Origin of the sequence: Bacillus sp. FJAT-25509 (assembly GCF_001420605.1) — a bacterium.
In the GTDB taxonomy this organism is placed as follows: Bacteria; Bacillota; Bacilli; order Bacillales; family Bacillaceae_G; genus Gottfriedia.
Window position 1 is genome coordinate 1 of the sequence record NZ_LJIZ01000021.1, and the last position, 57,671, is coordinate 57,671.

At 32.8% G+C, this 57,671-nt stretch carries 56 protein-coding genes (1 of these 56 running past the window's edge); 42 read left to right on the top strand and 14 right to left on the bottom strand.

The window, feature by feature from the left end:
• Positions 1–551 precede the first annotated feature (551 nt).
• The 4 genes from AN960_RS24505 to msrC form a co-directional block, all read right to left on the bottom strand.
• Positions 552–725: a hypothetical protein gene (locus AN960_RS24505; protein WP_156339686.1), complete on the bottom strand. Its 174-nt coding sequence runs from the start codon at positions 723–725 to the stop codon at positions 552–554.
• Entirely contained in the window at positions 707–943 is a 237-nt protein-coding gene (locus AN960_RS13120; RefSeq protein WP_056472144.1) for a hypothetical protein, read from the bottom strand. Before AN960_RS13120 ends, AN960_RS24505 begins: the two co-directional genes overlap by 19 nt.
• Positions 944–1,173: 230 nt before the next feature.
• Positions 1,174–1,776, bottom strand: a complete 603-nt coding sequence (rpsD, locus tag AN960_RS13125; RefSeq protein ID WP_056472146.1) for a 30S ribosomal protein S4 — start codon at positions 1,774–1,776, stop codon at positions 1,174–1,176.
• Positions 1,777–2,073: 297 nt separating this feature from the next.
• Positions 2,074–2,562, bottom strand: coding sequence for a free L-methionine (R)-S-oxide reductase MsrC (gene msrC / locus AN960_RS13130; RefSeq protein ID WP_056472149.1), 489 nt, complete (start codon positions 2,560–2,562; stop codon positions 2,074–2,076).
• Between the two features lie 146 nt (positions 2,563–2,708).
• Between msrC and refZ the strand changes: the two genes are divergently transcribed.
• The 11 genes from refZ (at position 2,709) to tpx (ending at position 14,613) form a co-directional block, all read left to right on the top strand.
• Positions 2,709–3,356: a forespore capture DNA-binding protein RefZ gene (gene refZ / locus AN960_RS13135; RefSeq protein WP_056472152.1), complete on the top strand. Its 648-nt coding sequence runs from the start codon at positions 2,709–2,711 to the stop codon at positions 3,354–3,356.
• Between the two features lie 266 nt (positions 3,357–3,622).
• A complete protein-coding gene (ezrA, locus tag AN960_RS13140) occupies positions 3,623–5,341 on the top strand; it encodes a septation ring formation regulator EzrA (protein ID WP_056472153.1) in 1,719 nt (572 codons plus the stop codon).
• Between the two features lie 78 nt (positions 5,342–5,419).
• Positions 5,420–6,559 (top strand): cysteine desulfurase family protein, encoded by a 1,140-nt coding sequence (locus AN960_RS13145; protein ID WP_056472154.1) that lies wholly within the window; start codon positions 5,420–5,422, stop codon positions 6,557–6,559.
• Between the two features lie 4 nt (positions 6,560–6,563).
• Positions 6,564–7,793 carry a tRNA uracil 4-sulfurtransferase ThiI gene (gene thiI, locus AN960_RS13150; RefSeq protein WP_056472158.1) on the top strand — a complete coding sequence of 410 codons (1,230 nt, stop codon included), beginning with the start codon at positions 6,564–6,566 and terminating at the stop codon, positions 7,791–7,793.
• A gap of 81 nt (positions 7,794–7,874) precedes the next feature.
• Positions 7,875–8,084, top strand: a complete 210-nt coding sequence (locus tag AN960_RS13155; RefSeq protein ID WP_056472162.1) for an alpha/beta-type small acid-soluble spore protein — start codon at positions 7,875–7,877, stop codon at positions 8,082–8,084.
• A gap of 321 nt (positions 8,085–8,405) precedes the next feature.
• Positions 8,406–9,278, top strand: a complete 873-nt coding sequence (locus tag AN960_RS13160; RefSeq protein WP_056472167.1) for an aldose 1-epimerase family protein — start codon at positions 8,406–8,408, stop codon at positions 9,276–9,278.
• A gap of 274 nt (positions 9,279–9,552) precedes the next feature.
• A complete protein-coding gene (mbcS, locus tag AN960_RS13165; RefSeq protein WP_056472168.1) occupies positions 9,553–11,127 on the top strand; it encodes an acyl-CoA synthetase MbcS in 1,575 nt (524 codons plus the stop codon).
• A 92-nt stretch (positions 11,128–11,219) separates the two neighbouring features.
• A complete protein-coding gene (locus AN960_RS13170) occupies positions 11,220–12,794 on the top strand; it encodes an amidohydrolase (RefSeq protein WP_056472171.1) in 1,575 nt (524 codons plus the stop codon).
• Positions 12,795–12,935: 141 nt separating this feature from the next.
• Positions 12,936–13,565 (top strand): DUF2953 domain-containing protein, encoded by a 630-nt coding sequence (locus tag AN960_RS13175; protein WP_056472174.1) that lies wholly within the window; start codon positions 12,936–12,938, stop codon positions 13,563–13,565.
• Positions 13,566–13,577: 12 nt separating this feature from the next.
• Complete coding sequence (gene ytfJ / locus AN960_RS13180) at positions 13,578–14,021, top strand: GerW family sporulation protein (protein ID WP_056472177.1); 444 nt, start codon at positions 13,578–13,580, stop codon at positions 14,019–14,021.
• A 91-nt stretch (positions 14,022–14,112) separates the two neighbouring features.
• The gene (gene tpx / locus AN960_RS13185) at positions 14,113–14,613 is read left to right on the top strand and encodes a thiol peroxidase (protein ID WP_056472180.1); all 501 of its coding nucleotides are present in this window, start codon (positions 14,113–14,115) and stop codon (positions 14,611–14,613) included.
• 138 nt (positions 14,614–14,751) lie between these two features.
• Here tpx and proC read toward each other — a convergent pair whose 3' ends face one another.
• The gene (gene proC, locus AN960_RS13190) at positions 14,752–15,558 is read right to left on the bottom strand and encodes a pyrroline-5-carboxylate reductase (protein ID WP_056472182.1); all 807 of its coding nucleotides are present in this window, start codon (positions 15,556–15,558) and stop codon (positions 14,752–14,754) included.
• 165 nt (positions 15,559–15,723) lie between these two features.
• On the opposite strand from proC, the gene AN960_RS13195 reads away from it, so the two are divergent.
• The 5 genes from AN960_RS13195 (at position 15,724) to AN960_RS13215 (ending at position 20,667) form a co-directional block, all read left to right on the top strand.
• Positions 15,724–16,764, top strand: coding sequence for a phosphatidylglycerol lysyltransferase domain-containing protein (locus AN960_RS13195; protein ID WP_056472185.1), 1,041 nt, complete (start codon positions 15,724–15,726; stop codon positions 16,762–16,764).
• 309 nt (positions 16,765–17,073) lie between these two features.
• A complete protein-coding gene (locus AN960_RS13200) occupies positions 17,074–18,066 on the top strand; it encodes a class I SAM-dependent methyltransferase (RefSeq protein WP_056472188.1) in 993 nt (330 codons plus the stop codon).
• Between the two features lie 90 nt (positions 18,067–18,156).
• Positions 18,157–19,347, top strand: coding sequence for an acetate kinase (locus AN960_RS13205; protein ID WP_056472190.1), 1,191 nt, complete (start codon positions 18,157–18,159; stop codon positions 19,345–19,347).
• 105 nt (positions 19,348–19,452) lie between these two features.
• Positions 19,453–20,304 carry an EcsC family protein gene (locus AN960_RS13210; protein ID WP_056472192.1) on the top strand — a complete coding sequence of 284 codons (852 nt, stop codon included), beginning with the start codon at positions 19,453–19,455 and terminating at the stop codon, positions 20,302–20,304.
• Positions 20,305–20,478: 174 nt separating this feature from the next.
• On the top strand, positions 20,479–20,667 hold the full coding sequence (locus AN960_RS13215) for a hypothetical protein (RefSeq protein ID WP_056472195.1): 189 nt from the start codon (positions 20,479–20,481) through the stop codon (positions 20,665–20,667).
• A 51-nt stretch (positions 20,668–20,718) separates the two neighbouring features.
• Here AN960_RS13215 and AN960_RS13220 read toward each other — a convergent pair whose 3' ends face one another.
• The gene (locus AN960_RS13220) at positions 20,719–21,042 is read right to left on the bottom strand and encodes a hypothetical protein (protein WP_056472197.1); all 324 of its coding nucleotides are present in this window, start codon (positions 21,040–21,042) and stop codon (positions 20,719–20,721) included.
• Positions 21,043–21,414: 372 nt separating this feature from the next.
• Here AN960_RS13220 and AN960_RS13225 point away from each other — a divergent pair, with 372 nt between their 5' ends.
• The 3 genes from AN960_RS13225 to AN960_RS13235 all read left to right on the top strand — a co-directional run bounded on the left by AN960_RS13225 (position 21,415) and on the right by AN960_RS13235 (position 23,932).
• Positions 21,415–22,188, top strand: coding sequence for an SDR family oxidoreductase (locus AN960_RS13225; RefSeq protein ID WP_056472200.1), 774 nt, complete (start codon positions 21,415–21,417; stop codon positions 22,186–22,188).
• A gap of 194 nt (positions 22,189–22,382) precedes the next feature.
• Positions 22,383–23,516 carry an alanine dehydrogenase gene (gene ald / locus AN960_RS13230; protein ID WP_056472203.1) on the top strand — a complete coding sequence of 378 codons (1,134 nt, stop codon included), beginning with the start codon at positions 22,383–22,385 and terminating at the stop codon, positions 23,514–23,516.
• Positions 23,517–23,647: 131 nt separating this feature from the next.
• The gene (locus tag AN960_RS13235) at positions 23,648–23,932 is read left to right on the top strand and encodes a hypothetical protein (RefSeq protein WP_172795416.1); all 285 of its coding nucleotides are present in this window, start codon (positions 23,648–23,650) and stop codon (positions 23,930–23,932) included.
• Between the two features lie 51 nt (positions 23,933–23,983).
• Here AN960_RS13235 and AN960_RS13240 read toward each other — a convergent pair whose 3' ends face one another.
• A complete protein-coding gene (locus AN960_RS13240) occupies positions 23,984–24,517 on the bottom strand; it encodes a GNAT family N-acetyltransferase (RefSeq protein WP_056472205.1) in 534 nt (177 codons plus the stop codon).
• 1 nt (position 24,518) lies between these two features.
• Positions 24,519–25,613 (bottom strand): M24 family metallopeptidase, encoded by a 1,095-nt coding sequence (locus tag AN960_RS13245; protein WP_056472208.1) that lies wholly within the window; start codon positions 25,611–25,613, stop codon positions 24,519–24,521.
• Positions 25,614–25,803: 190 nt separating this feature from the next.
• On the opposite strand from AN960_RS13245, the gene AN960_RS13250 reads away from it, so the two are divergent.
• Together AN960_RS13250 and AN960_RS13255 are read left to right on the top strand one after the other, a co-directional pair.
• Complete coding sequence (locus tag AN960_RS13250) at positions 25,804–26,490, top strand: metal-dependent hydrolase (protein WP_056472210.1); 687 nt, start codon at positions 25,804–25,806, stop codon at positions 26,488–26,490.
• Between the two features lie 130 nt (positions 26,491–26,620).
• Complete coding sequence (locus AN960_RS13255; RefSeq protein WP_056472212.1) at positions 26,621–27,937, top strand: DRTGG domain-containing protein; 1,317 nt, start codon at positions 26,621–26,623, stop codon at positions 27,935–27,937.
• Between the two features lie 104 nt (positions 27,938–28,041).
• Here the strand turns inward: AN960_RS13255 and AN960_RS13260 are convergent, their stop codons facing one another.
• Both AN960_RS13260 and AN960_RS13265 read right to left on the bottom strand, forming a co-directional pair.
• Positions 28,042–29,055: a hypothetical protein gene (locus tag AN960_RS13260; RefSeq protein ID WP_056472215.1), complete on the bottom strand. Its 1,014-nt coding sequence runs from the start codon at positions 29,053–29,055 to the stop codon at positions 28,042–28,044.
• A 33-nt stretch (positions 29,056–29,088) separates the two neighbouring features.
• Entirely contained in the window at positions 29,089–29,379 is a 291-nt protein-coding gene (locus AN960_RS13265) for a YtpI family protein (RefSeq protein ID WP_056472217.1), read from the bottom strand.
• A gap of 93 nt (positions 29,380–29,472) precedes the next feature.
• Between AN960_RS13265 and AN960_RS13270 the strand changes: the two genes are divergently transcribed.
• Positions 29,473–30,411, top strand: a complete 939-nt coding sequence (locus AN960_RS13270; RefSeq protein WP_056473085.1) for a DHH family phosphoesterase — start codon at positions 29,473–29,475, stop codon at positions 30,409–30,411.
• A 49-nt stretch (positions 30,412–30,460) separates the two neighbouring features.
• Here AN960_RS13270 and ytrI read toward each other — a convergent pair whose 3' ends face one another.
• Positions 30,461–30,964 carry a sporulation membrane protein YtrI gene (gene ytrI, locus AN960_RS13275; RefSeq protein ID WP_056472220.1) on the bottom strand — a complete coding sequence of 168 codons (504 nt, stop codon included), beginning with the start codon at positions 30,962–30,964 and terminating at the stop codon, positions 30,461–30,463.
• Positions 30,964–31,299 carry a sporulation membrane protein YtrH gene (ytrH, locus tag AN960_RS13280; RefSeq protein WP_056472224.1) on the bottom strand — a complete coding sequence of 112 codons (336 nt, stop codon included), beginning with the start codon at positions 31,297–31,299 and terminating at the stop codon, positions 30,964–30,966. Before ytrH ends, ytrI begins: the two co-directional genes overlap by 1 nt.
• A gap of 174 nt (positions 31,300–31,473) precedes the next feature.
• On the opposite strand from ytrH, the gene dnaE reads away from it, so the two are divergent.
• From dnaE to AN960_RS13315, 7 genes are all read left to right on the top strand, one after another.
• A complete protein-coding gene (gene dnaE / locus AN960_RS13285; RefSeq protein WP_056472227.1) occupies positions 31,474–34,815 on the top strand; it encodes a DNA polymerase III subunit alpha in 3,342 nt (1,113 codons plus the stop codon).
• A gap of 167 nt (positions 34,816–34,982) precedes the next feature.
• Positions 34,983–36,185, top strand: coding sequence for an NADP-dependent malic enzyme (gene ystJ, locus AN960_RS13290; protein ID WP_156339694.1), 1,203 nt, complete (start codon positions 34,983–34,985; stop codon positions 36,183–36,185).
• Positions 36,186–36,554: 369 nt separating this feature from the next.
• Positions 36,555–37,355 carry an acetyl-CoA carboxylase, carboxyltransferase subunit beta gene (accD, locus tag AN960_RS13295; RefSeq protein ID WP_056473088.1) on the top strand — a complete coding sequence of 267 codons (801 nt, stop codon included), beginning with the start codon at positions 36,555–36,557 and terminating at the stop codon, positions 37,353–37,355.
• Positions 37,355–38,311 carry an acetyl-CoA carboxylase carboxyl transferase subunit alpha gene (accA, locus tag AN960_RS13300; protein WP_390309773.1) on the top strand — a complete coding sequence of 319 codons (957 nt, stop codon included), beginning with the start codon at positions 37,355–37,357 and terminating at the stop codon, positions 38,309–38,311. The genes accD and accA overlap by 1 nt, the downstream gene beginning before the upstream one ends.
• Positions 38,312–38,556: 245 nt before the next feature.
• Positions 38,557–39,516, top strand: coding sequence for a 6-phosphofructokinase (gene pfkA, locus AN960_RS13305; RefSeq protein ID WP_056472229.1), 960 nt, complete (start codon positions 38,557–38,559; stop codon positions 39,514–39,516).
• 78 nt (positions 39,517–39,594) lie between these two features.
• Positions 39,595–41,349 carry a pyruvate kinase gene (gene pyk, locus AN960_RS13310; RefSeq protein WP_056472230.1) on the top strand — a complete coding sequence of 585 codons (1,755 nt, stop codon included), beginning with the start codon at positions 39,595–39,597 and terminating at the stop codon, positions 41,347–41,349.
• A 101-nt stretch (positions 41,350–41,450) separates the two neighbouring features.
• Positions 41,451–41,846: an FxsA family protein gene (locus AN960_RS13315; RefSeq protein WP_056472234.1), complete on the top strand. Its 396-nt coding sequence runs from the start codon at positions 41,451–41,453 to the stop codon at positions 41,844–41,846.
• A gap of 103 nt (positions 41,847–41,949) precedes the next feature.
• Here AN960_RS13315 and ytvI read toward each other — a convergent pair whose 3' ends face one another.
• The gene (gene ytvI, locus AN960_RS13320) at positions 41,950–43,062 is read right to left on the bottom strand and encodes a sporulation integral membrane protein YtvI (protein ID WP_056472237.1); all 1,113 of its coding nucleotides are present in this window, start codon (positions 43,060–43,062) and stop codon (positions 41,950–41,952) included.
• A 123-nt stretch (positions 43,063–43,185) separates the two neighbouring features.
• Between ytvI and AN960_RS13325 the strand changes: the two genes are divergently transcribed.
• From AN960_RS13325 to mdh, 4 genes are all read left to right on the top strand, one after another.
• Positions 43,186–43,644 (top strand): DUF441 domain-containing protein, encoded by a 459-nt coding sequence (locus AN960_RS13325; protein WP_056472239.1) that lies wholly within the window; start codon positions 43,186–43,188, stop codon positions 43,642–43,644.
• 175 nt (positions 43,645–43,819) lie between these two features.
• The gene (citZ, locus tag AN960_RS13330; RefSeq protein ID WP_056472241.1) at positions 43,820–44,938 is read left to right on the top strand and encodes a citrate synthase; all 1,119 of its coding nucleotides are present in this window, start codon (positions 43,820–43,822) and stop codon (positions 44,936–44,938) included.
• Positions 44,939–45,067: 129 nt separating this feature from the next.
• Positions 45,068–46,348 carry an NADP-dependent isocitrate dehydrogenase gene (gene icd / locus AN960_RS13335; RefSeq protein ID WP_056472244.1) on the top strand — a complete coding sequence of 427 codons (1,281 nt, stop codon included), beginning with the start codon at positions 45,068–45,070 and terminating at the stop codon, positions 46,346–46,348.
• A 36-nt stretch (positions 46,349–46,384) separates the two neighbouring features.
• On the top strand, positions 46,385–47,323 hold the full coding sequence (gene mdh, locus AN960_RS13340; protein ID WP_056472247.1) for a malate dehydrogenase: 939 nt from the start codon (positions 46,385–46,387) through the stop codon (positions 47,321–47,323).
• Between the two features lie 50 nt (positions 47,324–47,373).
• Here the strand turns inward: mdh and AN960_RS13345 are convergent, their stop codons facing one another.
• Positions 47,374–47,838: a DUF8821 family protein gene (locus AN960_RS13345; protein WP_056472250.1), complete on the bottom strand. Its 465-nt coding sequence runs from the start codon at positions 47,836–47,838 to the stop codon at positions 47,374–47,376.
• Positions 47,839–48,198: 360 nt separating this feature from the next.
• Here AN960_RS13345 and AN960_RS13350 point away from each other — a divergent pair, with 360 nt between their 5' ends.
• From AN960_RS13350 to AN960_RS13385, 9 genes are all read left to right on the top strand, one after another.
• Positions 48,199–48,669, top strand: a complete 471-nt coding sequence (locus AN960_RS13350; protein WP_056472252.1) for a MaoC/PaaZ C-terminal domain-containing protein — start codon at positions 48,199–48,201, stop codon at positions 48,667–48,669.
• Between the two features lie 178 nt (positions 48,670–48,847).
• Positions 48,848–49,564: a response regulator transcription factor gene (locus AN960_RS13355; protein WP_056472254.1), complete on the top strand. Its 717-nt coding sequence runs from the start codon at positions 48,848–48,850 to the stop codon at positions 49,562–49,564.
• Positions 49,557–51,323, top strand: a complete 1,767-nt coding sequence (gene pnpS, locus AN960_RS13360; RefSeq protein ID WP_056472256.1) for a two-component system histidine kinase PnpS — start codon at positions 49,557–49,559, stop codon at positions 51,321–51,323. The genes AN960_RS13355 and pnpS overlap by 8 nt, the downstream gene beginning before the upstream one ends.
• 382 nt (positions 51,324–51,705) lie before the next feature.
• On the top strand, positions 51,706–51,882 hold the full coding sequence (locus tag AN960_RS24050; RefSeq protein ID WP_172795419.1) for a DUF4177 domain-containing protein: 177 nt from the start codon (positions 51,706–51,708) through the stop codon (positions 51,880–51,882).
• A gap of 239 nt (positions 51,883–52,121) precedes the next feature.
• Entirely contained in the window at positions 52,122–54,749 is a 2,628-nt protein-coding gene (gene polA / locus AN960_RS13365) for a DNA polymerase I (protein WP_082459522.1), read from the top strand.
• A 19-nt stretch (positions 54,750–54,768) separates the two neighbouring features.
• Positions 54,769–55,602, top strand: coding sequence for a DNA-formamidopyrimidine glycosylase (gene mutM / locus AN960_RS13370; RefSeq protein ID WP_056472261.1), 834 nt, complete (start codon positions 54,769–54,771; stop codon positions 55,600–55,602).
• Between the two features lie 58 nt (positions 55,603–55,660).
• A complete protein-coding gene (ytaF, locus tag AN960_RS13375; protein WP_056472262.1) occupies positions 55,661–56,305 on the top strand; it encodes a sporulation membrane protein YtaF in 645 nt (214 codons plus the stop codon).
• A gap of 76 nt (positions 56,306–56,381) precedes the next feature.
• On the top strand, positions 56,382–56,978 hold the full coding sequence (gene coaE, locus AN960_RS13380; protein WP_056472264.1) for a dephospho-CoA kinase: 597 nt from the start codon (positions 56,382–56,384) through the stop codon (positions 56,976–56,978).
• 92 nt (positions 56,979–57,070) lie between these two features.
• Positions 57,071–57,671 carry the 5' portion of a glyceraldehyde-3-phosphate dehydrogenase gene (locus AN960_RS13385; RefSeq protein ID WP_056472267.1) on the top strand. 419 nt of this gene lie beyond the right edge of the window, so the window shows 601 of its 1,020 coding nt (coding positions 1–601); it begins with the start codon at positions 57,071–57,073; its stop codon lies beyond the right edge, outside the window.

Consider the following 57,671-nt stretch of genomic DNA (forward strand, 5'->3'; position numbering starts at 1 on the left):
CCAGTAAAATACCGAGTTCATGCCCAACAGGCTGCCTAATTGAAGTAACCAGTCTAACTTTATGGGGTCACTACAGAGCTAGCGGCGTGGTTCTTTTTTATTGTTCTGAATTATACTTCAACTGAAATTTTTTGGCGTGAAAACACTAGTAGTTGTTAAAGCGTTTTAAGAGAAGAGTGGTAAGTTAAGTGAACGGATTGGTAAAGGTACTTCTAGATGTATAGAAAAAAGCAAAAATTTTAAAATGTTAGATAGATACTTAAAAAAATGGTAGTGAACTGCGAAGAAAAAACTCGGAGTAAATTGAAAAAATAGAATTTATCTTTAAAGATTAAAACTGTCATTATAATAGCTTTCTTATAAATCTACCTATTACTATAATTAAAACAGCACTTAAAAATTGTATAGTAAATAGTGATAAAGTACTTATGTCCATATCGAATAGATTATTGAGAATGGAATCTCCCCAAAATCCTATAATGATGCATAAAAGTACTTCTGTCTTGAATTTAAAATTACTAAAGATAAATTTAAATACTTCGTTAGTATTCTTAAACATCAATCCACCCATTCTTTGGTTTTTTATCTTTACTATCAATAAAACTTGCTAGTTTACCACCTAAATCCATATAATCTAATGCAAAATCTAAGCCTTTGCTAAGTAAATAAGCTACTGGAGCTGCACTAATTGCCACAAATTTACTTTTTAAAGTTTTTGTAAACATTTTTTAGCTTGGTCTTTCCCGACTTTTTTTATATATGCAGAAACAGAACCATCTTCATTAGAAAATCCTTCAACTGTTGGTGCAGGCATTTGAGGATACTCATCGTTTACTGCACGACCTTGTAAAATTGGTGGAGCAGGCAAACTCGATTGAGAGTTTACATGTTTGGCATTGTTCTCAGTAATATGTTTAGTAATTCCTTTATTTAGCGTTTTCATTATTACCTCCAAAATGATTTTTGGGATATATTATCCAATGAAAACTTTACCACATTACATCGATAAGTGTGAGATCATATTTGAAATGCAATATTTCAAATATGACTTGTACATTTCAATTAGTACAAGATAATTTATGTGTTGGTTGACAAAATATAAAAAATCCCTAGAAGTGTTGATATATCAACGTTTCTAGGGGTTTTATAAATGCTATTTACATAGCATTGTTATTAACGGTTGTAGAATTCAACGATAAGAGCTTCGTTGATTTCAGCTGGTAATTCAGAACGCTCTGGTAAGCGGTTGAAAGTACCTTCTAATTTGTCAGCGTTGAAAGTGATGTACTCAGGTACAAAGTTGTTAACTTCAACAGCTTCTTTAACTACAGCTAAGTTTTGTGATTTTTCACGTAAGCTGATAGTTTGGCCAATTTTCACGCGGAAAGAAGGGATGTCTACACGTTTGCCATCAACTAAGATGTGACCGTGGTTAACTAATTGACGAGCAGCACGACGAGTACGAGCAAGACCCATACGGTAAACTACGTTGTCTAAACGAGTTTCTAATAAGATCATGAAGTTTTCACCATGTTTACCAGTTAATTTACCAGCGATATCAAAAGTGCGACGGAATTGGCGCTCATTAACACCAAACATGTGACGAAGCTTTTGCTTCTCTTGTAATTGTAAACCATATTCTGATAATTTTTTACGTTGGTTAGGTCCGTGTTGACCTGGTGCGTAAGGGCGTTTTTCTAATTCTTTACCTGTTCCGCTTAATGAAATGCCTAAACGGCGAGATAATTTCCAAGTAGATCCTGTATAACGAGACATTGATTGTCTCCTCCTTTAGTTTTTATTTTGGAGTAAAATAAAAACGTTCGTGTAGCTCCAGATTGTTTATTTTGCTTTCATGTATCCTCGCTCCAGCAGCCAGAGTTACGCGATGACACCTCTTAAACAGTAGAGGAACAAAATAAATATCAAGCCTGTGCTTACAACGCTGCGTTATTTTACACAAAAAATATTATAACCAGATAGTATAAAATAGTCAAGGGCAGTTTTGTTTTTAACTTTTTATATAAAGAAAAAAGAAATCCACAAAAGATTCCTTTTTAAAATCAAATTTTCTTATCTGATTGTTTCTTCAATTAAATTGACGATTGCTTGAAGATATTTTTGATCCGTTTCATCAAAACGATTGAATTCAGGACTATCGATATCTAAAACTCCAATTACTTCACCGTTATTCATTAAAGGAATAACGATTTCTGAATTTGATGCAGCATCACAAGCGATGTGGCCAGGAAAGTCGTGAACATTATCGATTCTTTGAACTGTTTTTGTTTCGGCAGATGTACCGCAAACACCTTTGCCGTATGGTATACGCACACAAGCAGGAAGACCTACAAATGGGCCTAAAACTAATTCATTACGATCTCCATCTTTTAAATAAAATCCAACCCAATTTATTTGGTGCAAAAACTGATTTAATAAGGCAGATGTATTTGCTAAATTAGCAATTAGGTTATGTTCACCATCTATTAAAGCTTTTACTTGAGCTGTTAGAGTATTATATTGTTGTTCTTTCGTACCTGAATATTCGACTTTTTGAAACATTTGTAGACCCCTTTCCCTATTTCATGTGAAATATCATAGCATATTTAGAAAGAATACTGGTAATTTTGTCGACCGATTTGTAGAGGAAATTATCAATATTTCGCTAATTAGTAAAGGAATTGATGTTGTAAAAGAGGGTGACGAGTATGGAGCAAGATAAACTTGCAACAAAGAAGAAAGTCATCGAGACAGCGCTTACGTTATTTAAAATTAATGGATACCATGGTACTTCAGTAAGGGATATTTCTAAAAAGGCAAATGTAAATATTGCGACGATTTCATATTATTTTAAAGGTAAACAAGGTTTACTTGAACATATTATAGTAGAGTTTTTAGAAGGATACGTTGAAATTTTAGATAAACATTGTTTGTCATTATACGATAAAAACGCAAATTTAATTTTAATGAACCTTGTTGATGAAGTATTAAATTATTACTTTTTAAAAAAGGAATATGCTTCGATTTTTTACAGAGAACTGACAATCGACTCTGTCTTCATTCGTGAAATTATGATGACTTATTTAGCAAGAGAGCGTTATACTTTTACTCAAATTTATGATGCCATTCGTATATCTAATACGAAACTAACGATGCCATTTTCAGTCTTTTTCGTCCAGCTAAAATCCTTCCTTTCAACACCGTACTTATTTCCAAGCTATTTAAATGAGGTATTGTATATACAGCAAAATGATCTATATTTTTTTGAGAGATACAAAGAGTATGTAGAGAAGTGGATCGAATCACTTATCGATAAGGATGAGCGTCTAGTTAACCGAGTAGAACTATCATCCTAAATGGTCGCCTTTTCATTGTGAAAAATCACAATAAAAGGCGTTTTTCGTTGCTTAAAAATCTGAAATTTCTACAAGCTTTTACAGTATTTATTATAGTTTGATAAAAATATGAAAAAATTGAAAAAATTAAGCCAAAAATCAACTTTATCATGTTATTATTAACTATGACCTAAATAAAGTGCGATTTATTAATTCAGAAATTAACGTACAAATAAATAGATACTAAAATAGATTCAGATGGCAGTAAAGGAGGTACATCAGGAAAAATGACAATGACATTCTATGTAATTTTAGTCGTAATAGGTATTGTTATCGCATTAATGATTGTAGCCTTAACAATTCGACAACGTTTATACAAAAAGCTTGATGAACTTGAAGCGTGGAGAATGCAGTTAATGAGTAAGCCCGTTACGGATGAACTTTCAAAGCTAAAGGCCTTAAATATGACCGGCCAAACGGAAGAGCTTTTTGATAAATGGAGAACCGATTGGGATGAACTAGTTACAACTTTTTTACCGAAAGTAACTGATTCGATCTCAGTAATAGATGAGGCAATTAATAAATATCATTTCATGAAAGCTAAAGCAGGGATTAGTGAAATTGAGGGAAGCTTAACCGAAGCAGAATCAAGCGTCGAAAAAATTCTAAATGAGGTAAGCGACTTAGTAGGTAGTGAAGAACAAAATAATTCGGATATTGAAATGTTAAACCAAGAGTATCTAGAGCAAAGAAAGCTTTTATTAACTCATCGTCATCTATATTCAATTTCTGAAACTCAGTTGGAACAAAAGATGGATGAAATCAAACAACAAGTCCAATTATTTAATGAAACAACTGAAAAAGGAAACTATTTAGAGGCAAGAGGCTTAGTAAGAGAAATTGCTGATCAAGTACATATACTGAAAACAAATATGGAAATCATTCCGGATTTATATATTGAATCTTCTACTACAATGCCCTCTCAAATACATAATTTAGTTGATGGCTTAAAGCAAATGAAAGCAGAAGGATATGCGCTTGATTTTGAAGTATTAGAAAATGAAACAATTGATTGTTCTAAAATATGCATCGAATGTGTCGAATTAATTAAAAAACTAGAAATCACAGAAGCGAATGACAAGCTTGAATTTGTGAAAGCAAAAGTCGATTCAATTTATGATTTATTAGAAAAAGAAGTAGAGAGTAAATTTGTAGTAGAAAAAGAAATATGGACTGCCCAAGAAGAAATTCAAAGTATTCGAGAAGATAATTTAAAAACAAAAGAAGAGACTCAATTAGTTCAGCAAATTTATGAATTAAGTGAAGAAGATACTCAAGCTCAAAAAATGGTTGAAAAACAAGTAAGTATCATTACAAAACGGTTTGAATTATTGCAGATTCGTGTAGCAGAACAAGATCTTGCATTTTCTGTAATAAGAGAAGAATTAGATTTACTAAAAAACCAAATGGAAGATGTTAAAGAATCTCATTTGATGTATGTTGAAATGTTAAAAGCACTTCGAAAAGATGAATTACAAGCTCGTGATCAATTAATTGAAATGAAACGATTAATGTTAGAGGTCAAACGTCTTGTTCAAATTTCTAATTTACCTGGTATGCCAGTTTCTTCTATGAAACAAATACAAGATGCTCAAGAAAGTATGCAAATTGTTTATTTGGAATTAGAGAAAAAGCCATTAAAAATGACGCACGTATCATTTTTACTAGAAAAAGCAGTAACAACTGTAAGTGATTGCTATAATGATACGAAATATATGATTGAACAAGGATATTTCGTAGAAAAAGTGATACAATATGGAAATCGCTATAGAAGTAAAAATGTACAAATGGCAACGTCAATGGACAAGGCAGAGCAATTATTTAGAGAATTCCAATATAACGAAGCTCTAGAAGAAGCTGCCGTTTCAATTGAAAAAGTTGAACCTGGTGCAATCGATAAATTACAAGAAATACTAAATGAACAAAAGTACACACTACCCCTATAGATGAAAATCTTAGGGGTTTCGTCTGTTTTCAGATATAATGAAAAATGGACTCAAGCAATATGGAGGTACGGAAAAAATATGATTTATTTTGATAATAGTGCGACTACTAAACCTTATAAAGAGGTATTGGACACATATATTACTGTTTCAGAGCAGTTTTTTGGAAACCCCTCTTCGATCCATAAGCTTGGTGGACGCTCAGAGCAATTACTCTCAAAGGCTAGAATCCAAATTGCAGAGCTTTTATCAGTTCAGCCGTCAGAAATCATCTTTACATCAGGTGGAACAGAGGGTAATAATCTAGCAATAAAAGGAACTGCCATGATGCATCGCTCGAGAGGGAAGCATTTAATTACGACTGAAATTGAACATCCGTCAATTTATGAGGCATATAAACAATTAGAGGATCTAGGGTTCGAAGTAACCTACTTATCCCCAAACGAAGATGGATTTATTTCTGTAGACCAATTAAAAAATGCGCTAAGAGATGATACGATTTTAGTTTCTGTAATTCATGTAAATAATGAAACAGGAGCAATTCAACCAATAGCTGAAATTGGGCAATTATTAAAGGGTTATCCAAAAGTATTTTTCCATGTTGATGCTGTTCAAGGGATCGGTAAAGTACCATTAAATATTAAACAAGCTGCGATCGATTTATTAACTATTTCTGGTCATAAATTTCATAGTGTAAAAGGAACTGGAATTTTATATATTAGAGAAGGTGTAACATTATCGTCTTTAATGACAGGTGGTTCACAGGAAAGAGAGATTCGTTCAGGAACGGAAAATCTAGCAGGAATTGTTTCGATGGCAAAAGCTTTAAGGATCACACTAGAAAAACAAAAGACAATGAATGACCACTTATATGACATGAGAAATGAACTCATTCAAAATTTAGAAATGAATGACGCTGTGTTGAACTCACCAAAATCAGATTTTGCTCCTCATATAATAAATATTTCATTTGTTGGATTAAAGCCTGAGGTAATTGTCCATGCTCTATCTGAAGAAAATGTTTTTATTTCTACAAAATCAGCATGTTCTTCTAAAACTTTTGAGATAAGCCGTGTATTACAAAGTATGGGTAAGAGCGAAAAAGTAGCAAGTAGTGCTGTCAGAATTAGTCTTTCTTATGAAAATACAATGGGTGAAGTAGAGCAGTTTAATAAAATAATTAAAGAAGTAATTAAAAATTTATATAAAATAATGAGGTAACAGCATGAATGTAGAATATATTTTAATTCGTTATGGAGAAATGACTACAAAAGGAAAAAATCGAGGTCGATTTACAAGTATATTAAGAGAAAATGTTCGTAATCGATTAAAAGCTTTTGAAAAAATTAAAATCACTGCAACGCGTGATCGTATGTATATAAAATTAAATGGTGAAGACCATGAGAAGGTTGCTGCCAATTTAAAAGAAGTTTTTGGGATTCATACGTTTAGTTATGCTAGAAAAGTTGATACTGAATTAGAAGCAATTAAAGTAGGTGCTCTTGAAGCGATTAACGAGCTTGGTGATAGCGTTAAAACGTTTAAAGTTAACGTACAACGTAGTTATAAACAATTCCCATTAAATACGCCGCAGTTAAATCGCGAGCTAGGCGGGTATATACTCCAAAATACAGAACACTTAACTGTAGATGTTCATAAGCCAGATGTAGCTGTTCGAGTAGAAGTACGTGATGATGCCACTTATATTACTTGTGGAGAAGAATATGGTGCAGGTGGCTATCCAGTTGGAGTTGGCGGAAAAGTTATGTTATTACTATCTGGAGGAATCGATAGTCCAGTAGCAGCGTATATGTTGTTAAAACGAGGCGTATCAATAGAGGCGATTCATTTTGAAAGTCCTCCATTTACGAGTGATCGTGCAAAACAAAAAGTAATTGATTTAGCAAGTAAACTAACTAGATATTGTAGACGAGTGACTTTACATGTTATACCATTTACTGAACTTCAAAAAGCAATTCATAAAGAAATGCCTGCAAGCTACACAATGACAATCATGAGACGTGTTATGCTAAGAGTTGCTGAGCAAGTTTCTGTTGATCGTAAAGCACTTGCTTTAGCAACTGGTGAAAGCCTAGGTCAAGTGGCGAGCCAAACATTGGAAAGTATGCATACAATCAATGAAGTAACTAATTATCCAGTTTTAAGACCTCTATTAGCTATGGATAAATTAGAGATTATGGATATTGCTAAAAAAATTGATACGTATGATATCAGTATTAGACCTTATGAGGATTGCTGTACAATTTTTACTCCAGCTAATCCAACAACAAAACCAAAACGTGATAAAGTGGCTCGCTATGAGAGTCGTTTTGACTTTACAGAACTAATAAATGAAGCTGTTGTTAATAGAGAATCAATCATTTTTGAGAACGAAATGATTCGAAATCAATCGTCAACAAAAGAAGTAGAAATCGATATCGACGCACTTTTATAAAATTACTAAAAATTACCAACAGAAATATGAATGAAGATATGTGTTTTATCACACTCTATACTCACAAGGAGGTGACAACACATGTCAAATAGAAATAATTCAGGTAGCAATCAATTATTAGTTGATGGTGCACAATCTGCTTTAGATCAAATGAAGTATGAAATCGCTACAGAATTTGGTGTAAATCTTGGCGCTGATACAACTTCTCGTGCGAATGGATCTGTTGGTGGTGAAATCACAAAGCGTTTAGTACAAATGGCTGAACAAAGCCTTGGTGGATATTCAAGATAATAAATTTAAATAATTATGGATTAAGGGGTAGGGTAAAACCTACCTCTTTTCTATTTGCTCAGACTACCTGTAAAACGCTCGCTTTCTTCGTTGCTTCGCCTGCCTGCGGTGCTCATTACCGTCAAAGGTAACTCCGCTCCTCATCAGGCTTCGCGCCTCGAAAGGCAAACGTTTTCAGGTAGTCTGAAATCTGAATTTTTGGGACTTTGTCTTTACCCATTTTTAAAATTTTGGAGATTTTGTTATACACTTTTCGGTTGATTTAATATTTAAGATTAACTTTGCTATAATAAAGGGAAAAATTAAAGGAGAGACCTGTTCATGTCATATATTGAAAATGAATTTATTAAAGTTATAACAAAATCACAGGGAGCAGAGTTGACGGGTATCTATACAAAAAAAGATAATTTAAATTATTTATGGAATGCTGATCCAGTTTATTGGGGGAGACATGCACCTGTTTTATTTCCGAATGTAGGTAAATTAATTGATAATCAATATAAAATAGATAATAGAGTCTATGAGCTTTCTCAACATGGTTTTGCAAGAGATATGGATTTCCAATTAACTGAATTGAAAGAAGACTATATCAACTATGAGTTAATCAGTAGTGAAGACTCGCTTTTAAAATATCCATTTCAATTTTCATTAAATATTAATTATAAGATTGAAAATAATACTGTTTTTATTAAATATGTTGTAACGAATAATGATCAGAAATCAATGCCATTTTCAATAGGGGCTCATCCAGCGTTTAACATACCTCTAAAGGAAGATGAAACTTTTGAGGATTATTACTTACAGTTTGAAGAAGAAGAGAGATTAGAAACAATTAAATTAGAAGGACCATATCGAAGTGGTAAAAGAGAACTAATCGCTCAAAATATTAAAAAATTACCATTAACACGAGATTTGTTTAAGGATGATGCATTAATTTTTGAAAAACTTAATAAAAATGTGCTGACAATTCGTTCGAAAAATCATAATAATAAAATCAAAGTTGATTTCGAAGGGTTTCCATACGTTGGAATATGGACTACACAAACAGCACCTTTTCTATGTATTGAGCCATGGTATGGAATTGCAGATGAAATCGGCCCAGTAAAAGAAATGAAAAATAAACTTGGTATTCAAATTTTAAATCCAAATGAAACATTTACTTGTACATATAGTATTACAGTTGAAAGTGATTGATTTACTGGAAAGGTAAGTGACGAAAGTTTAGGTCTAGCCCTTTTGAAAGCGGGATCCTGTAGTGAAAATCAAGTTCACCCTAATTCACTTTTTATCATGAAATAAACTATCTTTTTTAGGTAGTTTATTTTTTTTATGAGTTTTTGTTTAAATTTTCTGAAAAATAGTCGAAAAATAGCAGGAATTGACTAGACAAGTAACGAAACCATTATTATTCTATTTTGCAAAATTCAAAATATAATTTTAGTAATGATCAAAAGGGGGACTAACTAAGATGAACAGTACAAGTCTAATCGCTCCAAAAGTATATAATCTCGTTTGGGAAATTGAAAAGTTTGCTACAACCGACAAAGTGGCGTTAAAGTGGGTTGACCTAAATGGAGAATCCCATCAGTTAACTTATAAGGAACTTTATAATCAAGTTCACCAATATGCTTTTACATTTAAAAATAGTGGCATCGAAAAAGGGGACAAACTTTTTGTCATGATGCCAAGATGTGTTGAGACTTATGTAGTTTATTTAGCTATTTTAAAAATTGGATGTGTTGTAATCCCAGGATCTGAAATGTTAACGGTTAAGGATATTCAATACCGTCTTGAACATAGTGAAGTAAAAGCGATTGTATCGCATGATGAATATATAGGTACTTTTAGCGATATTGCTAAAACTGGAAAATATAAATTATTTACTATTCATAATCAACAAACCGTATGGACTTCATTGAATGACCAAGCAATTAGTGGAGCTCATGTATTAACTGTAGAAACAAAAAGTGATGATTTAGCGTTTATTTCTTATACGTCAGGAACGACAGGCAATCCTAAAGGTGTTGTACACACTCACAGTTGGGGGTACGCTCATATTCGTACAGTTGCTTCGAATTGGCTAGATGTGACTGAAGATGATACTGTATGGGCGACTGCAGGACCAGGATGGCAAAAGTGGATATGGAGTCCATTTTTAGCGACATTAGGCAGTGGGGCAACAGGGTTCTTTTATGAAGGGAAATTTGATGCAGATACTTTCCTAACATTGCTTAAGGAACAAAATATAACAGTATTTTGTAGTACGCCAACCGAATACCGATTTATGGCAAAGGTTGAAAATCTAGATCAATATCAATTACCAGCATTAAGGAGTGCTGTATCAGCAGGAGAGCCTTTAAACCAAGAAGTAATCCGTACATTTAAAAAGCATTTCAATGTTGATGTAAGAGATGGTTATGGACAAACTGAAAATACATTATTAATCGGAACGATGAAGGATATTAAAGCAAAAGTAGGTTCAATGGGTATCCCGACTCCAGGAAACTTAGTTGAAATCGTTGATGATGAAGGAAATCCAATCGGGGTTAATGAAGTGGGGCATATCGCAGTACATATAAGCTCTCCAGCATTATTTAAACATTATTATAATGATATGGAACGTACAAAAGCTCAGAGAAAAGGTGAGTATTATTTAACGGGTGACCGAGCTAAGAAAGATGAAGATGGCTACTATTGGTTTGATGGACGTAGTGATGACATTATTATTAGTTCTGGTTATACAATAGGTCCTTTTGAAATAGAAGATGCGTTAGTACAACATAGGCTTGTAAAAGAATGTGCGGTTGTTGCTAGTCCAGATCCGTTACGTGGAAATGTTGTTAAAGCTTTTGTTGTTTTGACTGAAAATGCTTCAAATCAAGAAGACTTAGTATCTGAACTACAAGAACACGTTAAAAAAATTACTGCTCCATATAAATATCCACGTAAAATTGAATTTGTCCAAGAGCTACCAAAAACAACTTCAGGTAAAATTCGCCGAGTAGAATTACGTGCGATGGAACAATTGCGTGAATCGAATTAACTAAATACTTATGTTAAAATGAGGGGAAATTCCCTCTTTTTTGTTTTTAGGTAAAACAATAAACGAGATGAATGAACGGATGGTGGAATGTAATGAAGAAGCTTTGGCATAATGGTTTATTTTATACGATGGAACGCGAAGGGGAAACTGTAGACTCAATCATTACTGAAGAAGATCAAATTTTAAAAATAGGAACATATGAAGCTTTACTTTCTTTTTTAGAAGGTGAACAGTTTGAGAAAATTAATTGTAATGGAAAAATCGGCTTTCCAGGTTTTATTGATAGTCATTTACACTTAATTGGTCATGGTGAAGCGATGAATCGTGTTGATTTGTCAAAGTGCCAATCATATGACGAGATGCTTAATCGAATGAAAAGAGTTGTAAAGGATGCACGCCCGAATGAGTGGATTGTTGGGGAAGGGTGGAATGAAAACGAATGGGAATCAACAGCAGTATTCAGCATTGATGATTTAAATAGTCTATCAAATACAAATCCAATTGTATTAAAAAGAACTTGTAGACATGTCTACTTTGTAAATTCTATTGCACTTAATCATGCAACAATAAGTGAACATATGCAAATCGAAGGAGGACAAATTGGTTGCTCTGATGATGGGCGTTTGAACGGATTATTGTATGATGAAGCCGTTAATTTAATTATAAAAGCGATGCCGGCACCTGACGATCAGTATTTGTCAAAAGCAATCATTTCCGCTATTAAAGATTGTTACCAATACGGAATCGTTGGAGCGGTAACAGAAGATTTATCATATTATGGAAACGCAAATCTAGTGATTGATTTATATGAGCGATTATTAAATGAAGTTCCATTTCATACTCATGTATTAATTCATCATACGACTTTGGATGAAGTCAAAGGAAGATTACATAAAGGTAATAAGAATGTATCATTTGGAGGCGTAAAAGCATTCATTGATGGTTCATTTGGTGGTCGTACTGCACTATTAGAAAAACCATATGACGACGATCAAAGTACAACAGGACTACAAGTGACTTCTCCAGAAAAATTAGAAGTTATTACAAAAAAAGCACGTGAAAATGAATTGCCAATCGCATTTCATATGATTGGTGATTTAGCCGTAAAGCAGGCCATTGAAGTTGTTAAAAAATATCCTAATCAAACTCAGCTACCTGATCGATTTATACATTGTGCACTTTTATCTCCAAAATTAGTTGAGGAAATGAAAGAATTAAACATCGTTGTAGATGTACAAACCTCATTTATATATGCAGATTATCCATGGTTAGTTGAACGTATAGGTCAAAGCCGAAATGAATATGCGTATTTAATTAAAACACTGCTAAATGAATCAATCGCTATCGCAAATGGTTCAGATACACCGATTGATACAATTAATCCGTGGCAAGGGATATATACAGCGGTTACTCGAAAAGCAAAGGATCAGATAGCATATAATATCGAGGAAGCAATTAGCCTATATGAAGCAATTAAACTTTATACGATTGATAGTGCGGCTTCGTTTCGTCAAGAAGGCAAGAGAGGTCTCATAAAAGAAGGATATACTGCTGACTTTATTTTATTTGATGAAAATCCATTTGAGTTAGAAAAAGATGATCTACTGTATGTAAAATGTAGTGAAACTATTTGCCGAGGAAATATTGTCTATAAAAGGCAGGGGTAAGTTAAAAGATAATTTTGGTTGTTATCAACAAAAAACTAGAATTGATCAACATAGTTGAAAAGAATGGTATGTAATTTTACCATTCTTTTTTGTTTATCCAGAAGTTGGTTTGCCCATACTGATACAAAAAAGGGTGGTTTCTTGCTTTACATATACTCTATTCTAATTTTTATTGCGATCGTAGTTATACTTTTAATATTTTTCGTACTTTTTATAAATATGAAGGTCAATATTCTATCTGTTTATACAAATGAAGAACGATTTATGAATATTAAACTGTCTATTTTGAACAACCTATTGCGTTTCACCTTTACGATTCCTTTAAAGAGACCGAAAGAGGTAAAGGAGGACGTTTCAGATTTAGAGAAAAAAAGGGATTTGTCTGTCTTTCAACAAATTGATTTTTTCATAAATTTATACTCCAACGGACATACTATCATTACAAAATTTTTAAACACTGTAGAAATTTACAATTTAAATTATCATATTCATTTCGGTGTCGGAAATTCTGCTTTAACAGGGATATCTATTGGAACAGCTTATAGTGCGATCGGAATTTTTGAAAACTTATTAAAGAAATTTACGATATTACATCATCCGCCAACTATAGATATCACGCCCAACTATTATACATCCATAATGGAAACTACTGGAAAGATACGGTTTTCATTTTCGGTACGAAAGGCAGTCTTTGCGGGACTATTATTACTTAAAGCATATTTGAAAACTAGAAAAGACTTTAAAGCAACACATCCAATCGAAACTAATTAGAGGTGATTAACAATGAGTCAACATCCTATTGGAGACTTAATGCACGCGGCAATGGAAAATTTATCAGCAATGATTAATGTAAATACAATTATTGGTGATCCAATTTCAACACCAGATGGAAGCTTAATCTTAACCGTATCAAAAGTAGGGGTTGGCTTTGCGGCTGGTGGAAGTGAATTTCGAAATTACCATTTAGTAGATGGTGTTAAAGAAGCTGAAGTAAGAAGTCCACATCCATTTGGAGGAGGTACAGGTGGAGGTGCCTCAATCACTCCGATTGCATTTTTAATTGTAAGTAGAGATGGTGTTAAACTACTTCACCTAGATCAAAATACACATTTAATTGAAAAGCTTATGGATTTAACACCTCAAGCGTTAGAAAAAGTAAAAAAATATATGAAGAAAAAAGACGATTCAGATAATCAAGAGGAAGATTTTGATTCAAATTTAGATTAAATACAAAATTTAAGTAAAGTTAATTGCAATCAAGGTTTCCTTCCAGTAAGATAAATGTTGTGAACATTTTGTAATTTTGGGAGGAAATATCATGGCATCTGTAACATTTAAAAACAATCCAGTAACTCTTATTGGACAAGAAGTAAAAGTAGGAGAAAAAGCTCCAAGCTTTACTGTATTAGCAAACGATTTAAGCCCTGTAACTTTAGAAGCTTCAGCTGGTAAAGTACGTTTAATCAGCGCAGTACCTTCTGTAGATACTGGAATTTGTGATGCACAAACTCGTCGTTTTAACGAAGAATTATCAAACGTAGAAAACGTTGAAGTTTTAACAATTTCAATGGACTTACCATTCGCACAAAAAAGATGGTGTGCTGCAAGTGGTTTAGAAAATGTACATACATACTCTGATCACCGTGATGCATCTTTTGGTGAAGCATTTGGTGTTTTAATGCAAGAATTACGTTTATTAGCTCGTGCAGTATTCGTAGTAGATTCAAATGACGTTGTTACTTACGTTGAGTACGTAGCTGAAGGTACAACTCATCCAAACTATGAAGCAGCAATCGAAGCTGTAAAAGCTGCAAAATAATAACGATAACTCTATTAAGAGGTAAAAGGCTGTCGAGTAGAACTCGGCAGTTTTTTTGCATTTAAAAAGACATTCATAAATATGAATGTCTCAGATTGTATAAAGTACAAAAACTTAAGTATCAGACTGTTGCCAAGATTATTTACCTAAAGACACTGATTTCTCAGTACAACGTTCCATAGCCGAAATAATAGATGAGCGGAAGCCTTGTTTTTCTAATTCGGCAATCGCTTCTATTGTTGCCCCACCTGGTGTGCAAACTTGGTCTTTTAGTTCTCCAGGATGTAATTCAGTTTCAAGTACCATCTTTGCTGCTCCTAAAACTGCTTGGGCAGCTAATTTATATGCTTGGTCACGCTTTATCCCTTGTAATACAGCTCCGTCAGCTAATGCTTCGATCATTAAGTAAACATAAGCTGGAGAAGAACCACTAACTGCAGGAATCGCATCCATTAATTTTTCATTTACTAATTCGCATTTTCCAAAGCTATTGAAAATTTCCATTACTTCACTTAACTCATCATGGGTAACTATTTGATTATGACAAAGTGCACTCATACCTTCTCTAACTAATGAAGGAGTATTTGGCATCGTTCTAACGATTTTAACTTCTTTACCGAATGATTTTTCAACACCTTCTAAAGTAATTCCAGCGGCAATCGTAATGATCACAGTATTATTTGTAACAACTTCTTTAATTTCTTCAATAATTGTAGGATATAAATCAGGTTTTACTGCTAAAAACAAATAATCAACTTGCTTTGCTAAATCGATATTACTATTTAATGTTTGAACATTATATAAATCTTTCACTTTTACAAGTGTTTCATTAGACCTTGCACTTACATAAATTTGCTGCTTCTCAATTACATTCGAATCAATTAACCCACCAATCATAGCTTGGGCCATTTTACCGCAACCAATAAAACCAATCTTCTTATTCATTCGTTCTCACATCCATTATATTTAATAAATTGAATTATACAGGAGGGGTTAAATATTACCAAATAATAGATTATTAAAAAAAAATAATGAATGGATATCCACAAGGAATTATTTTTTGTAAAATAGAAATTGTAAAGAAAATTGACTCTTTATTTTGGGGGTATTATGAAACAAATTTTAAAAGAATCAAATCATAAAACTACAATTGAGATTATTCAACAACTTATTCAAACATATGGTGGAACTTCATTAACACATTTAGGATTACTTGGTGATAAAAAAGTATTTCTTTCAGAAGATCAAAAATCTGCATTTGTTTACCGTAAACAGAGGAATAAATTAGTTGTTCTATGTGATCCAATTGGAGAGATTTCTTTTGAAAAATTAATAGAGTTTGAAAATTATTCTAAGAGTATAAAATGTATTCCGTGCTTTTATCAAGTAGATGAAAACTCAAAAATGTTATATGAAAAAGCTGGCTATCGATTACTAAAATTAGGTGAAGAAGCAATAGTTGAACTAGAAAATTTCGAAATTGCAGGTAAAAAAGGAGCAAAACTAAGAACAAAAAGGAACAAATTTATTCGACAAGGATATCAATTTGAAGTGTCTATGCCAGGACATTCTAAAGGTCTACTTCAAGAGCTAAAAGGAGTTTCAGATGTATGGCTAAATGGAAGAGAAGAGCTGTCTTTTTCAGTTGGTTCATTTCATTTTGATTATGTATCAAATTTTCCAATAGGTATCCTAAGAGATAAAAATGATCAAGTTATTGCTTTTGCGACATTACCGGTTCAAGGCGAAAATATAACAATCGATTTAATGAGATATTTAAAAGAATTACCATATGGAACGATGGATATGCTTTTTGTTTCAATTATGTTTTGGGCAAAAGAAAATGGATTTAAAAGCTGCAGCCTTGGAATGGCTCCGTTAGCAAATGTTGGCCAAGATTCAAAAGCATCAATCATCGAAAAATCTGCAAAGATGATCTTTAAATATGGTAACTCAATTTATAACTTCAAAGGATTATTAACTTTTAAAAGCAAATTTGCAAATAAATGGGAATCAAAATACTTAGCATACAAACCATATACATTACTATCGGTTATCACAAGCTTATATCGCCTAGTTCATGGAACAAAATCTTTGAACAATATCACTCGATTTATGAAGCCGATAGAAAAGAAAGTAAAAATTAGTTAAACTGACGACCTTGAAAAATAGATCTACATATACTTAATTATTTCAACACAGTAAAGACCTCAAAAATTGGAGGTCTTTATTTGTTTTGTTAATATGTACTAATAATTTAAAACTACATAAAAAGTTCAAATTGTATTAAATAAAAGTAAACAATCATCAATTAAAATTAAAATAACAGTACTGGATTAAAATTTATAAAAAAAACCAAATACTTTCTAATAGATGAAATTTTTTAAAGTGGACACGTTTAAAAGCCATACGTATAATGAAACACAATGACTGTTCTATAATGAAAGTGAGGAATTAATAATGGTAAAAGAGAATTCAGTGGAATTTTTATTTAACTACATAGATGAATCGACAGAATGTTTAAAAGATAAATTAGAAATTTCTTATTTAGAGGCATTAATTGAGACTGGTGAAAATTTCTTTGAAGGGGAAGTTTTGCAAGAAGAAATTAATGGTCCGCAAAAAGATCAGCTTATGAATACAATTCATCAATTTACATCGGAGTCAAAAGATAATGAGAGTATTCGTAGAGCATTTCAATTAGCAATATTAAAAGGAATGAAGCAAGGGGTACAAACAAACCATGAAATGACCCCAGATGGTATTGCTTTTATTATTACGTATTTAGTTGGAAAGCTTACTGAGGGTAAACAAAATTTAACTATTTTAGATCCGGCAATTGGTACTGGAAATCTTTTATTAACAATTTTAAATTCTTCAAAGGATAAATTTACTGATTCTGTCGGAATCGATGTAGATGACGTTCTTGTTAGAATAGCATTTGTTATTGGCAACTTACTGGGACATGAAATAGAACTATTTAATCAAGACAGTTTAGCGCCTTTATTTGTAGATCCGGTTGATCTTGTTGTTTGTGATCTTCCTATTGGCTTTTATCCAAATACTGAACGTGCAAAAGAGTATACTTTAAAAGCAAAAGAAGGCATGTCTTATGCTCATCATTTATTTGTTGAACAAAGTATGAACTACTTAAAATCTGGAGGATTTTTCATTTCATTAGTTCCAAATCACTTATTTACTTCAGAGCAATCTGCACAATTACAGAGCTATATTAATGAAACAGGTGTTATTCAAGGATTGATACAGTTGCCAGTATCTGCCTTTAAGGACGAAAGACATCAAAAAAGTATATTAATAATCCGCAAAAATGCAGAAAATATGAAGAAGCCAAAACAGGCTTTACTAGTTGATTTCCCTAAGTTATCGAATATGAAGGCAGTTGAAGATATTATGCTTCAAATGAACGAATGGTTTAAAGAAAATTTACAATAATTGAACTTTTAAACACGTAAACTAATTTGTGTTATAATAATTTCAGCTAAAAAAATATAACAGTTTCATGTTTAAAGGAGATGTAAAAACATGGCAAATATTCTTGCTATTAATGCAGGTTCATCGTCATTAAAATTTCAATTAATTGAAATGCCTAGCGAAAAAGTACTTACAATTGGTTTAGTAGAACGTATCGGATTAAAGGATAGCGTTTTTGTTATTTCAGTAAACGGCGAAAAAATTAAAGAAGTAACTGATATTGCTGATCATTCTGTAGCAGTAAAAATGCTTCTTGAAAAGCTAACAGGTTTAGGAATTATTTCTTCATTCGATGAAATTCATGGAGTTGGACATCGTGTAGTTCACGGTGGAGAATTATTTACAGATTCTGCTTTAATTACTGAAGAAGTTGAACAACAAATTGATCAACTTTCAGATTTAGCACCGCTTCATAACCCAGCTAACCTAGTTGGTATTCGTGCATTTAAAGAATTATTACCAAATATTCCTGCAGTAGCTGTATTTGATACTGCATTCCATCAAACAATGCCTGAAGAGTCTTACTTATATAGCTTACCTTATGAGTACTATAAACAATTTGGTATTCGTAAATATGGATTCCACGGTACATCTCATAAGTATGTAACAGAAAGAGCTGCTGAATTAATCGGTAAACCTCTTGAAGAATTAAGACTTATTTCATGTCACTTAGGAAATGGTGCAAGTATTGCTGCAGTTGAAGGTGGAAAATCAATCGATACTTCAATGGGATTCACTCCACTTGCTGGTGTAACAATGGGAACTCGTTCAGGTAACTTAGACCCAGCTTTAATTCCATTTATTATGGAAAAAACAGGTAAAACAGCTGAGGAAGTACTTGATGTATTAAATAAACAAAGTGGTATGCTTGGTATCTCTGGATTCTCAAGTGACTTACGTGATATTGAGACTGCAGCTGAAGAAGGTAATAAACGAGCTAAAATCGCTCAAAGTGTATTCATTGAACGTATCCACAAATATTTAGGTTCTTACGCTGCTCGTATGAAAGGCGTAGATGCAATTATTTTCACTGCGGGTATTGGTGAAAATGGTCCGGAAATTCGTCAAGCCGTTTTAGAAGGTCTTGAATTTATGGGTGTTTATTTTGACCCAAGTAAAAATAACTTTAGAGGAAAAGAAGCTTTCATTAGCTTTGATCACTCTCCAGTTAAAGTAATCGTTATTCCTACTAATGAAGAAGTTGTAATCGCAAGAGATGTAGTACGAGTTGGAATGAAATAATCTTTTAGTAAACATAAACGTAGAGCATACAAAAATAGATGACCTCATATTCTTAAGATGAGATCACTTTTTGGCTCTACGTTTTTTTATATTTGAGGTGATAGTATGGATCAAATGAAAGAGTATAATCTATGGCTTGAACTTAACGAATTGATTGAAAAGAAACAACAACAGCAAAATTTAAATAAATTTGAATTGATGTATCAAAATGCTTCTAATTTTCTCCTCCAAAAAATACCTCAGAGTTATTCGAGTACTTTTAATGAATTTTTTTCAACTGCTTTTTTCCACACTCAATCTTTAATACAAACAACAAAACAGTTTCAAGAAAAGAAATTAGATATTCTTAATCGAGCGCAAATTTTAAGAAGTGATATTAAGACAATAAGCGATTTAAGAAAGTTACCATTAAGACAATTAAATTTCTTAGCTGAGCAAGAAATATCGAAAGCATTAATTGTCTCAAGTGTTCAAGGTGGTATAAGTGGAACTAGCTCAAAACTTGCTTTATTTGGCGATTTACCGGCATTATTATTTATTAATCTTAAAACGGTACAGGAAATAGCTCTTTGTTATGGATATGATGTAAGTATTCCAAAAGAGATGGAATGTAGCTTAAAAATATTACAAGGTGCAATTCTCCCATCAACTGAAAAATATGTTGTTTGGAGTAATTTAATGAATGATATTTTAAAGCATGAGGATTCTGACGTATTTGCAACTTGGGAAAATGAATTTAAGGGAGAAGGGGTTTATTACACAGTCATATTACAAATGTGCAAGTTATTAATGATCCATTCATTACGGAATAAAGTTTTAGGTGGTATTCCATTATTAGGCGTTTCTGTAGGGGCGAAATGGAATGAATCTTTTACAAAAAACGTATTAGAATATACAAAGAAATTTTATCAATATCGTATATTATCGGAACGGGTAAATCAGGAACCAACAGATTAAATCATTATTAGAGAAGCTAACAAATCTACTGTTAGCTTTTTAAGTGTGTAGAATGAGTGAAAACCGAAATACTTCGAACCTCCAATGGTCTATTTACTCTTAGTTCATCGAATACCCGTATGGTTGTAAACGAGTATATGGTATGCTAAAAGAAAACCATTCAAGGAGGCAATTATGAAGCCTACATCAAGTTTTCAACTAGAACAATCTGTCGGGAAGTTACGAAAAGTGATAGACCAACTAAACAAGCAAATTAAAGAAGCATCTTCCGAAAAAGTTGCCAATGAAACCATCAGACTCAAAGAGGAACTAAAAACAATCGGAGACACGCTTTTACAAATTCAAAAGCGCGAAAATGAATAAACAAAATAATAGTGATACAGAAAAAAAGCTAACAAATTTATTGTTAGCTTTTTAACCATGTATTTTTGTATCATTCGATATTTGTTGGTTACTTCTAAACCAAATCCAAAGATCATTAATAACTGATGCTAAATCTGCAATTTCAGAATTTAATTTACAGCTCAAAGAAAAATCTGATTCATGATTTAATTGTTCTTGTTTATGATTAATCGAAAACTCTAAACGCTTAATTTGATCAGGTATTCCACCACGTATATATTCCCATTCCGTAAGAATCATTTGTTGTTGGTCGTGAGAGTAATCTTCCCAATCTAAATTTAGGCTGGGTAGAAAAATACCTAATCGTTCATCGTATGAAAAATAATCTTGTAACATTTTTACTCCACCTCTTGACTATATTATACATTGAAAAAAATATGTGAAACATATTGATTTTTAAATTTCTAGATTTGCGAGATAAAAATTGTTTGTAAAAAGCCTAAAATCTAAAAATAAAAATTATTAAAATAAAAGGAAAATAATTCATAATAATAGAAAACATAGTTATCTTTTAATAAAATAATCTTACTAAATTAAAGATATATGTATAAGATAATGACATAATTTTTAAAGGATAGGTCTTTTGGCTTAAATAACCTTTTAAAAAGGTTAATGAGAATAGAATTTACAAATACATACAATTGATTGATTTATCTAGATGATTTTCACAAATATATAAAATTATTTAGACTTGAAAGGAAGAGTTTTATGAGGCATGCTGTCATTACGGCAGGATCGAAGGGGTTAGGGAAGAAAGTAACTGAAGCATTTTTAAACGAAGGTTATTCAGTAACTGTTACGTACTTTTCTGATGAACAAGCTGTCAAAGAGCGAAAAGAAGAATGGAAGGATTATTTGGACCGAATTCTTTTTGTAAAAGGTGATATTTGCGATAAACAATTTATTAATGGGATTGTCTCAAAAACGATGGAGAAATTCGGTAGGGTTGATTGTCTGATCAATAATGCTGGTCCGTATTTATTTAACCGTAAAAAACTGGCCGACTACACTGATGAAGAGTGGGAATACTTGATGTATGGAAATTTGCACAGCGTGTTTTATCTTTTAAAGCAAATTATTCCAATTATGAGAAAGCAGAAATATGGCCGAATAATTAATTATGGATTTCAAGGTGCCAACTCAGCTTCGGGATGGATTTATCGTTCTGCATTCAGCGCAGCTAAAGTAGGGCTAGTTTCATTAACGAAAACAATAGCCTATGAGGAAGCTGAAAACGGTATAACTTCGAATATGATTTGTCCAGGAGATATCGTTGGTGATATGAAAGAAGCAAGTCAAACTGAGGCAAGTAAGGATGGAAAAGGTCTTGCACCAGTTGGAAGATCTGGCACTGGAGAAGATATAGCAAGAATGGTGCAATTTTTGTGTAAGGAAGAGTCTGATTTTATAACGGGTGATATATTTGAAATCACTGGTGGTTTAGATGTCATTAATAAATACAGACATATTCCATTATCATAAGAAATCATGGGACAATTCCATTTTTAAAGCATAATTTATAGTAAAAAAGATTCTGAATTTATTTTTATTAAACGAAATTAAGCGTTTTCATTTTCTGCACATATGTTTTGTGTTAATATAAAAATGTATTAATTTTTACTAAATAGAGCTCATCCTAAGAGGCACGAATTAAATATATTTCAGGGGGAAATAACATGCGTATTGGGGTACCAAAAGAAATAAAAAACAACGAAAATCGTGTAGCAATGACACCAGCTGGAGTAATGAACCTAGTTGGACATGGACATTCAGTTTATATTGAAACAAATGCAGGAATTGGTTCAGGATTTACAAATGAAGAATACGTAAATGCTGGCGCAACAATTGTTGAAACAGCTGAAGAGGCTTGGAATAATGAAATGGTTATGAAAGTTAAAGAACCAATTCCAAGCGAATATGGATATTTCCGTGAAGGATTAATTTTATTCACATACTTACATTTAGCTCCAGAGCCTGAATTAACTAAGGCTTTAATTGATAATAAAGTAGTAGGAATTGCTTACGAAACTGTACAAGTTGGCAATACATTACCGTTATTAACTCCAATGAGTGAAGTAGCAGGACGTATGTCAGCTCAAATCGGTGCTCAATTCCTTGAGAAAAATAAAGGCGGAAAAGGTATTTTATTAGGTGGAGTACCAGGAGTACGTCGTGGAAATGTTACAATCATTGGTGGTGGTGTAGCAGGAACAAATGCTGCTAAAGTAGCTGTTGGTCTTGGTGCTCATGTAACGATGATTGACTTAAATCCAGATCGTTTACGTCAATTAGATGATATTTTTGGTCATCAAATTACGACTTTAATGTCAAACCCTTACAATATTGCTGAAGCGGTTAAAGAATCTGATCTTGTAATCGGTGCAGTATTAATTCCAGGTGCAAAAGCACCAAAACTTGTAACAAAAGAAATGATCGAATCAATGGAACCAGGTTCAGTTGTAGTTGATATTGCAATTGACCAAGGTGGTATTTTCGATACAACAGATCGTATTACAACTCATGATTTCCCAACATATGAGAAGCATGGAGTAGTACACTACGCTGTAGCAAACATGCCTGGTGCAGTACCTCGTACTTCTACAATGGCATTAACAAATGTTACAGTACCTTATGCAGTTCAAATTGCAAACAAAGGTTATCAAAAAGCTTGCTTAGATAACTCTGCATTATTCAAAGGTATTAATACACTTGATGGATATGTAACATACGAAGCAGTAGCGGAAGCTCACGGCTTAGAATACAAAGAAGCAACTACTTTATTACAAGGTACTTCTGTTTCTACAAACTAATAAAAAGAAAAATCCCTTTATCGATGATGGTAAAGGGATTTTATTTTATTCACAATTCCAATAACATTCATTTTATATTTATAGTAAAATGATATTATAATTTCCATTTTATGTAAAAAGGAGTGAGGATATTGGAATTTATTTTTATACTTATTTTTCTAATTGCAGGTGTTTTCGGGTTTAACTGGCTAATGGGTTATCGTAATCAAAATATTACATTAGATTTAGATGAGCGTTATTTAAATCTGAATGAATATGCGAAGGCTGTGAAGGCTGAGCTAGAAAGCCAAGGTAAAACAGTTGATTACAGAGGAAATAGACTTTTTATAATAAATGGCAAACAGTATCATCTAATTGAACGAAATGTATCAATGGGTGGTGTTCCGTTACAACATACAATCCTTCAAAAAGTATAATGAAAAACCCCTTTCTCCATCTTAATGAAGAAAGGGGTTTTTATTTGGTATTTAAACCTGACTCAAATTATATTCTTCTTTCAAAATGCTATATTGATACATATCATGATGAGCGCCTTTAAAAAACTCATGCTTGCGCAATATACCATCTAATTGAAAGCCTAATTTTGTAAGGCAATTTTGTGAAGCGATATTAAATTCGTATACTTCACCGTATATTTTTACGAGTTTTAATTCATTAAAAGCATAATTTAGTAGATAGTTTAATGCAAATGAACCTATTCCTTTCTTTTGCATTGATTGATCCCCAATTACGATTCCAAAAGCGGCATGATTATTCTCTTGATCAAGATTTCCTAATTCAATTCTTCCAACACAAATACCATTGTATTCGATTGTGAACAAACGGAGATTAGGTTTAAGTCCGTCAAAATATTTTTCATAGCCTTGTACCATTTCATCTAAAGAACGTGGCTTTTCTATTCCTACAAGCTTACCAATCTCATCATCACATTCCCATTTATGCATAATAGGGATATCTGATGGAAGTACTTGTCGGATATTTATTAATTGGCCTTGATTCATATTATAGGATGATTAATTCTTTAGGGAACTTTGTTAAAGTTATTGCACCAGTTTCTGTAATAACGATATCATCTTCAATACGAACTCCACCAACATTTGGCACATAGATTCCTGGTTCAATTGTATATGACATACCAGTTTTAATAATATCAGTATTTGAATCATTTACTGATGGGTAATCGTGGATGCCAATACCTAAACCGTGACCAATACGGTGAACGAAATATTCGCCATATCCAGCGTCTGTGATGATTTGACGAGCAGCGCGATCAACATTTCCTAATATCTCACCTGGTTTACTTACTTCGATTGCAGCAAGTTGACCTTTTAAAACGGTTTCATAAATTTCTCGTTGTTGTTCATTTGGTTGACCAAACATTACTGTACGAGTAATATCTGAGCAATATCCATCAACGATAAAACCTAAGTCCATAAGTACGAAATCACCTTTTTTAATTGGGTTTGTACCTGGATTTCCATGTGGTAACGCTGAGTTTGCACCAGTTAAAATTAACGTGCTAAATGATGTTTTAGAAATGCCTTTTTTCTTCATTTCGTATTCCATTTCAGCAATTAAATCCATTTCTGTTTTGCCTTCAGCAATACGATCAACAATAATTTGGCAAGCCATGTCAGCCGCTTCAGCAGCAACTTGCATACGACGAATTTCTTCACTATCTTTAATTAAACGTAAGTCATGTAATTTTTCTTCAGCTGCAAGGAATTGCACTCCAGGGAAAAGTTGTACTAATCTTTCATAGCGGCCAACAAGAAGATGCTCTTTTTCGATCGCCATACGATTTACTGTAATATTACGTTTTGCTAATGATTCTTGTATCATTGCCCAAGGATCTTGACTATCATTAAAGCCGATTACGTCATATTTCCAGCCAGCATTTTGTACATGTCCAACTTCCATTTGTGGACATACAAGAATAGGCTCTTCATTTGGAAATACAAGACAAGCTAAAAGACGCTCATGTGGATTACAATGGAAATTAGTTAAATAAAATACGTTCTCAGTAGATGTAATAAATCCTAGTTGAATATCTTGCTCTTTTAACCAAGTTGATAGATTTTGTATACGGTGTTCCATTTGTAACATCCTTTCTTAAAAAACAAATTACTGCAATAAACAAAAAAAGTCTTTACAGTTTATAACACTCTTATTTTATCATTTTTTATCGAATTTCGTAAAATAGTTAACTTATTTCTTATTTTTGAAATAGAAAATAATCTGTTAAAATGTGGTAGAGACTAATTTTATAATAAAGGAGCGACTTCATTTGAAAATTACATATTTTGGGCACAGTGTTATTTTAGTAGAACAAGGTCAAGATTCAATTATTATTGACCCATTTATTAACGGCAATCCACATACTAATGTAAAAGTAGAAAATATTAAAGTGAATTATATTTATGTAACACATGGTCATGGTGATCATTTAGGTGACACAGTTGAACTAGCAAAACGAAATGATGCAACTGTTATTGCTCCTGTGGAATTAGCAACTTGGATCTCGTGGCAAGGTGTCAAAGTTGTCCCTATGCATATCGGGGGAGAAAAAGAGTTTTCATTTGGTAAATTAAAATTAGTAGAAGCAATCCATGGTTCAAGTATTGTTGATGAAGAAAATAAACAAATAATTAATGTAGGACCACCATCAGGCGTTTTATTAAAAATAGCTGGTAAAACAATTTATCATGCTGGTGATACTGCATTATACAGAGGAATGAAAACTTTAGGTGAGTATGAGAATATCGATATAGCATATTTACCAATTGGTAATCATTTTACAATGGGAATCGATGATGCAGTAATTGCTTCTGAATGGATTAATGCACAGCAAGTAATTCCGATGCATTATAATACATTTCCACCAATCCAAGTAGACCCAAATGAGTTCCTTGCAAAATTACCAAAGAAAAATGGTTTCATTCATGAGCCAAATACAACAATTTCACTATTGTAGTATAGGCAATCGAAAAAAATATTAGTACAGTTTTAGTAGCACGTTGAAACGTGCTTTTTTTCATGGTATGAATTGTTATATAATAGTTAATAAAAATATTAATACAACCATTGAAAGCTTGGTGAGGTAATTGACTACAAAGCACGATCAAATACTAGAACATATTGAACAACTACCGGTAGGTCATAAAATATCAGTAAGACAAATTGCAAAAGATTTAAGTGTAAGTGAAGGTACTGCATATAGAGCAATTAAAGATGCGGAAAACAAAGGTTTCGTTAGTACCATTGAGCGTGTAGGTACGATTCGAATTGAAACGAAAAGAAAAGAAAATATTGAAAAATTAACTTTTGCCGAAGTTGTTAATATTGTTGATGGACAAGTTTTAGGTGGTAAAGAAGGATTACATAAAACACTTAATAAGTTTGTTATTGGTGCAATGCAGCTTGATGCGATGATGAGATATATTAGTGCAAATAATTTATTAATCGTCGGAAACCGAGTGAAGGCGCATGAATTAGCATTAAAAGAAGGATCAGCGGTTTTAGTAACAGGTGGATTTGATACAGAAGAAAGTGTAAAACGTCTTGCGGATGAAATGAAAATGCCGATTATTTCTTCTAGTTATGATACGTTCACTGTTGCGACGTTAATTAATAGAGCAATTTATGATCAGTTAATTAAGAAAGATATAGTACTAGTTGAGGATATACTCATTCCAACTGAAAAAACAGCTACACTATCTCCATTTGATGTAGTTGAAAAGTGGTATGAACATAATAGAGACACAGGTCATGGAAGATATCCAGTAATTGATGATCGAGGTAAGCTAATTGGAATTGTAACTTCAAAGGATATCATACATGAACAACGTACTCAAAGAATTGACAAAGTTATGACTAGACAACCAATAAGTGTAAATGAAAAGATGTCGGTTGCGGCAGCTGCTAGAATGATGGTTTGGGAAGGCATAGAGTTGCTACCAGTTGTAAATACATCGAATAACTTAATCGGTATTATAAGTCGTCAAGATGTACTTGAAGCACTACAGCAATTGCAACGTCAGCCTCAAGTGGGAGAAACAATTGATGATATAGTTACGAGTCAATTCCATAATAATAAAGATCAAAAAAATGATGACTTTACAATTAGATGTAATGTAACTCCGCAAATGACGAATGTAATTGGTACTCTTTCACATGGCGTATTTACGACTATTGTAACCGAGGCAGGTAAACGAGCAGTTCGTGACATGAAAAAAGGGGACTTAATCGTAGAAAATATTACAATTTACTTCGTACAGCCAGTTCAAATTGATGATGTAATTGAAATTAAACCAAAAGTTTTAGAATTAGGTCGTAAGTTTGGAAAAGTTGATGTTGAAGTATTTCAGCAAGGAATATTAGTAGGTAAAGCATTAATGATGATGCAGTTATTAGATCGATAAGTTTGGAAGCCTTTTTAGGGCTTCCATTATTTTTTAGTCACATAAAAAAAAAGCAGGAAACCATTCCCTGCCTTTGAAGTTTATGAAAAAATCATCCCGTATTTTTAATTCGAAAGTAGTTTATTAACTCGATTAACAAATTCATTATTTTCGTTTCTAGTATCAAAATCTTTTGCTAAGTCATATACTATTTTCTCTAATTTCTCTAAATCATAAATAAATTCATCTTCATTTATTTTCAATTTTTTCGCCATAAATAATGCTGCTAGCCAAAATTCGAATTTATGTGATAGATTCGAAAGATTGTCACATATATCAACATGTTTATAAAACAATTCAATTGCTCTGTCAGGATCACAAAAAGTTAAAAAGATCATTTGCTCACTTAGTTCAGGAATGTATTTTGTGCGATTATATGTTACAAAATAAGCTTTTTGTTGAATGATTAATGCTTCGTCTATTTTGCCATCTTCAAATAAAGGAAGAAGTAATTTGGAATAGGATTTGTGAATCGCTTCATCACAATCAACTGAGCTATTCATTATTTTATTTTGTAAATTTAAAGCTTCTTGAAGATGATCAGTTTTTAATAGATAAATCATTTCACCATACATTTCGCATTTTTCACAATTACTTAGATCATCCCTTGGAGATTTTTTAAATAGTTGATAGTTTTGTTTTGCGTAATCAATTTGATTTAAATATAAATTCATTATAAATAGAGCTTGAAAATAAGGTCTTAAAGAATAGTTAGCAATCACTAAACGATTCTTAAAATCCTCGAAATAATGGTGAATTTCTTCTAAAGTGAATCTGAGGGACTGAGGTATTATTTCCAACAACCATTTGTACAGCCATAGGATTTGCTCTTGCTCGATACGTTCTTCGTTTTGATCATATAAATCTACACACCACAAGAAGGTATCAATAAATAAGTCTATTTCACCAATAGAAAAAGCAGTTTCTGCTAATTCCATATTTACATAATATAGATATCCCCATTCCTCTTGATTCTCTAATTCTTCTGCAAAAGTAAGTAGTTTTTGAAGTTTATTACTAGAATGTGATAATTCTACTAGTTCATCAAATTTTGATGAAAATAGTTCTTCTGTCATCATGTAAGTTTTCTCACTTTCTAGATTACTATAAGATTAAACAGTTTGTTTATTTTCAATTGCTTTATAATGCTTATTCTGTAAGTATCCACGATATAGATTTGCCACACCAAATAGAATGAAAAGAATACCGACACAAATTGTTATTAATTCAAGCTTTGCTACCATTTGATTTATACCGTAAAGCAATAAGAATAATCCAAAAGTTAATCTTGCACGTGATCCTGCAATTTTTTTTGTTAATAGTTCGCTTGTAAAGAAAAATTTGGTAACGTAAAATAAGAAGAATAGAAAAGATATAATTACGATTGTTGCAATGCTATTCACTTAGCTTCCACCTTTCAATGACTAATACATAATTCTATTTTACAGTCATAGATACTATATTTCAAAAGTTTTCATATAAAGGAGAGTTTAATGTTGAAAGAACAAATTTTAAAAGATATACATTCATTTGATACGATCATAATACATCGTCATGTTCGACCAGATCCAGATGCAATCGGTTCTCAGTGCGGTTTAGCAGAGATGATTAAAGCAAGTTATCCTGCAAAAAAAGTATATGTTGTAGGACATTTGCCACAATCTCTAGAGTATTTATATAAAATGGATGAAATTGAAGATGAAGTATATAAGGATGCACTTGTCATTGTTTGTGACACTGCGAATACAGAACGAGTAGATGACGCTAGATATTCAACTGGAAAGAAACTGATTAAAATTGACCATCATCCGAACGTTGATCCATACGGTGACATTATGCATGTTGATACTACTGCCAGTTCAACAAGTGAGTTAATTTTTGAACTTGCAGAAAGTAGCAATGAACAATTAGTCGTAACTGACAAAGCTGCAAGACTAATTTATGCAGGTATTATTGGAGATACAGGAAGATTCCTATTTCCAAGTACAACAGAAAGAACTTTTCATGCAGCTAGTAATTTGATAAAAAAGGATTTTTCTATTAATGAAATATATGACAATATGTACGAAACATCAATTGAGATGGCACATTTAAATGGATATGTTCTTCAAAATTTTAAACTAACAGAAGAGGGAGTCGGTCATATAAACATGACAAAGGCTCTAATGGATGAATACAATGTAAACTCTGAGCAAGCTTCATTAGCTGTAAGTTCACTTGGGCATATAAAAGGGGTAAAAGCTTGGGTTATCTTTTTAGAAGAAGAGGATTTAATTCGAGTTCGTCTTCGTTCAAAAGGACCAGTTATAAACGGAGTAGCTGCTATGTTTAACGGTGGTGGGCATCCGCTTGCATCTGGAGCGAAAATCTTCTCATGGGAAGATGCAGAAAAAGTAGTGGAAGAATTAAAAAAGGTTTGTAGGGAAGAAAAATAAAGCTTAAAAAATAAATTTGAGAGGCTAATTGTAAGTTCTAGCCTCTCATTTATTTTGTGCTTTTTATTTTTAGGGTAATTTCTAATACGGTATCAAAATAGATTGTATCTATTTCTAGTTTAAATCGCCGATCATCTTTAATATAAACTTTGTTTTCGATTGCACGTCTTAATAACTCTCGGTTTTGGGAAACACTTTTTATGTCTTGAGTAAGTAAATTACTTAGGTCATCCTTTACATCATTAACAAGTTGAAGATTAGTAAATTCATTTAAATTGTATTGTTTGTAATTTAATATTGTCACTTTGATTTCTTGAACTGTTAATTTTCGTTTGTTTTCTTTGTTCATTCGCTCCATATTTTCAAAAAATATATTTTTATCTCTTAAATAATCTTTATTGAGCATTTTTAATTCAGATATTTGTTTTACTTGCTCTTCTTCTGTCACTCCATAAAAATAAATAAAAACAAGCCAACTAATGATAAATCCAAAAAAAATGCCTACAAAAAATTTAGCCCAACCGTGGGAAAGTTGTTCTGGTGGAGCTTTCATTAAACATGTTCTCCTGTAAACCATTGAATAATGATTGTACCTGTATGTGTTCCTCCCATGGCGGCTATAATCATGAAAATTTGCTTAATGAATTCGATTGTTTCTCCTTCAAATAATCCTTTTTCAAAACTATAAAATGTATCAAATGTTCCGCCAATCGCCCCAACAATTGCCCAAATTCTTAATTTCATTGATAAATCATACATGCTGCTTAGTGGTGGTTGCCCAATTACGTAGTAACCGATTGAACCGATGATTGATCCGCCTATTATGATTCCTAGTGAAATAAAATACATTGAAATTAATGCTGGTATAAATGGCAACTTAAGCTCCAATTGTCCTCACTCCCTCAATTAATATATATGGACAAAGTGTTATGTGTATGATGAGTATTAAAGTAAGCCTGCAAATAAATGATTTGTTTTATTTTCTCCGAACAAAAATAGAATGTAAGTTCGTATTTTGTGATAGAATAGATTATATTGAAAAGATGGTAAGGAGGAATGTAGATGAGTTTTGTTCATTTGCAAGTTCAAAGTTCTTATAGTTTATTGCAAAGCGCATGTAAAATAGATGAATTAATTAATGCTGCTGTTAGAGAAGGACATCCTGCGCTTGCTATTGCAGATGAAAATGTCATGTACGGGGTAATTCCTTTTTATCATGCGTGTAAAAAAGCAGGGATTAAGCCAATTATTGGGGTGAAACTCTCAATTTTAATGGATGAACAGCAGTCTTATCCGATGATTTTACTAGCAAAAGATTTGACTGGTTATCAAAACCTTTTAAAACTTACGAGTATTATAGGGACTAAATCACCAGAAGGTATTCCTAAAAAGTGGTTATCGGCATATAGCAGCGGCGTGATTGCAATTACGCCGGGAATCGAAGGAGAAATTGAAAACTTACTTTTAAATGGAGAAATCGAAAGAGCTATTGTTCATTTAAAAGAGTATCAATCGATTTTCGATCACTTTTTTGTCAGTATTCAAGATCACAGTTTACCTGAAGATCGTTCGCTATATCCATTAATTAAACAAGTACAAAAAGAAACAAACATCGGTCTAGTTGTAACAAATGACATTCGATATATTGAAAAAGAGGATGCACTTATTCAAGATGCATTATTTTCAGTTAAAAATGGTACTAAGTTATCGGACGAATCAAGACCAAGATTACATTCGAATGAATATTATTATAAATCAAAGGCCGAGTTAGTAAAGCTGTTTTCTGATGAAGAAGAAGCATTTCAAAACACGATACATATTTCAGATCTATGTAATGTAACGATTCCATTTCATCAGCCGTTATTGCCTAAGTATCCAGTACCAGATGAGTATTCAACGTTGGAATATTTAAAAATGGTTTGCGAAAATGGGATAGTTGAGCGGTACGGGGAAATAAATGATGAACTTAAACAAAGATTAGAATTTGAGTTAAATACAATCAATAAGATGGGATTTAACGATTATTTCCTTATAGTTTGGGACTTCATTAAATATGCACATGAACAAGGAATATTTGTTGGCCCAGGACGTGGGTCCGCTGCGGGATCTTTAGTGGCTTATGTATTAAAAATTACGAATGTAGACCCATTACATTATAATTTACTATTTGAACGATTTTTAAATGAAGAAAGAATTACAATGCCAGATATTGATATCGACTTTCCAGATCATCGAAGAGATGAAATGATAGATTATGTAGCTTCAAAATATGGTGATGTGCATGTTGCACAAATTATTACATTTGGAACATTAGGAGCAAAAGCGGCCATTCGAGATATTGCCAGGGTAATGGGGCTTACTCCAACAGAAATAGATCGGTATTCGAAGCTAATTCCATCATCATCACTAGGATTAAAAGATGTCTATGAGCAATCAAAAGCATTTAAAAGTCATGTTGAACATTCTGGTATTCATAAAAGGATATTTGAGGTAGCTTGCCAAGTTGAAGGATTACCTCGTCATACAAGCATCCATGCAGCAGGTGTTGTTATTTCTGAACTTCCGTTAACAAATGTTGTCCCGTTACAAGAGGGGAATCATGGAGTGTTTTTAACACAATATCCCGCAGAAATACTTGAAGAGCTTGGATTAGTAAAGATGGACTTCCTTGGCCTACGTAACTTAAGTTTATTGGAAGAAGTCTGTCGATTAATTTATGAAGCAAAAGGCGAAGTAATTAATTTGGAAGAAATTCCATTACAAGATCTAAAAACATTTGAAATTCTTAGTAAAGGAGATACTTCAGGTGTATTTCAGCTAGAATCTTCAGGGATGAGAAGAGTGTTACAGCAATTACAGCCTAATCAGTTTGAAGATATAGTGGCTGTAAACGCGTTATATCGTCCGGGTCCGATGGAGCAAATCCCTAGATTTATTCAATATAAGCATGGGTTGGAGCAGGTAACTTATCCTCATCCTGTTTTAGAAAAAATATTAAAACCAACCTATGGTGTAATTATCTATCAAGAGCAAATCATGCAAATTGCTTCAACTCTTTCAGGGTTTACTTTAAGTGAAGCAGATTTACTTCGAAGAGCTGTAAGTAAAAAGAAGAAGGAAGTTTTAGACAAAGAAAGAATTCATTTTGTAGAAGGTGCAATAGCTAAAGGTTATGATGAGCAAGTTGCAAATGAAGTATACGATTTAATTGTCCAATTTGCTAACTATGGATTTAATAGGAGTCATGCTGTTGCGTATAGTATGATTGCGTATCAACTAGCATATTTAAAGGCAAATTTTCCTCTTGAATTTTATGCAGCACTTTTATCGAGTTTTATAGGAAGTGAAGAGAAAGTATCGAATTATATTGGTGAAGCAAAACTGAAAGGAATCCCAATCTATCCACCTTCAATAAATAAAAGTCAATATGCATTTGTAGTTGAAGGAAATGGAATTCGATATAGTTTATTAGCTATTAAAAATATAGGAATAGCAACTGTAAGAGAAATTCTACAAAAGCGACCATATAAAGACTTTTTTGAAGTATGTATTAAAATTTCACCAAAAGCATTAAACCGTAAAAGTATAGAAAACTTAATTTTTTCAGGGTGTTTTGATGAGTTTGAGCTCGACCGAGCAACACTATTAGCAAATATTGATATGATTTTTGATTATGTGGATATAGTAAGACCTGAAAATGAAGATCAATATGATTTATTTCTTGATGAAGATTTTGTGCCTAAACCAGAAATTATTAAAGTGGAGCCAATGAAAGTTTCAATTAAGCTTGAACTCGAAAAACAGGCTTTAGGTACTTACTTATCAGGTCATCCAATTAGTCAATACGAGAAGTTGGTTAATGAAAGTGATGCTGAGAATATTTCATCAAGTATGATGAAGAAAGATACAGAGCATCTACTGTTTGTCTATATTAAGGATTTAAGAGTTACAAAAACAAAAAAACAACAGCATATGGCTTTTTTACAAGTTGAAGATTTAAGTACTTCGATTGATGCTGTCGTATTTCCAACTACTTTTGAAAAATACCGTCATAAATTAAAAGAAAAAGAAGTAGTCGTAGTTAAAGCAAAAGTTGATGAACGGGATGAAAGAAAACAATTAATTATAAATAAAGTTCTTACAATCGAAGAAATGGAAGAACTAAACGATCAAAAGAAGTATACTTTATTTATTAAAATTACGGGACATACTAATAAAAATATTTCATATACAATACAGCAAACAATCTCTAAGTTTAAAGGGCATACGAAAGTTGTGCTTTACTATGAGGAAGATAAAAAAGCTGTTCAATTATCTGAACACTATTATGTAAATCCATCTGTGAATTGTCTTTCGATGTTAAGGAATATTGTAGGGGATGCAAATGTTGTATTAAAGAAATAGACATTCTTCTCTAAACTATTTATTATTAACATACATGTGATATCATACAAAAAGAAAATTGTACCTTTTAAAGAGAAAATCACAAAGAAATATACAGTTGAAAAGTCAACTCGTCAACATTAGGGAGAGTGAATAGTTTGTCATTATTAAGTGAAGAAGCATTACATATGCATAGAGTACATCAAGGTAAATTAGAAACAGTTTCTAAGGTGCCAGTTACAAATGCTAAAGAACTAAGTTTAGCGTACTCACCAGGTGTTGCCGAGCCGTGTAAAGAAATTTACGAAGAAAAAAGCAGAGTTTATGAATACACAATGAAAGGTAATATGGTTGGTGTAGTTTCTGATGGTTCTGCCGTTCTTGGACTAGGTAATATAGGACCAGAGGCTGCATTACCTGTAATGGAAGGTAAAGCTGCGTTGTTTAAAAGCTTTGCTGGTGTTGATGCATTTCCTATCTGCTTAAATACGCAAGATGTAGAGCAAATCATTCAAACAGTAAAATTGTTAGAACCTACATTTGGTGGAATAAATTTAGAGGATATTGCAGCTCCAAACTGCTTTATAATAGAAGAGCGCTTAAAGCGTGAAACGAATATTCCAATATTCCATGATGATCAACATGGAACGGCTATCGTTACACTTGCAGGTTTAGTTAATGCTTTAAAAATAGTGAATAAAAATATGGCTGATATTAAAGTAGTCCTAAATGGTGCAGGGGCTGCAGGTATTGCTATATTAAAATTATTATATCGTTTTGGTGTTCGTCAAATTATTATGTGCGATACAAAAGGCGCGATTTACGAAGGTCGTCCAAATGGTATGAATAGCGTGAAAAATGAAGTTGCAAAATACACGAATAAAGATAAAATACAAGGTAGCCTTAAAGAAGTACTTGAAGGGGCAGACGTATTTATTGGGGTTTCTGTAAAAGGAGCAGTTACACAAGAAATGGTTCGTTCAATGAACGAAAATCCTATTATTTTTGCAATGGCTAATCCTGATCCAGAAATTATGCCTGAAGATGCAAAAGAAGCTGGAGCTTTAGTAATTGGTACTGGTCGAAGTGATTATCCTAACCAAGTAAATAACGTTCTTGCATTCCCAGGAATTTTCCGTGGAGCATTAGATGTTCGGGCTACACATATTAATGAAGAGATGAAAATTGCTGCAGTAAATGCAATTGCAAGCTTAGTAAGTGAAGCGGATTTATCGCCAGATTTTATTATTCCAGCACCATTTGATCCTCGAGTAGCTCCAAAAGTAGCTGCTAGTGTGGCAAAAGCTGCAATGGAAACAGGGGTTGCTAGACTGAATGTTGACCCGAAAGAAATCGAAGAAAAAACAAAAAAACTAGCTTTAATTAAATAGTTTTATTACCAGATATCAATATTAATGGGGATAGTATTACAATACTAAAATTAAGTAATGTAGTACTATCCTTTTTTATCTGATATAATACTTAGATGTGGTAAAAAGCGCAGAGATTGTTGGAAATTAAAGGAATTTCATAAAAAATGTATAAATTAATTTTTTAAGATTTTCTACAAATTTCATGTTGTTTAAATCGTTGAAATGACGAAATTTAGCTGAATTTTATCGACAAATGTTAACAAAAAGTGTATAACATTTATAGTATCCTATTAGTATTTAGTACTAAAAAAGTTAGGAGGAATTAGGTTGCAAATAAAAGACTTATTTTCCAAAAAGAAAAAATATGCATCTATACCTTCAGAAGTAATGAGACAAGATTTACCTGACGGTGTTATGACAAAATGTCCTAAATGTAAAAAAATTAGTATTACAAAAGAATTAATAAAAAACCTAAAAGTTTGTAATAGTTGTGGATATCACCATCAAATGACAGCATTCGAAAGAATCGAAAGTTTAATTGATGAAAATACTTTTGAAGAGTTTGATCAAAATATGATCTCTGCAAATCCTTTACACTTCCCTGATTACATAGAGAAGCTTGAAGGTGATCGTAAAAAAACAGAGCTTAACGAGGCTATTGTAACAGGAAAAGGAAAAATCGACGGAATTCCTGTTGTAATTGCAGTTATGGATGCAAGATTCCGAATGGGAAGCATGGGATCTGTTGTCGGAGAGAAAATAACTCGTGCAGTTGAGCGAGCTTCATCTGACGGTTCACCATTTATTATTTTTACTGCATCTGGCGGAGCTCGTATGCAGGAAGGTATTTTAAGTTTAATGCAAATGGCAAAAACTAGCGCTGCGCTTAAAAAGCATAGTGAACTAGGTTATTTAGCCATTTCAATTATGACAAATCCAACTACAGGTGGAGTATCTGCTAGTTTTGCGTCTTTAGGCGATTTTAACTTTGCTGAGCCTGGTGCTTTAATCGGTTTTGCAGGTAGACGTATTATCGAGCAAACGATCCGTGAAGAATTACCTGAAGACTTCCAAACTGCTGAATTCCTAATGAATCATGGTCAGCTTGATGCAGTCATTTCACGATTAGAATTACGTTCAAAATTATTTACAATCCTTAACTTACATCAAGGGGGTGTCTTGCAATAGTGGTTATGTTAGAATTCGAAAAACCGATTCATGAACTAAAGACGAAAATAGACGAACTAAAGGTTTATACAAGTCAACATGATGTTGATTTTTCTGAAGAAATCAGACGTTTAGAGGAACGTTTAAAAACCTTAGAAAATGAAATATACGGTAACATGGGAGTTTGGGATCGTGTACAAGTTGCTAGACATCCAGAACGACCAACTACTTTAGATTATGTTAATAGATTATTTACAGATTTCTTTGAATGTCATGGTGATCGATTATTCGGAGACGATGCTGCAATCGTATCAGGTATCGCATCTTATCGTGGATTGCCGGTTACTGTCGTTGGACATCAACGTGGTAAAGATACAAAAGAAAATATTAGACGTAATTTCGGTATGCCACATCCTGAAGGGTACCGAAAAGCACTTCGTTTAATGAAGCAAGCAGAGAAATTTAACAGACCGGTTATTGCGTTTATCGATACAAAAGGTGCATATCCTGGTAAGGCAGCTGAAGAGCGTGGGCAAAGTGAAGCAATTGCCCGTAATATTTTTGAAATGGCAGGCTTAAAAGTACCTACTATTTGTATTGTAATTGGCGAAGGTGGTAGTGGTGGAGCGTTAGCATTAGGAATTGGTAATAAGTTACTAATGTTAGAAAACTCAACTTACTCTGTTATTTCACCAGAAGGTGCAGCAGCATTATTATGGAAAGATTCCTCACAAGCACGTAGAGCAGCTGAAACAATGAAAATAACAGCTCCTGACCTTTTAGAATTAGGTGTAGTTGACCAAATTATACCTGAAGTAAAAGGTGGAGCACAAAATGATGTTGAACAACAGGCTAAATATATCGATAAGTACTTATACGAAACATTAAAGTCACTGTTATCTATGGATAGTGATGAGCTAGTTCAACAGCGATATGAAAAACACGCAAAGTTAGGAAAAATTTCTTTTAACCAATAATATTTAGTTTAACTTCTAGAGTGTGTGAAACAATATGTTAGCATGCTCTTTTTGTATTTTTTTTTAAAAATTAGTGAAAAATAGCAATATGCATAAAGATGTCGTCATACTTTTTAAAAGTGCTTCATTCATTAAAAAAAGTTTATGAAAAAGTTCACATAATTTCTATTGTTTAAATAGGCATTACATGGTACTTTATAAAAATGAATAAATGCATAAGGTAAAATCATTGAGGTGAATACATAATGAAAAGAATTGGCGTATTAACTAGTGGAGGAGATTCTCCAGGAATGAACGCAGCTGTACGTGCAGTTGTAAGAAAAGCTATTTTCCATGGCCTAGAAGTTTATGGTGTATACCAAGGTTATTCTGGTCTTATCAATGGAAATATTGAGAAGCTAGAGTTAGGTTCTGTTGGTGATATTATTCATCGTGGTGGAACAAAACTACTTAGTGCACGTTGTCCGGAATTTAAAACATTAGAAGGACAAATGAAAGGGATCGAACAACTTAAAAAGTTTGGAATTGAAGGATTAGTTGTTATTGGTGGAGATGGATCATATCAGGGGGCAAAGAAGCTGACTGAACATGGTTATCCTTGCGTTGGTGTTCCAGGTACAATTGATAATGATATTCCAGGTACAGATTTTACAATTGGATTCGATACAGCATTAAATACTGTTATTGATGCGATTGATAAAATTCGTGATACAGCGACATCACATGAGCGTACATATGTAATTGAAGTGATGGGTCGTAATGCAGGTGATATTGCATTATGGGCAGGGTTAGCTGATGGAGCAGAAACGATTTTAATACCTGAATGTGACTATGATATGGATGATATTATTAGTAAATTAAACCGTGGTAGTGAGCGTGGTAAAAAACATAGTATCATTGTTGTTGCAGAAGGCGTCGGAAGTGCAATTGAGATTGGTAAAGTAATTCAAGATCGAACTCATTTTGACACGCGTGTAACAGTTTTAGGACATGTTCAACGTGGTGGTTCACCAAGTGCTGCTGATCGAGTTTTAGCAAGTCGTCTAGGAGCGAGAGCGGTTGAACTTCTTATGGAGGGCAAAGGCGGACGTTGTGTTGGAATCCAAAATAATAAGTTAGTTGATCATGATATTATCGAAGCACTATCTCAAAAGCATGAACTTGATCGAGATATGTATCAATTATCTCAAGAACTTTCAATTTAATTAGGTAGATTTAATTGAGCAATCGATTTCATAAATTTCGATTAGTTTAGAGTTTTATATAAATTTGGAGGGTAAAAAATGCGTAAAACAAAAATAGTTTGTACGATTGGTCCTGCTAGTGAATCGGTAGAAAAATTAGTAGAGTTAATTAATGCAGGAATGAACGTAGCACGTTTAAACTTCTCACATGGTTCTCATGAAGAGCATGCTGCAAGAATTACAAGTATCCGCGAGGCTTCAAAAAAAACTGGTAGAACTGTAGCGATTCTTTTAGATACAAAAGGTCCTGAAATTCGTACTTTAGATTTTGAAGGCGGCCAAGCAGAATTAACAACTGGAAATGAAGTGATTATTACTACTGAACCAGTAGTAGGTACAGCAGAGAAATTTGCAGTATCTTACGAAGGATTAATTGATGACGTACATGTTGGTTCTAAAATTCTTATCGATGATGGATTAATCGGATTAGAAGTAATCGGTATTGAAGGAAAAGATATTCGTACGAAAGTGTTAAACAGCGGTTTAGTAAAAAATAAAAAAGGTGTAAACGTACCAAATGTACGTGTAAATTTACCTGGTATTACAGAAAAAGATATAAGTGATATCGAATTTGGTATTGAGCAAAATGTGGATTTTATTGCTGCGTCTTTCGTTCGTAAAGCTTCTGACGTATTAGAAATTCGTGAACTTTTAGGTAAACATGGCGCTGAATATATTCAAATTATACCGAAAATCGAAAACCAAGAAGGAATCGATAATATCGATGAAATTCTTGAGGTTTCAGATGGTTTAATGGTTGCACGTGGTGATATGGGCGTAGAAATTCCACCAGAAGAAGTACCTATTGTTCAAAAACTATTAATTAAAAAATGTAATAATTTAGGTAAGCCTGTAATTACAGCTACTCAAATGTTAGATTCAATGCAACGTAATCCTCGTCCTACACGAGCAGAGGCAAGTGACGTTGCAAATGCCATTCTTGATGGAACTGATGCAATTATGTTATCAGGTGAAACTGCTGCAGGTACATACCCAGTCGAGTCTGTTTCAATGATGAACTCAATTGCGCTTCGCATTGAAAAAAGCTTACAATACGAAGAATTATTTAAAAAGCGTCAAAGAGAAAATAAAGGTACAATTACAGATGCAATTGGTCAATCGGTTGCAGCAACAGCTTTAAACTTAAAAGTAGCTGCAATTATTGCTCCTACTGAGAGTGGACATACTGCGAAAATGATTTCGAAATATCGTCCAAAAGCTCCAATTTTAGCTATTACATCTGATATTCGTATTTGTCGTCGTCTAACTTTAGTTTGGGGAGTTCAAACTGAATATAGAGAAAGAGCAAACTCAACTGATGAAATGTTACAACATGCTATGGAAGCGGCTCAAGACGCTAAATTTGTTTCAAATGGTGATACTGTCATCATTACTGCTGGATTACCAGTTGGCGAAACAGGTATGACAAATATGATGAAAATTCATGTAGTAGGTGACGTAATCGCTCAAGGTCAAGGTATTGGTCGCAAAACTGCTGCAGGAAAAGTTGTCATCGCAAAAACAGGTGAAGAAGCTGTTTCGAAAGTTACTCCAGGAAGTATTTTAGTAACAAATAGTACAGATAGAGACATGATGCCAGCAATTGAAAGAGCAGCAGCTATTATTACTGAAGAAGGTGGATTAACTAGCCATGCTGCAGTAGTAGGTGTTAGCTTAGGGATTCCAGTAATTGTTGGAGTTGAAAATGCAACAAACATTTTAGTAAACGGTCAAGCTGTTACAGTAGATGCTTCAAGAGGAATTGTTAGTACGGGACATAAAAGCATATTTTAAGATATAATAAAGAGAAGGACAAAGTTTCCTTCTCTTTATTTTTTGACATGAATAAGATGAATAAAAGATATTTTTAATTCTAAGCAAGAGGTGAAGCTATCATGAAAAAACTTGTTGGTTGGCTATTGTTAATCCCATTAATTGATTTAATCTGTTTAACATTACTTGGTAAAGTAATTGGTTCCTTATCAGTATTTCTTTGGCTAATCGGTACGTTTTTGATTGGTATATATATCATGAGAACCGTTTGGGTTACAGTTAAACAACAAGCCGGAGAACAGCTTCAGGCAGGCAAAATGCCAGATTTAATCATGATAGAGGGACTATCATTCTTTCTAATTGGCCTCCTATTTTTTATTCCGGGACCAGTTACCGACTTATTAGCAATCGTGTTGCTAATTAAACCAATTAGAATCAAGTTTGTCCAACAACTTATTTATTTTGTCATGAAAAGGCTAAAAGGTAATGTTGTTTGGACTGGATTTATAAAGAAATAAACACTAGAAATGCAAAAGGTGTTTTAATAAGATACAAAAAACGAGAAAGCAGTGTTAGCTTTCTCGTTTTTATTTGTAAAGAAATAAAAATTTGCTATTCAGTTCACTGTGAACCTCGAATATAATACCAAATTTCATGGAAGACTCTTGCTCGATACAAGGTTGATAAAATTACTAAAGTTACTGGACCGGCAATCAATCCTAGTAGACCAAAAAATTTAAAACCAACAAATAACGAGATTAAAGTAGGAAGTGGTTGTAATCCAATATTTGAAGATAGAACTTTTGGCTCTGCAAGTTGACGTTGGACAATTACAACACCATATAAAATTGCGAGACCAATCGTTAATTTATAATCGCTAGACAGAAATGTATATAAGATCCATGGAACGAAAATTAAGCCAGTTCCTAAGTAAGGAAGTAAGTCGATGAAGCCAATTAGAATAGCTATAGTGATTGCAAAAGGAATTCTTAATATTAATAATCCGATTAAGACTAGCACAGTCGTCATAGAAATAAGAGTGATATGTGCTTTAATAAAACCAAATAAAGCTTTTCGTAAATCAATAAAAATTGTTTTGCTGTAATGTTGAATTCGATCTGGAGTATATTTTGCGAATAAATTTTTTATTTTGTACCAATCTTTACTAATAAAGAATGTTGCTAATAAAGAAACGAATATTAAGGTAGCAGTATTTGGTAATAAAGCGATTACTAATTTAATCCCTACAATAATTCCGTTTAATGCTTCTTTTCCTAGATTAATTGCAGAATCGCCAATCGATTGTATATTTGTGCGAATCGTTTGTTGTTGCCCTGCACCGAGTTGACTATATTTACTCATAATTAAGTCATATATAGGAATCACTTTATCGGTAACAATATTTTCAACGAAATAAATTAATCGTTCAAAGCTTTCTGGAACAACTTGAATTAAATAGGTTGAACCTGAAATGATTTCCGTAATCAGTAATGTAAATAATCCTGCTAGAACAGCTAATAGTAAAATAATTGATAAAAATGCCGCTATTCCTCTTGGTATCCTGGCTTTTTCGTTTAACAAATTTACTAGTGGATTTAAAAAGTATGCAATGATTAAAGCAATGATGAAAGGGTATGTAAGTTTTGTGATGAATAGTGCCACGTAAAGACCTAAAATAATACATGCAATTACAAATAAAAACCGGATGATCTGAAAAACTAAAGTTCTATTCAAACTTTTACCTCCTTCCAAAGTGAAATGAGTCCTCTTGTCTTATTTTATCAAGAATTATTTTTTTATAATAGTAAAGTTTGGTAGTATTTATTAATAAATTATACATTAAGGGGATACTAACAAATGAGTGAATCGACAATATTTCTCTTAGTTTTATTATTAATTGGTGCAATTGCTAAAAATAACTCTTTAATTATTTCAATTATAGTATTGTTGGTACTAAAATATACTCCTCTAGGAGATCGAGTATTTCCTTATATGCAATCAAAAGGTATTAATTTAGGGGTAACGGTTATTACGATTGCTGTATTAGTACCAATCGCGACAGGGGAAATCGGTTTTAAAAATTTGATTGATGCATTAAAAACCCCTGTTGCCTGGATCGCACTACTCTCAGGTATCGCAGTGGCACTTTTGGCAAAAGGTGGAGTACAATTATTAGCTACTAGTCCACAAATAACAGCGGCATTAGTACTAGGTACAGTACTTTCTGTAGCAGTATTTAAAGGGGTTGCAGTAGGGCCTTTAATTGGGGCTGGAATCGCATATCTATTCATTTGGATTGTAGAATTAATTAAGTAATTGCATAATAATTATATTTTAGTAAATTGTTTTCATTCACAAAAGTCAGATTATTGTTTATAATAAATGATAGTAGGGTTCCTTTCTATGTATACTCGGTAATTTAAAAGAGTTATACCAGTATATGTATGTATTAAATACTAGGGAAATTTTTGTGTAAAGGAGAGAGGGGAATATGACAGTTAAAAGTGGTTTAGAGGGTGTTGTAGCAGCTACGACTTCTATAAGTTCTATTATTGATGATACATTAACGTATGTGGGTATCGGAATTGATGAATTAGCAGAATATGCAAGTTTTGAAGAAGTAGTATATTTATTATGGCATCGCAAGTTACCAAATAAGGATCAACTTAAAAAACTTTCTTCTCAATTAGCAGATAATGCTGAATTACCAGAAGAAGTTATTACTTACTTAAAATCAACTAACTTAAAAAATGTACATCCTATGACTGTATTACGTACAGTTATTTCAATGCTTGCATTGTATGATAAAAATGCTGAAGCAATGGACTCAGATTCAAATTATCTTAAAGCAATCCAACTTCAAGCTAAAATTTCAACATTTGTGGCAGCGTTTTCTCGAATTCGTCAGGGGCTTGAACCAGTCGCTCCTAATAAAGATTTATCATTCGCAGCTAACTTCTTATATATGCTGACTGGCGATAAACCTAATGCGATTGCAGAAGAAGCAATTAATAAGGCTTTAGTACTACATGCTGACCATGAATTAAATGCTTCGACATTTACTGCACGCGTTTGCGTAGCGACATTATCTGATATTTATTCAGGTATTACAGCTGCAATTGGAGCTTTAAAAGGCCCATTACACGGTGGCGCAAATGAAAGCGTTATGAAAATGTTAGCTGAAATCGGTGAGATTGAAAATGTTGAATCTTACATTCAAGAGAAAATGGATGCTAAAGCTAAAATTATGGGATTCGGACATCGCGTATACCGTGGTGGGGACCCACGTGCGAAACATTTAAAAGAAATGTCTCGTCAATTAGGTGCGATTACTGGAGAGTCAAAATGGTACACAATGTCTGAAAAAATTGAAGAACTTGTTACAACTCAAAAGAATATTCCACCAAATGTTGATTTCTACTCTGCATCTGTTTATCACAGCTTAGGAATTGAACATGATTTATTTACTCCAATCTTTGCTATTAGCCGTATGTCTGGTTGGACTGCTCACATATTAGAACAATATGAAAATAATCGTATTATTCGTCCGCGTGCAGATTATACAGGACCAGAGAAAAACTCTTACATTCCAATTGAAGAGCGTGCATAAAGAAGTAATTGAATACTTAAAATAGTATTTAATATTCGAATAATGTATAGTAAGAGAGGAAGAGGAATCTTCCTCTCAAAAGCATGTATTTTAATGAATTTAATTTATTTATACAAGGGGGAGCATGTAATGCAAGCTGAAAAAATTACATTAGTAGACGGCCAATTAAACGTGCCAAACAATCCAATTATTCCTTTTATTGAAGGCGACGGTACAGGCCCAGATATTTGGGCAGCATCTTCACGTGTTTTAGATGCAGCTGTAGATAAAGCATATAATGGTAATCGTAAAATTGAATGGAAAGAAGTTCTTGCTGGTGAAAAAGCATTTAATGTTACTGGTGAATGGTTACCACAAGAAACTTTAAACTTAATTGAAGAATACATGATCGCAATTAAAGGACCTTTAACAACTCCAGTTGGTGGGGGTATTCGTTCTTTAAACGTTGCTTTACGTCAAGAATTAGATTTATTTGTGTGCTTACGTCCTGTACGTTACTTTGAAGGTGTACCTTCACCAGTTAAACGTCCAGAAGATACAGATATGGTAATTTTCCGTGAAAACACTGAAGATATCTATGCTGGTATCGAATATGAAAAAGGTTCTGAAGCAGTTCAAAAAGTTATCGAATTCTTACAAAAAGAAATGGGTGTTAATAAAATCCGTTTCCCAGAAACATCTGGTATCGGTATTAAACCAATTTCTGAAGAAGGTACAAAACGTCTTGTACGTGCAGCAATTAATTATGCAATTCAAGAAAACCGTAAATCTTTAACTTTAGTTCATAAAGGTAACATCATGAAATTTACTGAAGGTGCATTTAAGAACTGGGGTTATGAAGTTGCTGAGCAAGAATTCGGCGATAAAGTATTTACATGGGCAGAATATGATCGCATTGTAGAAACAAGCGGTAAAGACGCTGCTAACAAAGCAATGGATGAAGCAGAAAAAGCTGGTAAAATCTTAGTAAAAGACAGCATTGCTGATATCTTCTTACAACAAATCTTAACTAGACCACGTGAGTTTGATGTAGTAGCTACAATGAACTTAAATGGTGACTATATTTCTGATGCACTTGCTGCTCAAGTTGGTGGAATCGGTATCGCTCCTGGAGCAAATATCAATTATGAAACTGGACATGCTATTTTTGAAGCTACACATGGTACAGCTCCTAAATATGCTGGATTAGATAAAGTAAACCCATCTTCAGTTATTCTTTCTGGAGTATTAATGCTTGAGCATATGGGTTGGAGTGAAGCAGCTTCTATGATTCTTAAATCAATGGAAAAAACAATCGCTTCAAAAGTTGTTACTTATGACTTTGCTCGTCTAATGGATGGAGCTACTGAAGTAAAATGTTCTGAATTTGCAAACGAATTAATTTCAAATATGGAATCAGTTCTTGTATAATTAAATTGTGTTTGTAAACAAAAGGGAGGTATTTGTATGTCAATTCGAAGACGTAAAATTTCCGTAGTAGGTGCTGGTTTTACTGGTGCTACAACAGCTTTCTTGCTTGCACAAAAAGAATTAGGGGATGTAGTAATAGTTGATATTCCACAACTAGAGAACCCTACTAAGGGCAAAGCCTTAGATATGCTTGAAGCAAGTCCAGTTCAAGGATTTGATGCTAACATTATTGGTACTAGTGATTATGCTGACACAGCTGATTCAGATGTAGTAGTAATCACAGCAGGTATCGCTCGTAAACCGGGTATGAGCCGTGATGATCTAGTATCAACTAACTCAAACATCATGAAAGCAGTTACTCGTGAAATCGTAAAATACTCTCCTAACTGTACAATTGTTGTTTTAACCAACCCGGTTGATGCAATGACTTATACAGTATACAAAGAAGCTGGTTTTCCTAAACACCGCGTTATAGGACAATCTGGAGTTCTTGACACAGCTCGTTTCAGAACGTTTGTTGCTCAAGAATTAAATTTATCTGTTAAAGATATTACTGGATTTGTTTTAGGTGGTCACGGAGACGATATGGTACCATTAGTGCGTTATTCATATGCTGGTGGTATTCCATTAGAAAAATTAATTCCAAAAGATCGTTTAGATGCTATTGTTGAACGTACTCGTAAAGGTGGCGGAGAAATCGTTAATCTACTAGGTAACGGAAGTGCTTATTATGCACCTGCTGCATCGCTAGTAGAAATGGTTGAAGCTATACTTAAGGATCAACGTCGCGTGTTACCTACAATTGCTTATTTAGAAGGCGAATATGGTTACAGCGGTATTTACTTAGGAGTTCCTACAATTATTGGCGGAAACGGTATTGAACAAATTATCGAATTAGATTTGACTGCTGATGAAAAAACAGCATTAGATCGCTCAGTTGTAGCTGTCAAAAACGTTATGAACGTTTTAGCTTAAAAAAAAGACCCACAAGGTAACCTTGTGGGTCTTTTGATTTTTAACCTTATTTAATATTCACCTTTAATAACAAAATATGAGCCACGAATCGTTCCAGCTAATTTAGACTTTTGCCTAGCAAACTTGAATTTTTCTACTAACTCCATTGGTATTTCCATTCCGTCAGAAAGTTTAAAACCAACAGCACGCTTTTTAGGATCATCAACCGTATACATCACATTGACCGAAAGACCATCTTCATAAAAGACGTATGTAAATTTGATATTTTCCACTTGAAAACGAGAAGTTTCTAAAGGTTTAGCAGCGAATTCGATATCACGTTCTTCTTTCAAAATTCGGTTCACGTAATCAAGTGTCTCCTGACTTTCGCTAGCTGGTACTACTGTAAATTCATGTTTGTACTTGTTCATAAAATAACGAGCCTCATTAGCGCGTAAACCAGCTAGTGCATCAACAACAGGGGAAGACTCTAAACCAACCGTAGATACATTTTTAAAATCAACCGTATAGGACATTTCCATCTCTCCTTTTTACTTAGCCAAACTTTAATTTAAACATCTTAGCTACTAAATTATACCAAAAACTTATGCTTACGAAATGACATTTGACGATATAAGTATGTACAAGTTTCTTAAGACACAAACCGCATGATTTTTATACAAGTTAAACGGATTTAAAAGTCAGTATGCATTCGGAGTATTTAAATTATTTATTAAGGAGAAAGATAGAATTTTATCTTCCATAAGGGGGAAAATATGAAGAGATGAATATTAAAATTTTTTATAAGTTTTTTTATAAAAATTTTGCCGATTAAGAAGGAAATTTGCTGTTGTTTATCGAATTTTTAAAATATTAAGATAAACAGGGGGTTTAATATGTTAACTAAAAAAGCAAAAATCGGACGAAAACTTGAAGACATTTCAATTGGTGAAAAGTTAATTGTAACAGAACATATTGATGAAAAACATATTTACTTATACCTGGCTTTAACAGGCGATACAAATCCATTATATACTCAATACAACTATGCTTCGCAAACAAAATATAATAAACCAATTGTTCCAAGTTTTATTATAAGCGGATTAGTCTCTGCAGCAGTTACAAAACATTTACCTGGCCCAGGAAGTCATATTATAAAAAAAGAACTTCAATTCGACCAACATATCTATCATAATGAAACAATTTCAATTCATTTTGAGGTAGTTGAAATTAATTTAGATTTAAATGAAGTATGTATTAATGTAAGCGTTTTAAATAAAACGCAAAATGAAATTGCAAATGGAAAACTGACAGTTATTCCACCAACTGTAAACCAATCGAATGCTTTACTATATGAAAATTTTTAACTTAAAGAATGTCAACTGACATTCTTTTTTTGTTGTTTTACTTTTGTATGAACTTTTCCAACCCTGCTTTTTACGTTTTACGTCTGATAGAATTTTTAGTATGATTAAAAATAGATATAGATAAATAAAATAGGATATAAATGGATGAGGGTTTAACAATAACCTGGAGGAATAAGAAATGAACAATAAAATTCTAGTAGTAGACGATGAAGAGCATATCTTAACTTTAATCAAATTTAACTTAGAACAAGCTGGCTTTCAAGTTGTTACAGCTACTGATGGGGAAGAAGGTTTACAAAAAGCTGTAGAAGAAAAGCCAGAATTAATTGTTTTAGATTTAATGCTACCTAAAAAAGATGGTATGGAAGTATGTAAAGAATTAAGACTTCAAAGAAATACTACGCCTATTCTAATGGTTACAGCAAAAGATGATGAATTTGATAAAGTGTTAGGACTTGAACTTGGTGCCGATGATTACATGACAAAACCATTTAGCCCAAGAGAAGTCGTAGCAAGAGTTAAAGCAATTTTAAGAAGATCTAAAATAACTGAGACTCCAGTACAATCAAACGACGACGCTGACACTTTAATCATAGCTGATTTAAAAATCTTACCTGAGTACTATGAAGCATATTTCCAAGGTGAAAAACTTGAGTTAACACCTAAGGAATTTGAGTTATTATTATATTTAACAAAAAATAAAGGTAGAGTATTAACTCGAGATCAATTATTAAGTGCCGTTTGGAATTATGATTTTGCCGGAGACACTCGAATTGTCGATGTTCATATTAGCCATTTAAGAGAAAAAATAGAACTAGATTCAAAAAAACCAGTTTATATAAAAACAATTCGTGGATTAGGATATAAATTAGAGGAACCAAGATTAAATGAGTAATCTAAATCGAAAATTGCTCTATGGATTTTCTGCAATAATAATCGTTATTCTTGTTATATTAGGAATCGTACTAGGGCAAATTTTTAAATCCTTTTATCTGACAAACTATGATCAAAGAATTGAAAAAGAGACTAACTTAATTGCTTCAATCATGGAGTCGAATACACCATTAACAAAGAATATATCTAATCAAACGTTAAAAAAGATATCAAAGGACTTAAATATCGATATTATATTATTTGATGATCATTATAATCTTATCGCTAAATCTAGCAATGAGAATGTGGAATTGAATATATCATCAAAGAATTTAAAAGCTTATCTAGAACGACTTGATAAAGTAGAGAATGCAGCTAAATTTACAGAAAAAGATTCTGCAGCTAAATATTACGGCAAGAAAATAACAGATAAACATGGCAATAAGCAATTTTTAATTGTTGATTATTCAACTAAGTCAATCAAAGAAGTTTATCGAAGTATTTCGATGTTATTATTTTCATTATTAGGTTTTGTTTTATTTGCCATCATAGTTTTACTAATACGATACTCGCATCAATTTTCAAAACCAATTGAAGATATTACCCAAGTTGCAATTGAATTATCCAAAGGGAATTATAAAGCTAGAACATTAGCCGAAAGTAATGAATCGACAACGATGTTAAGTCAAGCAATGAATGTACTTGCAAAAAATCTACAAGAAATGACTAGTCAACAGGAAATGCAGCAAGATCGATTAAACACACTGATTCATAATATTGGTAGCGGGGTTGTTTTAATTAATAGTAGAGGTCATGTTAACCTAATTAATAAAACATATCGAGAAACGTTCAAAGTTGATTCGAGAAGTATATTGGGTGAGCTTTATTATGATGCATTTAAACATAAAGAAGTCATTGAAATTGTGGAGGAAATTTTTCTAAAAGAAATAAAAGTTAGAAAGCAAATCATTCTGCCATTATCAATTGAAAGAAAACATTTTGAAATATATGGTGCACCAATCATTGGGATAAATCACGAGTGGAAAGGAATCGTTCTTGTTTTCCATGACATAAGTGAATTAAAGAAATTAGAGCAAGTTCGAAAAGATTTTTTTGCAAATGTATCTCACGAGCTTAAGACGCCAATTACATCTATTAAAGGTTTTACTGAAACTCTTCTAGATGGGGCAATGGAAAATGATGAGTTATGTAAAAACTTCTTATCGATTATATTAACGGAAAGTGATCGTATGCAGACACTTATTCAAGATTTGTTAGATCTTTCAAAAATTGAGCAACAGAATTTTAAATTAGATCTTGCAGAAGTATCGGCAAAACAAGTTATTGAAGATGTACAGCAAATGCTTAAACAAAAAGCAGAAGAGAAAAATATAGACTTCAAATTATACTTGAATAGTCCGTTAGTTGTATACGCTGATGCTTTAAGATTAAAACAAGTAATTATTAATTTAGTTGATAACGCGATCCACTATACTCCAGCTGGTGGCAAAGTATTTATTACTTCCTCTGAGACAAATGACCATATTGTATTAAGGGTAAATGACACAGGAGTAGGAATTGGAAAAGAGGAAATATCTCGTATTTTCGAACGTTTTTACCGAGTAGATAAAGCAAGAAGTAGGAACTCTGGAGGGACAGGCCTAGGATTAGCGATTGTAAAGCATCTTGTCGAAGCTCATAAAGGCAAAATCGAAGTTGAAAGTAAACTAGGTCATGGGACATCATTCATTGTAACATTAAATAAAAATATTTCGATGTGACATTTACATTGATTTTACATTGGATTTATTTATAATTAATAAAAAATTGTTATAGTTATGATGAAAACCCCTTCATCCAAGGAGTTATCTTAAACCGGGAGTAGTTATACTTCCGGGATTTTTTATATTTAAATCTGTTTTATTTTTTCTTTAAGGTGTCTATACTAGTGGATACTTTTATTGCACTTTAAGCAAGGATCAATTGGCAAAAGAAGAGTCGTACTCGATCTGATTGCCAATTTTAGGATTAAAGTATAAGTGCAACTACGCCTCTGCCTAAAAGGCCTTGTCAGTCGACGAGTTTTCTTTATTTGATCATATTACTTTTATAATTTTTGGGGAAATTATGAGTGTTGAATCATACATCGGAGGGTGGATAAAGATGTACGAATACGAATTTGTAAAAGTTAACACTAAATCATCAAATCGTTATTATTATGATGTAGTTGGGAACTATGCTAAAAGTGGCTGGCGCCTTCATCAGGTTGTAAACAATCAGCAAGCAATAGAAGGCTCATGTGTCGAACTAATTTTTGAGCGAGAAATCGACTTAAACTAATTACAGAGGTAGTCTTACGATTCATTCTTAAAAGTCATCATTATTCAACTTTCAAATTGAGTGAGTAAAAACTTTTAATATGCCTGAATCAAAGACGGCCTCTTTTTCTTTTATAGATCGTTCATGTTAGAATGTTAAGAGCAAGGAAATGTTGGAACGATTAATTTTATGAAAAGAAAAAGCAAGAAATAAAAATTATACATAAAAAGATAGTGAGATTTGTAATAGGAAGGGGATCTATTTTGAAGAAGAAATTGGTTTTAATTGATGGGAATAGTATTGCCTATAGAGCTTTTTTTGCATTGCCACTTTTGAGTAATGATAAAGGTGTCCATACGAATGCAATTTATGGATTTACAATGATGTTAATGAAAATTCTTGACGATGAAAAACCTACACATATGCTTGTTGCATTTGATGCAGGGAAAACAACGTTTAGACATAGTACATTTAAAGAATACAAAGGTGGAAGACAAAAGACTCCACCAGAGCTAAGTGAACAGTTTCCACTAGTTCGCCAGCTATTAGATACATACGGAATTGCACGTTATGAATTAGAAAATTATGAAGCGGATGACATTATTGGTACACTTGCTGGTCAAGCCTCTAAAGATGAATATGAAGTAAAAGTCATCTCAGGTGATCGAGATTTATTACAGCTAGTTGATGACCGTATTACAGTAAGTATGACTAAAAAAGGTATTACTGAAGTTGAAGAATATACTCCTGCAGCGATTCATGAAAAGTATGAGATTACACCTGATCAAATTATTGATATGAAAGGTTTAATGGGGGATAAATCTGATAATATTCCTGGTGTTCCAGGTATTGGGGAAAAGACTGCCATTAAACTTTTAAAACAGTTTCAAACTGTAGAAGGTCTTTATGAAAATATAGAGGAAGTAAGTGGAGCAAAGCTTCTTCAAAATTTAAGTGAAAATAAAGATCAAGCTTTAATGAGTAAGCAATTAGCTACAATTAATAAAAACTCACCAATTGAATTGACTGTAAATGACACTACGCTTCCGGAAGCTGATACGAATAAAGTAGCGGACTTTTTTAAATCTCTTGGATTTACATCATTGTTAGCTAAGTTGGACATCAAAGAATCGATTGAAGATCTAGAAGAGATTAACTATGAAGTCTTAGATTCAATTGAGGAGAAACATTTAGCTAATCATTCAAGCTTAATCGTTGAAATGATCGGAGAAAATTATCATACAGAAGAAATTCAAGGATTTGGGCTTTCAAATGAAAAAGGTCATTTCTTTATTTCGACAGCTGTAGGGTTAGAGTCGGATTTATTTAAAAAATGGCTTGAGGATGAGAGTGTTAATAAAAATGTATATGATGCAAAAGGTGCTTATGTTGCACTGAAGTGGAGAGGTATTAATTTAAATGGTGTTAATTTCGATCCGTTACTTGCTTCATATATATTTGACCCAGCTCAGTCTAATAAAGAATTTGCTGATATAGTAAATGGTAAAATAGATTTTTCAATTCAAACTGCCGAATCGATTTATGGTAAGGGTGCAAAGCAAACTAAGCCATCAGATGAAGTTTTATCTGAATATATTGTTCGTAAAACAATTGCTATTAGTAAATTAAAAGAAACTTTAGAAGAACGCCTGCGAAAAAATAGTCAATTTGAACTGCTAACAGAATTAGAATTACCATTAACTTTTATATTAGGTGATATGGAATTTGAAGGAGTAACAGTTAAAGAAGAGACTCTTCGTACGATGGGTTCAGAACTAGCTAATACGTTAAAAGACCTTGAAGAGAATATTTATGAACTAGCTGGTGAAAAATTCAATATTAATTCACCGAAGCAATTAGGAGTTATTCTGTTTGAAAAGTTAAATTTACCATCTGGTAAAAAAACAAAAACAGGTTATTCTACTTCTGCTGATGTTCTTGAAAAATTAGAGGCAGAACATGAAATCATTCGATTAATTCTACACTATCGCCAAGTTGGAAAATTAAATTCTACTTATGTAGAAGGCTTATTAAAAGTAATAAATGAATCAGATTCAAAAGTTCATACACGATTTAATCAAGTATTAGCACAAACTGGACGTTTAAGTTCGATTGATCCTAACCTGCAAAACATTCCTATACGTTTAGAAGAAGGTAGAAAAATTAGAAAAGCTTTTGTTGCATCTAAAAAAGACTGGCTAATCTTTGCTGCTGACTATTCTCAAATTGAATTAAGGGTACTGGCTCATATAGCACAAGACGATAATTTAATGGATGCATTTAAAAACGACTTTGATGTTCATACAAAGACTGCAATGGATGTTTTCCATGTTAGCGCTGATGAGGTAACAAGCAATATGAGAAGACAAGCAAAAGCTGTTAACTTTGGGATTGTATATGGAATTAGTGATTATGGATTATCACAAGGATTAGGTATTACAAGAAAAGAAGCGGCTATATTTATTGAAAAGTACTTTGCTAGTTTTCCAAAAGTAAAAGATTATATGTCAGATATTGTTCAAAAGGCTAAACTAGATGGATTTGTAAGTACAATCTTAAATAGACGTCGTTATATTCCTGAAATTTCAAGTTCTAACTTTAATGTTCGTGGATTTGCTGAAAGAACAGCGATGAATACCCCAATCCAAGGTAGTGCTGCCGATATTATTAAAAAGGCTATGATTTTACTAGATGAGCGTCTAAAAGCGGAAAAGCTTCAGGCAAAATTAATTTTACAAGTACACGATGAATTAATATTAGAAGCTCCAAAAGAAGAATTAGCAATTTTAGAAAAAATCGTACCAGAAGTAATGGAACATGCAGTCGATTTAGTAGTGCCTTTAAAGGTTGATTATAATTTTGGAGATTCTTGGTTTGAAGCAAAATAAATAGATAGGATGACTTTGTATGCCTGAATTACCAGAAGTTGAAACGGTCAGACGAACTTTACTGGATTTAATAGTTGGGAAAACAATCTCAACAGTAATCGTTTCTTGGGGAAAAATAATAAAGAAACCTAATGAAGTAGATGAGTTTCAGATTTTATTAAAAGGTCAAACAGTAGAAAATATAAATCGTCGAGGTAAGTTTCTACTATTTCAATTAAGTGATTTTACACTTGTTTCGCATTTGAGAATGGAAGGGAAATTTCGCGTATTCCCAGCGGAAGAACCTGTAGCACCTCATACTCATGTTCGTTTCCTATTTGAAGATGGAACAGAACTTCGGTACCAAGATGTTCGTAAATTTGGCACGATGCATTTATTTAATAAGGGTGAGGAGAAAGAGGGTCCTCCACTTGCTAAATTAGGCCCAGAGCCATTTTCGGATGAGTTTACTGCTGATTATTTAAGAAAAAAGCTTAAAAATACAAACCGAAAAATTAAAGTCGTTTTATTAGATCAGGAATTAGTAGTCGGTTTAGGTAATATTTATGTTGATGAGGTTTTGTTTAGAGCTAAGATTCATCCGGAAACGCCTGCATCATCATTAAAGCCTAAACAAATAAAGTTACTTGCCGAAACCATTACAGAAACTTTACAAGAGGCTGTAGAATTAGGTGGAAGCACAATTCGTTCTTATGTAAATTCACAAGGTCAAATAGGGACTTTTCAAGATATCATTAAAGTATATGGTAGAAAGGGTTTAGAGTGTCATAATTGTGGCCAACCAATAGAAAAAATAACAGTTGGTGGCAGAGGTACTTCTTTTTGCCCGGTCTGTCAGCCTAAAAAAAATTAACATAAGGTTCCTTTCTTTCATACTATATCAAGAGTACGAAAGAGAGGGGCCTATTTTTATGGTAAATATGCTATCATTAATACTACTAGCATGCGCACTAAGCTTAGATAGTTGCAGTGTTGGATTTACTTATGGACTTCGAAAAGTAAAAATTCCTTTAAAATCAATCATTACAATTGCATCTTGTTCAGGGATTATATTAATGACATCCATGGGGATTGGGCATGCAATTACAGACTTTTTTTCACCAATAGTAGCAAAAAGAATCGGAGGATTTGTACTTGTTTGTATAGGATTATGGGTACTATTTCAATTTTACCGATCGAATAAAGCATCAAATATAGAAGAAAAGAATGAGATAGAAGATAAAGGGATTGACTGGGAATTTGAAATTTTAGGTGTTGTCGTAAAAATTTTAAAGAAGCCTACAACTGCAGACATAGATCGTTCAGGTAGTATTAATGGATTGGAAGCAATGTTACTTGGGTTTGCACTTTCACTTGATGCCTTTGGGGCTGGTATAGGTGCATCATTACTTGGATTTTCTCCACTATTGACAGCAATCGTAACATCTACTGCAAGTGCTTTATTCTTATTATTTGGAATGAAATTAGGAAATGTGTTATCGAAAACATTGTGGCTTCAAAAGTTAACTTTTTTACCAGGTGTTTTTTTAATATTAATTGGGTTAATGAAGATGTAATAAAAATCATGAAAGAGTGTATCCGAATGGATTTATTCCATTTGGTCCTCTTTATTTAGTGTAAGGAGAATAAAAGATGGGTAAAATTTTTGGACTAACTGGTAGCATTGCAAGTGGAAAAAGTACGGTTTCCAATTTTTTAAAGGAATTAAATGTTCCTATTGTTGATGCAGACATAATTGCAAAAGAAGTGGTTGAAATTGGACAACCTGCTTATAAAAAAATCATTGAAGCTTTCGGAAGTGAGATTCTTTTAGAATCTGGTGAAATTAATCGATCATTTCTCGGAAGTATTATTTTTAATAATAAAGAAAAGCGCTTACAACTTAATGAAATAGTACATCCGGAAGTCAGACGAGAAATGAAAGAACAGGCTGATCGATACATAAAACAAGGTGAATCACTTGTTATTTTAGATATTCCTCTTTTATATGAGGGTAACTCAATTGAATTGGTTGAAAAAGTGATTGTAGTGACAGTGTCAGAAGAAAATCAACTAAAACGTTTGATGAATCGTAATGGTTTATCGAAAGAGGATGCACTTTTACGCATAGCATCTCAAATACCAGTTAAAGAAAAAGCAGCACGAGCTGACTATGTAATAGATAACAATGGTGACATTGAGGATACAAAAAGACAGGTTAAAGACCTATTAAATAAAATTATTTGCTAAAATAATGTAAATAGTTTAACCAAAATCCGAGTTATGTGTTATACTAATTGCAGGGAGATAATAAACAGTATAACTTAATTGGGGGCTTTCTTATGGTAAATGTAGCAATAAATGGATTTGGTCGAATTGGACGCATGGTTTTCCGTCAAGCAATTAAAAATGGAGATTATAATATCGTTGCAATTAATGCAAGTTATCCTTCTGAAACTTTAGCGCACTTAATTAAATATGATACAGTTCACGGCAAGTTTGATGGTGAAGTAATTGCAAATGCAGATCATTTAATCGTTGATGGTAAGCGTGTGGAATTAATTAGTGAAAGAAATCCTGAGTTACTTCCATGGAACGAGCTAAATGTTGATATAGTAATTGAAGCAACTGGAAAATTTAATGATGCTGAAAAAGCAAAAATGCATATTACTGCTGGAGCTCAAAAAGTAATTTTAACAGCACCTGGTAAAAATGAAGATATCACAGTAGTAATTGGAGTTAATGATGATAAATTAGACCTAGAAAATCATCACATTATTTCAAACGCATCTTGTACAACTAACTGTTTAGCGCCAGTTGTAAAAGTATTAGATGAGCAATTTGGAATTGTTAATGGATTAATGACAACTGTTCACTCATTTACAAATGATCAAAAAAATATTGATAATCCACATAAAGATTTACGTCGTGCACGTGCTTGCA

Bases quoted from the DNA above. Each gene is read 5' to 3' on its own strand.
- pnpS (WP_056472256.1), top strand. From the start codon at position 49,557: ATGAGTAATCTAAATCGAAAATTGCTCTATGGATTTTCTGCAATAATA.
- dnaE (WP_056472227.1), top strand. From the start codon at position 31,474: ATGAGTTTTGTTCATTTGCAAGTTCAAAGTTCTTATAGTTTATTGCAA.
- AN960_RS13325 (WP_056472239.1), top strand. From the start codon at position 43,186: ATGAGTGAATCGACAATATTTCTCTTAGTTTTATTATTAATTGGTGCA.
- ald (WP_056472203.1), top strand. From the start codon at position 22,383: ATGCGTATTGGGGTACCAAAAGAAATAAAAAACAACGAAAATCGTGTA.
- AN960_RS13240 (WP_056472205.1), bottom strand. From the start codon at position 24,517: ATGAATCAAGGCCAATTAATAAATATCCGACAAGTACTTCCATCAGAT.
- pfkA (WP_056472229.1), top strand. From the start codon at position 38,557: ATGAAAAGAATTGGCGTATTAACTAGTGGAGGAGATTCTCCAGGAATG.
- AN960_RS13170 (WP_056472171.1), top strand. From the start codon at position 11,220: ATGAAGAAGCTTTGGCATAATGGTTTATTTTATACGATGGAACGCGAA.
- ezrA (WP_056472153.1), top strand. From the start codon at position 3,623: ATGACAATGACATTCTATGTAATTTTAGTCGTAATAGGTATTGTTATC.
- proC (WP_056472182.1), bottom strand. From the start codon at position 15,558: ATGAATAAGAAGATTGGTTTTATTGGTTGCGGTAAAATGGCCCAAGCT.
- coaE (WP_056472264.1), top strand. From the start codon at position 56,382: ATGGGTAAAATTTTTGGACTAACTGGTAGCATTGCAAGTGGAAAAAGT.
- mdh (WP_056472247.1), top strand. From the start codon at position 46,385: ATGTCAATTCGAAGACGTAAAATTTCCGTAGTAGGTGCTGGTTTTACT.
- refZ (WP_056472152.1), top strand. From the start codon at position 2,709: ATGGAGCAAGATAAACTTGCAACAAAGAAGAAAGTCATCGAGACAGCG.
- ytfJ (WP_056472177.1), top strand. From the start codon at position 13,578: ATGAGTCAACATCCTATTGGAGACTTAATGCACGCGGCAATGGAAAAT.
- ystJ (WP_156339694.1), top strand. From the start codon at position 34,983: ATGCATAGAGTACATCAAGGTAAATTAGAAACAGTTTCTAAGGTGCCA.
- rpsD (WP_056472146.1), bottom strand. From the start codon at position 1,776: ATGTCTCGTTATACAGGATCTACTTGGAAATTATCTCGCCGTTTAGGC.
- AN960_RS13205 (WP_056472190.1), top strand. From the start codon at position 18,157: ATGGCAAATATTCTTGCTATTAATGCAGGTTCATCGTCATTAAAATTT.
- AN960_RS24050 (WP_172795419.1), top strand. From the start codon at position 51,706: ATGTACGAATACGAATTTGTAAAAGTTAACACTAAATCATCAAATCGT.
- tpx (WP_056472180.1), top strand. From the start codon at position 14,113: ATGGCATCTGTAACATTTAAAAACAATCCAGTAACTCTTATTGGACAA.
- citZ (WP_056472241.1), top strand. From the start codon at position 43,820: ATGACAGTTAAAAGTGGTTTAGAGGGTGTTGTAGCAGCTACGACTTCT.
- mutM (WP_056472261.1), top strand. From the start codon at position 54,769: ATGCCTGAATTACCAGAAGTTGAAACGGTCAGACGAACTTTACTGGAT.
- AN960_RS13200 (WP_056472188.1), top strand. From the start codon at position 17,074: ATGGTAAAAGAGAATTCAGTGGAATTTTTATTTAACTACATAGATGAA.
- pyk (WP_056472230.1), top strand. From the start codon at position 39,595: ATGCGTAAAACAAAAATAGTTTGTACGATTGGTCCTGCTAGTGAATCG.
- AN960_RS13215 (WP_056472195.1), top strand. From the start codon at position 20,479: ATGAAGCCTACATCAAGTTTTCAACTAGAACAATCTGTCGGGAAGTTA.
- thiI (WP_056472158.1), top strand. From the start codon at position 6,564: ATGAATGTAGAATATATTTTAATTCGTTATGGAGAAATGACTACAAAA.
- AN960_RS13210 (WP_056472192.1), top strand. From the start codon at position 19,453: ATGGATCAAATGAAAGAGTATAATCTATGGCTTGAACTTAACGAATTG.
- AN960_RS13155 (WP_056472162.1), top strand. From the start codon at position 7,875: ATGTCAAATAGAAATAATTCAGGTAGCAATCAATTATTAGTTGATGGT.
- mbcS (WP_056472168.1), top strand. From the start codon at position 9,553: ATGAACAGTACAAGTCTAATCGCTCCAAAAGTATATAATCTCGTTTGG.
- icd (WP_056472244.1), top strand. From the start codon at position 45,068: ATGCAAGCTGAAAAAATTACATTAGTAGACGGCCAATTAAACGTGCCA.
- AN960_RS13350 (WP_056472252.1), top strand. From the start codon at position 48,199: ATGTTAACTAAAAAAGCAAAAATCGGACGAAAACTTGAAGACATTTCA.
- AN960_RS13120 (WP_056472144.1), bottom strand. From the start codon at position 943: ATGAAAACGCTAAATAAAGGAATTACTAAACATATTACTGAGAACAAT.
- AN960_RS24505 (WP_156339686.1), bottom strand. From the start codon at position 725: ATGTTTACAAAAACTTTAAAAAGTAAATTTGTGGCAATTAGTGCAGCT.
- AN960_RS13145 (WP_056472154.1), top strand. From the start codon at position 5,420: ATGATTTATTTTGATAATAGTGCGACTACTAAACCTTATAAAGAGGTA.
- accD (WP_056473088.1), top strand. From the start codon at position 36,555: ATGAGACAAGATTTACCTGACGGTGTTATGACAAAATGTCCTAAATGT.
- AN960_RS13355 (WP_056472254.1), top strand. From the start codon at position 48,848: ATGAACAATAAAATTCTAGTAGTAGACGATGAAGAGCATATCTTAACT.
- msrC (WP_056472149.1), bottom strand. From the start codon at position 2,562: ATGTTTCAAAAAGTCGAATATTCAGGTACGAAAGAACAACAATATAAT.
- AN960_RS13260 (WP_056472215.1), bottom strand. From the start codon at position 29,055: ATGATGACAGAAGAACTATTTTCATCAAAATTTGATGAACTAGTAGAA.
- AN960_RS13225 (WP_056472200.1), top strand. From the start codon at position 21,415: ATGAGGCATGCTGTCATTACGGCAGGATCGAAGGGGTTAGGGAAGAAA.
- AN960_RS13195 (WP_056472185.1), top strand. From the start codon at position 15,724: ATGAAACAAATTTTAAAAGAATCAAATCATAAAACTACAATTGAGATT.
- AN960_RS13160 (WP_056472167.1), top strand. From the start codon at position 8,406: ATGTCATATATTGAAAATGAATTTATTAAAGTTATAACAAAATCACAG.
- AN960_RS13315 (WP_056472234.1), top strand. From the start codon at position 41,451: ATGAAAAAACTTGTTGGTTGGCTATTGTTAATCCCATTAATTGATTTA.
- AN960_RS13345 (WP_056472250.1), bottom strand. From the start codon at position 47,838: ATGTCCTATACGGTTGATTTTAAAAATGTATCTACGGTTGGTTTAGAG.
- ytaF (WP_056472262.1), top strand. From the start codon at position 55,661: ATGGTAAATATGCTATCATTAATACTACTAGCATGCGCACTAAGCTTA.
- AN960_RS13245 (WP_056472208.1), bottom strand. From the start codon at position 25,613: ATGGAACACCGTATACAAAATCTATCAACTTGGTTAAAAGAGCAAGAT.
- ytrI (WP_056472220.1), bottom strand. From the start codon at position 30,964: ATGAAAGCTCCACCAGAACAACTTTCCCACGGTTGGGCTAAATTTTTT.
- AN960_RS13220 (WP_056472197.1), bottom strand. From the start codon at position 21,042: ATGTTACAAGATTATTTTTCATACGATGAACGATTAGGTATTTTTCTA.